Raw genomic sequence first — 57,671 nt, 5'->3', positions numbered from 1 at the left:
CTACTCCTACGCCTTCGCCATCCCCTGCGATGCGCCGGGGCTGCGGTTCCTCTGCCGCGAGAGCTTCGATTACGGGCGCAGCCGGTTCGACCACCCGCTGGGGTCCCGGTTCGACGAGATCGACGCCATCGTGATCTTCGACGACGTGCTGGTCCCCTACGAGCGGTGCTTCATGATCGGCCACCCCGAGCTCTGCAACGGCCTCTACGCCGAGACGTCGGCTACCGTCTTCATGACCCACCAGGTCATGGTGAAGAACCTGGCCAAGACGGAGTTCCTCCTGGGCCTCGTGTCGCTGCTGACCGACGCCATCCAGATCGAGCGGTTCCAGCACGTGCAGGAGAAGGTGGCGGAGCTCATCATCGCCCGGGAGATCCTGGCGAGCCTGCTGCGGGCGGCGGAGGTCGACGCGGCGCCCAACCGCTGGGGGGTGATGACCCCCGCCTGGGGGCCCCTGAACGCCGGCCGTAACTGGTTCCCCAAGGTGTATCAGCGGTTCGTAGAGATCATCCGGCAGCTGGGGGCCAGCGGCTTGATGGCCCTGCCCACCGAGGGCGACGTGTCGGGGCCGGGGCGGGCCGACGTGGAGCGCTACCTGCAGGCGGCGACCCTGGACGGCGTGGAGCGGGTGCGGCTGTTCCGCCTGGCCTGGGATGCGGCCCTCTCCGCCTTCGCCGGGCGCCAGGCGCTGTACGAGTACTTCTTCTTCGGCGACCCGGTGCGGATGGCGGGGGCGCTGGTGGCGAGCTACGACCGGGAGCCCTTCAAGGAGCGGGTGCGGCGATTCCTGGCCGGCGGGGACGCGGAGCGCCCGGCGGACGAACCGGGACCCGCTGCCCGCGGGGCCCGGCCGGACGCCGCTCCCGCATCGGGAGGACCCGGCGCAGCCGGGGCCGCGGTGGCGGGCCTGTGAGGGGGGCCTGGCGATGGTCGAGATGCGCTGGGAGCGGCCGCCCTTCGACATCGTCCGGGCGGCCCACGCGGAGCTGCTGGTGGCGGACCTGGAGGCCTCCCGCCACTTCTACGTCGACCTGCTGGGGTTCGTGGTGACGGAGGAGGCGCCCGGCGCCCTCTACCTGCGGGGCTACGAGGAGCAGGTGCACCACAGCCTGGTCCTGCGGCAGCAGCCCGGCGGTCTGGGGCCGGGGCCGGGGAAGGGGGCGGCGGCGGTCCGGGCGGGCGGGGCCTGGGGTGAGCGGGCTCAAGGCCCCGCGGGGCCGCCGGCGGCGGTGCGGGAGGTGCCGGAAGCGCAGGGGCCGGCGGCCGGCCACAGCCCGCGGGATCCGGCCCCGGGCGGGTTCGGCTCTGGCCCGGGGTCGCCCGGGGCGGACCGCAGCCCGTTCGGGCCGGACCCGGGGATCCCGGCCGCCGCCCACCTGGCCTACCGGGTTGCCGCCGAAGGCGACCTGGACCGCCTGGCCGCGTTCTTCCAGGAACGGGGCTGCCCCGTGCGCTGGGTCGAGGCCGGGGAGGAACCCGGCCAGGGCCGCGCCCTGCGGGTCCAGGACCCCCTGGGCTTTCCCGTGGAGTTCTTCTGCCGGATGGAGCGGGCGGAGCGGCTGTTGCAACGGTTCGACCGGTACCGGGGCGCCCACGTCCTGCGGCTGGACCACTTCAACCTGCACGTCCCCGACGTGCAGGCGGCCTTCGACCACTACCGGGCCCTGGGCTTCCGCTGCTCCGAGTACACCGCCACCGACCCGCCGGGGCCGGGGGAGAAGCTCTGGGCCGCCTGGATGTATCGCAAGCCCAATGTCCACGACGTGGCCCTGATGAACGGCGACGGGCCGCGCCTCCACCACCTGGGGTTCTGGGTCAGCGACACCCAGAGCGTGCTGCGGGCTTGCGACATCCTGGCCGCGGCCGGCCGGGCGGGGGCCATCGAGCGGGGACCCGGGCGGCACGGGCTGAGCAACGCCTTCTTCGTCTACCTGCGCGATCCCGACGGCCACCGGATCGAGCTATACACCTCGGACTACTACACCGGCGATCCCGACTTTGAGCCCATCCGCTGGAGCGTCAACGACCCGCGGCGGGGGACGTTCTGGGGCCACGCGGCCCCCGCCAGCTGGTTCGAGGAGTCGAGCCGCGTGCTGGACCTGGACGGCCGGCCGGTGCCGGTGGAACCGGCCCGGCTCTCGGAGCGACCGCAGACGGTGACGTGAGGGAGGAAGGGTTCCGGCCCCGGGGGGTGGCAGGGGCCTTGAGGTGGCCAAGGGGGTGTGGGGGGTGCCGGGCGATGTGGCGGCGCAGATTCCCCAGCTGGTGCTTTCCGGCGTCATGGTGGGGATGATCTACGCCTTGTTAGGGCTGGGGCTGGTGGTGACGTATACCACCACCCGCATCGTCAACGTGGCCATCGGCGAGTTTGCCATGATCGGGACCTTGACCGCGGCGAGCCTGACCGGGGCCGGGGTGCCCCTCGGGCTGGCGGTGCTGGCCGGGCTGGCGGCCGGAACCGCCGTGGGGTGGGGGGTGTACGATCTCGCCATGCGCCCGCTCCTGGCCCGGCAGGCTCCGGTCCTGTCCCTGCTGATCCTCTCCATCGCCCTCCACCTGGTCCTCAAGGGCTTGGGGCTCGTGGTCTGGGGCACGGAGGCGTACCGGCTGCCGCCTTTCTCCGGCGGGCCGCCCCTGACGGTGGGGACGGCGGTGCTGACCCGTCAGGGGCTCTGGATCATCGGGGCGGCCCTGGCCTTGATGGCGGCGTTGTGGTTGGGCTTTACCCGCACCTTGCGGGGCAAGGCCTTGGTCGCCAGCGCCATCAACCCGGTGGGGGCCCGGTTGATGGGCATCCCGGTGCTGGCCATGGGGCGCCAGGCCTTCGTCCTCAGCGCCCTCTTGGCCGCGGCGGGCGGCATCCTGATCGCCCCCCAGACCCTGGCCGATTACGACATGGGGCTGATGCTGGGTCTCAAAGGCTTTGTCGGCGCAGTGCTGGGCGGCATGCGGGACTATCCCAAGGTGGTGGCCGGTTGCCTCGCCCTGGGGGTGGCTGAATCCCTGGTGGCCGGCCTGTTGCCATCGGGTTACAGGGACGCCGTCGCCTTCCTGTTGCTGGTAGCCGTTCTGATTGCCCGGGCGATTCCCGTCTTGCGGCACGGTGTCCTGGCCGCGGAGGAGGCGGCTCAGGAATGAGCGGGTCCCGGACTGCCGCCCTGGCCGCCGCAGGGGGCCTGTTGCTCTGGGCGCTCCTCCCGTGGCTGGTCGCCGGGGTGCTCTCCCTGTCCGTGTTCGTCCTGATCGCCCTGTACGTGCCGATCGTCGTGGGGCTTTCGGTGCTGGCCGGCTTCACCGGCCAGGTCTCCTTGGGACAAGCCGCCTTCTACGGGCTGGGGGCCTACCTTTCGGCCATCCTGGCCACCCGGTACGGCTGGAGCCCCTGGCTCAGCATGCCCGCCGCCGTCGTCCTGACCGGGCTCATCGCCTATGCCGTCGGCCGTCCGATCCTGGTCCTTCGCGGCCACTACCTGGTGGTCGCCACCCTTGGCCTCAACATCATTGTCGAAGTGTTGATTCGTGAGCTCTACAACTGGACAGGTGGCCCCAGCGGTCTGACGGGCATCCCGCCCCTCGCCCTGGGCGGGCTGGTCATCCGGGGCGATCGGGGTTTCTACTATCTGGCCACCCTGCTGGCAGTGGCCAGCGTCGTGACGTCGGGCCTGCTGGTGCGGTCCCGGGTGGGCCGGGCCCTGCAAGCCATCGCCGCCAGCGAGACGGCGGCGGAGACCCTTGGCATCGACGCCGCGGCTTACAAGGCCCGGGTCTTCGTCTGGAGCGCCGTCCTGGCGGCCGCCTCCGGGACCCTCTACGCCCATTGGGTGGGGTACCTCAGCCCGTCCCCCTTCAGCTTCCACTTCTCGGTGGAGCTTCTGGTGATGGCGGTTCTCGGCGGCCTGGCGTCCTTGCCGGGGGCGATCTTCGGCACGGCGGTCACCGTGCTCTTGCGCGAGCAGTTGCGCAAGACCATCTCCTCCCTGGCAGGGGGAGCCGGTGCCGAGTATGAGGTCATCGTCTACGGGCTGATCCTGTCGGTGGTGATGATCTTTGCCCCGGGCGGGCTATGGCCGGCTGCCAGCGGTTGGGTGCGGCGGCGGTGGCCCGCCAGGGGAACCGGCACGGTGCCGGGTTCAAGCCCTGCCCTTGCGGCTGCCGGGTTGACACCGGCCCCCGGCACCGGGGAGGCATCCGTGGCACCTGGCGGTGGGACGGGCTCGGGCCCGGTGCCGGTGGGACAGCCCGTGACCCTGTCTGGAACGAGCCCGCCAACCCTGGGCGCACCCCCCGGGGCCAGCGGCCGGGCGGCGGGTGGCCCGGCCCCGGCAAACCCCATTCTGGAGATCCAGGGGCTGAGCCGCCGGTTCGGGGGTCTCATCGCCCTCCAGGATGTGGGGCTCGCCGTTGCCCAGGGCACCGTCTACGCCATCATCGGCCCGAACGGGGCGGGCAAGACCACCTTGTTCAACGTGATCTCCGGAGTCCTCGCCCCCTCGGCGGGAACGGTCCGGGTGGGTGGGCGGGACGTCACGGGCTGGCCTGCCCACCGGATCGCCGGGCTGGGGGTGGCCCGGACCTTCCAGACGCCGCGGCTCGTCCCCCACCTGAGCGTGTTGGACAACGTCCTCATCGGGATGCACCGGCACCTGCGAACCGGGTTCTCGGGAGCATTGCTCGGCTTGGGGCGTCGGGAGGATCAGCGGGCTGCCCGGGAGGCCCAGCGGCTTTTGGCCCTGGTAGGGCTCGAGGATTACGCGGCCGCTCCGGCGGGGTCGCTGCCCTTCGGCTTGCAGCGTCTCGTCGAGGTGGCCCGGTGCATGGCCCTGGACCCGGCCCTCCTTCTGCTGGACGAACCCGCCTCGGGGCTCAGCGGAGAGGAACGCCAGGGCCTGGTGGCCGTCATTGAGCGGATCCGCGCCCGCGGGACCACGGTGGTCCTGGTGGAACACGACGTGTCCCTGGTGATGCAGGTGGCCGAGCGAATCCTCGTCCTGCACCACGGCCAGGTGCTGGCGGAAGGGTCGCCGGAGGCCGTACGGAGCGATCCCGCGGTGATCGAAGCCTACCTGGGGCGCCGCCGTGTCTTGATGGCTGCGGACCGGCCCGCTGCGGGCCCGTTAGGACCCGCCCCGACCACCGGAACCGATTCACGACTCAGGGTCCGGCCCGCCGCCACAGAGCCGGCGGCGGGGGCTGGCCCCCGAACCGGCGGGGCCCCTGACGGGGCTCCCACCGGGGCCGATCGGGTCAGCCCCAGCCCCCTACTTGTCGTGCGGGATCTCCGGGCGGGCTACGGAGATCTGAAAGTGTTGCGTGGGGCCGGTTTTCAGGTGGACCGTGGGGAAGTCGTCGCCATCGTGGGGCCCAATGGCGCGGGCAAGTCCACGCTGCTCAAGGCGATCATGGGCCTCATCCCTGCCCAGGGGCGGGTGGAACTGGCCGGCCGGGACCTCTCCGCGTTGGAGCCGGAGCAGCGGACCCGGTTGGGCCTCGCCCTCGTACCGGAGCGCCGCCAGTTGCTCTGGACCATGACGGTGGCCGATCACCTCCGCCTGAGCCGGTTTGCCCGCCAGGCTCCCCGCGACCCGTCCGGCCCTGCGCCAGCAGACCCGCCAACCGCGGCCGACGAGGTCTGGGATCTCTTCCCCATCTTGCGAGAGCGGCGCCACCAGCGGGCCCTCACGTTGTCAGGCGGCCAGCAACAGATGCTGGCCATCGCCCGGGCGCTGGTGGCAGAACCCCAGGTCTTGCTCCTCGATGAACCGCTGTTGGGGCTGGCGCCCCAGGTGGTCGACCGCATCCTGGAGGTGGTCGAGCACCTGCGGCAGCGCGGGCTTGCCATCGTGCTCGTCGAGCAGAATGCCGCGGCGGTCCTGCCGGTGGCCCAGCGGGTTTACACGTGCCGGCAGGGCCGGCTTTGGGAGGTCGAGGCCGAGGCCCGGGAAGACCTGTTGCGACTGGAGGCCGCCTTTCTGGGCGGGCGTCAGGGTTGAGGGGGGTGGGACCGGCGACGGCGATGGGAACGGCCGTGGACGGTTGCAGGCGGCATCCAAACAAATTCATGTCGGGGGGGCTTGGGGGATGCGTCGATCCTTGAAGCAGGTCGCCATCTTGGGTGTGGTGGCCTTGATCATGGCCGCTTGCGGCGGAGGGACATCCCCTGCCGGAGGAACCGGCGGGGGCGGCGGCACAGCCGGCTCAGGCGGTGAGGGGACGCCGATCAAGATCGGGGTGGTCGTGTCCATCACGGGCAACGCCAGTTCCCTCGGCGAGCCGGAACGCAACACCGTCGAGCTGTTCAAGGACGAGTTCGGTCAGATCGCCGGGCACCCGGTCCAGTGGATCGTGCGGGACGACGCCAGCGATCCCACCCAGACGGTGGTTCAGGTGAACCGCCTGATCACGGAAGAGGGCGTGGCGGCTGTGGTCTGTTGCACCACGACGCCAAGCAGCATGGCCATCATCGAGGCGGTCCAGCAGCAGCAGGTGCCGAACATCTCCCTGGCCGCCGGCGCCCAGATCGTCACCCCTGCTGCGGACCGGAAATGGGTGTTCAAGACGCCGCAAAACGACGCCCTGATGGTGGACGTGCTGGTGGATCACATGGTGGCCAACGGGATCAAGCGCGTCGCCTTCATCGGCTTCAACGACGCCTACGGCGACGGCGGCCGGCAGGCGTTCCGCCAGGCGGCTGCGGCCAAGGGCATCGAGATCACCACGGAGGAAAGCTTCGCCCGCACGGACCGGGATGTCTCGGGACAGATCGCCCGGATGCGGGCGACGAATCCCGACGCCTACTTGATCTGGGCGATTCCCCCGGGTGCCAACGTGGCCCAGCAGAACATGAAAGACATGAACATCACGGCGCCGATCTACCAGAGCCACGGGGTGGCGAACCGCAACTTCCTCGAACTCGGCGGGGCATCCGTGGAGGGCACCCTCCTGCCCGCCGGGAAGCTGCTGGTTGCCGAGCATCTGCCCGACAGCGACCCGCAGAAGCCGGTGCTGCTTGAATACAAGCGCCGCTATGAGGAGCGCTATGGCGAGGGTTCGGCCAACACCTTCGGCGGTCATGCCTACGACGCGATGTTGATCTTGCGGGAGGCGATCCAGAGGGCGGTCGAGGGTGGTGCCGATCCCGCGGACCTGGCCGGTTTCCGCACGGCCTTGCGCGATGCCATCGAGCAAACGCGGGACCTGGTCGGCATCTCGGGGATCTTCACCTACTCGCCAGAAGACCATCACGGTCTGGACCGGCGGGCCGCCGTCATGATCAAGGTTGTCAACAACGACTGGGCCTTGGCCGAATGACTGCAGTGAAGGCCCTGCGAAGGAGCCGGTGAGGAGGGGGGTCCATTGCGCGCCTGGCTGGTTGAGCGGCTCGGCCCGCCGGCCGAGGTCCTGCGCCTGGCGGAGGTTCCCGAGCCCGAGGTGCAACCGGGCACCGTCAAGATCCAGGTGGAAGCCGCCGCCCTGAACTTCCTGGACATCCTGCTTTGTCTCGGCCAGTACCAGGAGCGGCCCCCGTTGCCCTTCACCCCGGGGGCCGAGGTGGCAGGCACCGTGGTCGAAGCGGGGCCGGGTTCGTCCTACCGGGTGGGGGACCGGGTGGTGGCATTGCCCGTGTTGCCCCGGGGCGGCTTTGCCGAGCGGGTCGTGGTTCCGGAGGAACGGGTCTACCCCGTGGCCCCCGGCATGCCGCCGGACGACGCGGCCGCCTTCCTGATCGCCTTCCACACCGCCGACTATGCCCTCCGTCACCGGGCGGGCCTGCGGCCCGGGGAGGTGTTGCTGGTCCACGCCGGAGCCGGCGGGGTGGGTTCAGCGGCAATCCAGCTGGGCGTCGCCATGGGCGCCCGGGTGCTGGCGACGGCCGGCGGCGCCGAGAAGGTGGAACGGTGCCGGCGCCTGGGGGCCGAACGGGCCATCGACTACCGCGAGGAGGACTTCGTCGAAGCGGTCAAGGAGGCGACGGGCGGGCGGGGGGCCGACGTGATCTTCGATCCCGTGGGCGGCGACGTGTTCGATCGCTCCCGGCGCTGCGTGGCGCCGGAGGGACGGATCCTGGTCATCGGCTTCGCGGGGGGCGGGATCCCCCAGATCCCGGCCAACCACGTGCTGGTCAAGAATTACACGGTGGTGGGCATCCACTGGGGTTACCGGGCCCGGCTCGATCCGGCGGCCGTCCGCAGCGACCACCGCCACCTGCTCGACCTCTACCAGCGGCAGGCGATCCGGCCCGTGATCTACCGGCGCTACCCCTTCACCGGGCTGGTGGAGGCCCTGGGGGACCTGGCCGGGCGGCGGTCCTACGGCAAGCTGGTGCTGCAAGGAGCGACGCCGGACGGGTCGCCGGGGTGAACACCCCGTCGCCGGGTGAGCACCCCAGCGGAAAGGAAACGGGAGCCATCAGCGGGCCCGCCGATCAACCCGCACCCTGCCCCCTGGCCGGTCAACGGCACCGCCCGGGGGGCAGGGTGCGGTTTTCCGCCGGCAAACGGTGGCCCCGGCCGGGAGGACCTGACGGCCGGCAGGTGGAAAGTACGGCACCCAAGACAACCAGGCCGCCTTGCCCGCGGGGGCTGTCCCGGCCGAGGCCGGCGCCCGCCCTGCAGGGGGTCCCCGCGGGCCGGTTCGTCCCACCAACCTTTGCCGAGGGCCGTTGGCAACGGCCTTCCGACCTGCAGCGACCGGACCCAGGACGGCCTCCCCATCCGGAAGGAGGTGAAGGACGGGGAGCCCCACCACCAAGACGGGTCACCAACCGATCGCGGCACCCTACGGCGTGGGCCACGGCGTGGTCGTGAGGGCCCACGGACCGTCGCCCGCTGTGCGGCGGCGGGGGACGGGACCGGGGAGGTGCCCGGGCGAGGATGCTTGTTCGTCTGGGGAATGCGTCAGGACAGGGGGGTACCGGCCGACATGGCAGGTGGAACCAAGGGTAGGCGGCGGGCCGCTCTGGCCCTGCTGCTGGTAGCAGGATTGCTGGCCCTGGCCGGTTGTGGCGGGGGCGGCCAGCCCGCCGGGGGCGGCGCGGGTGGTTCGTCCCAGGGTGGAACCGGCGGCCAGCCCGTACCCGGCGTCACCGCCGACACCGTGGTCGTCGGCACCTTCATGCCCCTCTCGGGGCCCGCGGCGGCCTGGGGCGAGCTGGCCAAGGGGCTGAAGGCCTACTTCACCTACGTCAACGAGCAGGGCGGCGTCAACGGGCGGAAGTTCAAGTTCATCGTCGAGGACGACCAGTACCAGCCCTCCCGCAGCGTGGCAGCGGCCAAGAAGCTGGTGGAGCAGGACCAGGTCTTCGCCCTGGTGGCGCCGGTGGGCACCTCGAACCTGACGGCGGTGCGGGATTACCTGAAGCAGCACGGGGTGCCCGTGGTGGCCTACATGAACGGCGCCACCAAGTTCTCGCAACCCGTCGACCCCCTCCTCTTTGCGGGCCTCATGTCCTACAAGCGGGAAGCCAATTTGCTGGTGCGCTACGCGGTGGAAACCCTCAAGATCACCAAGCTCGGCGTCTTCTACCAGAACGACGACTTCGGCCGGGACGGCCTGGAGGGCGCCAAGGCGGCGGCCGCCCGGATGGGGGCCCAGATCGTCGCCGAGGTGAGCTACGCCCCGGCCGACGTCAGCGTGGCGGCCCAGGCCCTCCGGCTCAAGGAGGCGGGGGCCGAAGGCGTGCTGATCTGGTCCACCGTCAAGCACGCCGCCCTGCTGATGCAGGAAGCCCAGAAGATCGGCTACAAACCCAAATGGCTTGCCAGCGCCGTGGTGACCAGCCCGTCCCTCATCGAGCTGGCCGGCGAGGCCGCCCAGGGGACGTACTTCGCCGCCTATTCGGCCACCGTCACCGACACCGACCACCCGGTGGTCAAGGAGTTCCTCGAGCTCTATCCCAAGTACGAGAAGACGCCGATCACCCCGACGAACCTGACGGGGTGGGCAGCCGCCCGCCTGTTCGTCGAGGCGGTGCGGCGGGCCGGTCCGGACCTGACGCGGGAGAGCCTCATCGCCGCCCTGGAGAGCATGCAGGACTTCGAGAGCCTCGGCCCGGTGACGTACACCAAGGACGATCACTCGGGCTATCGCCAGGGCTTCATCCGGCAGCTCCAGGGCCAGCAGTTCGTCCGGGTCAGCGACTGGATCCCGGCCGAGTGACGGCCGGATGAGGGGAGAGGGGGCGGGGTCGTGGGGGAGCCCGTGATCGTCAGCGCCGTGCGGACGGCGGTCGCCCGGGTGGGCGGGGGGCTGGCGCCCTTGCAGGCCCACCAGTTCGGCGCCGTGGTCCTGCGGGCGGCCCTGGAGCGGGCCGGCGTGGACGGCGCGGAAGTGGACGACGTGATCCTGGGCAACGTGCTCTCCGGGGGCGGCAACATCGCCCGGCTGACGGCCCTGGAGGCGGGGCTGCCGGTGACGGTGCCGGGCATGACCGTGGACCGCCAGTGCGGCAGCGGCCTGCAGGCCATCGTGCTGGCGGCCGCGCTGATCCGGGCCGGGCAGGGCCGGATCTACCTGGCCGGAGGGACCGAGAGCATGACGCGGGCGCCGTTCCTGATGGAGCGCCCGGCCCAGGCCTTTCCCCGGACCCCTCCCCGCTTCCTCCGCTTCCAGCTGGCACCCGAGGCCATCGGGAACCCGCCCATGGGCATCACGGCGGAGAACGTGGCCGCACGCTACGGCATCTCCCGGGAGGAGCAGGACGCCTTTGCCCTGGAGAGCCACCGGCGGGCCGTCCGGGCCCAGGGGGCCGGGGATTTCGACGACGAGATCGTCCCCGTGCCGGTGCCGACCGGCAAGGGCCAGGCGGCGCCCTTCGCCCGGGACGAGCACCCGCGGCCCGACACCTCCTTGGAGAAGCTGGCCGCCCTGCCGCCGGTCTTCAAGGAAGGCGGGACGGTGACGGCGGGGAACTCCTGCGGCATCAACGACGGGGCCGCCGCCGTGGTGGTGATGGACGCCGCCGAGGCGGAACGGCGGGGGTTGCGCCCGCTGGGCCGGATCCTGGGCTGGGCAGTGGCCGGGGTCGACCCCAACTACATGGGCATGGGGCCGGTGCCGGCGACCCGCAAGGTGCTGGAGGCCACCGGTGTCCGGCTGGAGGACCTGGACCAGATCGAGTTGAACGAGGCCTTCGCCGCCCAGGCCCTGGCCTGCATCCGGGAGCTGGGGGTCGATCCGGAGCGGGTCAACCCCGATGGGGGCGCCATCGCCCTCGGGCACCCCCTGGGGGCCACGGGGGCCATCCTGGTGACCAAGCTTCTCGGGGGGCTGCGGCGCAGGGGCGGGCGGCTCGGCCTGGTCACCGCCTGCATCGGCGGGGGCCAGGGGATCGCCGCCCTGATCGAGCGGCTGTGACGGGCACAAGCGGCCCGGATTGGCGAGAGGGGGTGCGGGAAGGGGGTTGGGGGACCCCCTTCCCACCGGCATGGAGGAACGGGTGTGGCACCGGTTCTACCGGCCCGGGGCGCGACGGACCCTGGACTACCCGGAGATCCCGCTCTACCGCCTGCTGGACGACCGGGCGGCCCGGAATCCCGATCTGGTCGCCCTGGCCTTTTACGGCCAGCAGCTCAGCTACGGGCAGCTGGCCGTCCTGACCCGCCGGTTTGCCCGGGCCCTGCTGGACCGGGGGTTCGAGCCCGGGGAGCGGGTCCTGCTGATGTTGCCCAACTGCCCGGCCTATGTAATCGCCTATTACGGGGTCCTGCGGGCCGGTGGCATCGCCGTCGGCATCAACCCGCTTTACGTGGAGCGGGAGATCGCCTTCGTCGCCCAGGACGCGGGCGCCCGCTGGATCGTCACCGCGGGCGAGTTCTACCCCCGGGTGCGGGCGGTGCTGGACCAAACACCCCTGGAACATGTGGTTCTGGTCCAGCTGGCGGCTCCGGTGGAACCCGGCCCCGAGGCCGTGCGCTTCGAGGCGCTGCTGGCGTCGGCCTCGGGGGAGGAAGCCGGCGTGGCCGTGGGCGCCCATGACGTGGCGGTCCTGCAGTACACGGGAGGCACCACGGGGACGCCCAAGGGGGCCATGTTGACCCATTTCAACCTGGTGGCCAACGTCCTGCAGCTGGCCGAAATGGGGGATCCCACGGAACCCGGGGAGACCAGGATCCTGACCATCCTGCCCCTCTTCCACTCCTACGGCATGACCACGTGCATGAACCTGGGGATCTACCACGGCTCCCGCCTGGTCCTGCTGCCGCGGTTCGACATCGACCAGGTGATGCAGGCGATCAAGGAGCACCAGATCACCGCCTTCCCCGGCGTTCCGACCATGTACGTGGCGGTGCTCAACTACCCCAATGCCGAGGCCTACGGCATCCAGAACATCAAGACCATCGGGTCCGGCGGCAGCGCCCTGCCCGTGGAGGTGGCCGATACCTTCGAGCGCAAGTTCGGCGCCAAGATCGGCGAGGGGTACGGGCTGTCCGAGGCCTCGCCCGTCACCCACGTCAACCCCAACTGGGCCCCCGGGATCCAGCGGCGGGGATCCATCGGGATCCCCCTGCCCGATACCGACGCCCGCATCGTCGACGCGGCGACGGGCGAGCGGGTGCTGGGGCCGGGGGAGGAAGGGGAGCTGGTGATCCGCGGCCCCCAGGTGATGAAGGGCTACTGGAACCGGCCGGAGGAAACCCAGCACGCCTTGCGGGACGGGTGGCTTTACACCGGCGACATCGCCCGGATGGACGAGGATGGCTTCTTCTACATCGTCGACCGGAAGAAGGACATGATCATCGTCTCGGGTTACAACGTCTACCCCCGGGAGGTGGAGGAGGTTCTCTATACCCACCCGGCGGTGCTGGAGGCGGCGGTCATCGGCGTGCCGGACCCCTACAAGGGGGAGGTGCCCCGGGCCTTCGTGGTCTGCAAGCCGGGACAGCAGGTGGCGGAAGAGGAGCTGATCGACTTCTGCCGGCGGCACCTGGCCCCCTACAAGGTGCCCCGGTCGGTGGAGTTCCGCACCGAGCTGCCCAAGACCATGGTCGGGAAGATCCTGCGCCGGGTCCTGCGGGAACAGGCGATGGCCGCGGGGGCCGGGTCTGCGGCCCCGGCCGCTGAAGGGCCGCGTTCCACCGAGGCGGATGGGGCCGGCGCCCCGACCCGTTCGGGCGGTCCCGGCGCCGGGGAGGCGGGGGCATGATCACCGTCCTGCAGAACCTGGTGGGCGGGCTGTCGGCCGGAAGCCTCTATGCCCTGGTGGCCGTCGGCCTGGTCACCGTGTTCAAGGCGACGGGGATCATCAACTTCGCCCAGGGCGAGATTGCCATGGTGGCGACCTTCCTCGGCCTGGTGGCCCTGCAGCAGATGGGGCTTGGCTACTGGGAGGCCTTCCTCTTCGGTACCCTGGCGGCGGCGGCCCTCGGCCTGCTGCTGGAGCGCCTGTTCCTCCGCCCGCTGCTTCACGTCTCCCACGTCAGCCAGATCATGGTGACCATCGGCCTCGGGATGATCCTCAACGGCATGGCCGGCCTCCAGTGGGGTTACGAGCCGCGGGCGTTCCCGGCGCCCGTGGGCGGGGCGCCCTTGAACCTGGGTGGGGTGGCCGTCAGCGCCGACCACCTGGCGGTCCTGGGGGTCGCGGTGGTGGCCATGTCCGCCCTGTTCCTGTTCTACCGGTATACCCGCCTGGGGGCCGCGGTGCGGGCCGTGGCCCAGAACCTGCCGGCGGCCCAGCTGATGGGGATCCCCGCCGGCCGGGTCTTTGCCGTCACCTGGGCGGTGGCGGCGGGCCTGGGCGGGATCGCGGGGATGCTGATCGCCCCGGCCACGTCCCTGGAGCCCAACTTCATGGCCGAGGTGCTGATCAAGGGGTTCGCCGCCGCCATCCTCGGCGGGATCACCAGCCTGCCCGGCGCCGTGGTGGGCGGCCTGCTGCTGGGGGTGCTGGAGACGGCCGTGGCCGGCTTCGTCTCCACGGACCTCAAGAACGTGTTCTCCTTCAGCTTGATCCTGCTGGTGTTGATCTTGCGGCCCCACGGGCTGCTCGGCCAGCCGGCCGCGAGGAGGGTCTAGCATGGCCGGTCTCTTCCTGGGCACGCGGCGCAGGACGGCAGAGCCGGTCCCGGGCGCGCCGGCGGGGTCGCCGGGGCCGGCGGCAGGCGGAGCCGCCGGCGGGGCCTTCCACCCTGCCCCATCCGGCCAGGCCGCAGCAGGCCCCGGATCGGCCGGTCGCCGCCGGGGGACGGGCTGGCTGGGCTCCCTGGGGGCGGGGGCGGCGGTCCTGCTCCTGCCCCTCCTGATCCCGGGTAGCACGTACATCCACTATCTCGTGGCCCTGATGGCCATCTGGGGCATCGCCGCCCTGGGGCTCAACCTGCTGATCGGTGTGGCCGGCCAGATCTCCCTGGGCCACGCCGGGTTCATGGCCATCGGATCCTACACCGCGGCGCTGCTGGCGGCCAAGGCAGGGGCCTCCTTCCCCGTGGCCCTGCTGGGGGCGGCGGCGGTGACCGGCGCCGTGGGCTTTCTCATGGGGCTTCCCGCCCTGCGGCTCCACGGGCACTACCTGGCCCTGGCCAGCATCAGCTTCGGCGCCGCCGTGCCCGAGATCGTCCTTCAGTGGGACACCCTGACCGGTGGCCATGCGGGCGTGCTGGTGCCCCGCCCCACCCTGGGACCGTGGCAACTGGCCACGGAGCGCCACGTCTACTACCTGGCGTGGGTCACGGCCTTCCTTCTCATGGTCCTGGCGGCCAACCTGCTGCGTTCCCGGATCGGCCGGGCCTTGATGGTCCTGCGGGAGAGCGATGTGCTGGCCCAGTCCCTGGGGATCAACCTGGTCACGTACAAGACCCTGGCCTTTACCGTCAGCGCCGTCTATGCCGGCATCGCCGGCGGCCTCTACGCCTACCTGGTCGGATTCATCAGCCCCTTCGACTTCACCCTCACCTCGTCCATCGGCCTTGTGGCCATGATCGTCTTCGGCGGGCTCGCCTCGGTGCCGGGTTCCTTCCTGGGGGCGGCGGCGCTGACGGCGCTGCTGCAGACCTTCAGCCGGATGCCGGGGTGGCTGTCCATCATCGAAGGGGCCATCATCGTCCTCTTCGCCATGTTCCTCCCCGGGGGCCTGGTCTCGATCCCGGCGCGGTGGCGGGCCGCCTTCAGCCGCCGGCGGGCCCGCCGGGCGGGTGGGGCGGAGTCGCCGGTGGCGGCCGCCGCGATGGCGGCCACGGCGGGACCGCCTGGGGAGGGGGGTGGGCGCGGTGGCCCTTTTAGCCGTTGAGGGGCTGACCGTCCGCTTCGGCGGGCTGGTCGCCCTCTCCGACGTGGACCTGTCGGTGGAGGAAGGGACCATCCACGGGCTCATCGGCCCCAACGGGGCGGGTAAGTCGACGCTGTTCAACGTGCTGAGCCGGTTCGTCCAGCCCAGCGCGGGCCAGGTGCGCTTCGACGGCCGGGATCTGCTGCGCGTGCCGCCCCACGGGGTGAGCGGGCTCGGCATGGCCCGGACCTTTCAGAACGTCCTGCTCTGCCAGCGACTCACCGTGCTGGACAACGTGCTCACAGGCCTGCACGTCCGGCTGCCCGTCTCCTTCTGGGGCGCCGCCCTGCGCCTGCCGGCATCCGTCCGGGCCGAGGCCGAGGCCCGTGCCCGGGCGATGGAGGTCCTGGAGTGGGTGGGCCTGGCCCCATGGGCCCACCGGCGGGTGGCCGAACTGCCCTTCGGCGCCCAGAAGCGGGTGGAACTGGCCCGGGCGCTGATCGGCCGGCCCCGGCTCCTGCTGCTGGACGAGCCGGCCGCGGGGCTGGCCGACGCCGACCGGCGGCAGATGGCGGCCCTGATCGCCCGGCTGCGGGACGAGCGGGGCACCACGGTGGTGATGGTGGAGCACGACCTGGGCCTGGTGATGGACCTGTGCGAGAAGGTCACCGTGCTGGACTTCGGGCGGGTGATCGCCGAAGGCCCGCCGGAGACGGTGCGCCACGATCCCGCGGTGATCGCCGCCTACATCGGCCGGGCAGGCGAGCCCGGCGCCGCGGGGGCCGGTTCGTCCGGGTGAGGACCGGGGGGAGCCATGGTGCTGGAACTGAGGGATGTCCACGTCGCATACGGCAGCGTGCAGGCCCTGGCGGGGGTCTCCCTGCGGGTTGAGGCGGGCGAACTGGTGGCCCTGCTGGGGCCCAACGGGGCCGGCAAGTCGACCACCCTGCGGGCCATCTCGCGGCTGGTCCCGCTGGCCAGGGGGTCGATCCTGCTGGACGGGGGGGTGCCCCTGCACCAGCGGGCTCCCGAGGCCGTGGTCCGCCTCGGGGTGGTGCAGGTGCCCGAGGGGCGGCAGATCTTCCCCGAGCTGACGGTGGAAGAGAACCTTTGGGCCGGCGCCTTCACCCGCCGTAACCGGGCTGCGATCCGCCGGGATCTGGAGGCGGTGTACCAGCGGTTCCCGCGGCTGAAGGAGCGGCGGCACCAGCTGGGCGGGACCCTCTCCGGCGGCGAGCAACAGATGCTGGCCATCGGCCGGGCGCTGATGGCCCGGCCCCGGCTGCTCCTCCTGGACGAACCGTCCATGGGCCTCTCGCCCCGCCTGGTGGAAGAGGTCTTTGCCATCATCGACGGACTGCACCGGGAGGGCGTGGCCATCCTGCTGGTGGAGCAGAACGCCCACATGGCCCTGCAGGTGGCCGACCGCGCGTACGTGCTGGAGAACGGCCGGGTCGTCCTGGCCGGGACGGCCCGGGATCTGGCCTCGCGGGAGGACGTGTGGGGTGCCTACACGGGCCTGCGCGGCGGTACCGGCGGCGCCTTGGGATGAAGGTTGGGGATCCCGCGCCGGAGGCCGGGCGAGCCCTGGCTCCGGCCAGGCCGTTGCTACGGGAGGCGGACGGTCCGGGTACGGAAGGACCGGCATCCGGCAGGATGAGCCGGAGGAACATGGAAATCAGGAGGCTGGAGGTGTCTCCCGCATGGATTTCGCCCTGACGCCGGAACAGAAGATGATCGTCGAGACGGTGCGGGAGTTCGTCAAACGCGAGCTGATGCCGCTGGAGCGGGAGATGCAGCGGGCGGAGCTGGAGGGCCGGCGCTTCCCCGACCCCGAGACCCACCGGCAACTGCAGCTCAAGGCCAAGGAGATCGGCCTCTGGGGGCTCATGACTCCGCCCGAGTACGGCGGGGCCGGGTTCGACTACGTGACCACCTGCCTGATCCTCATGGAGACGGCCAAGAGCTTTGTCCCCTTCAACTACGGCGGCTCGGCCGACAACATCCTCTTCGCCTGCAACGAGGAGCAGAAGAAGCGCTACCTGATCCCCACCATCAACGGCGAGCGGCGGAGCTGCTTCGCCCTGACGGAGCCCACCGCCGGGTCCGATGCCACCAACATCCGCATGACGGCGGTGAAGGACGGGCGCGAGTGGGTCTTGAACGGCGAGAAGATCTTCATCACCGGGGGCCTGGAGGCCGACTTCGCCATCGTCTTTGCCGTCACCGACAAGGAGAAGGGCGCCCGTGGCGGCATCACCTGCTTTTTGGTCGACCGGGAGATGGGGTGGAAGTCCTACCCCATCGCCACCATGGGCGGCTGGAGCCCGGCCCGCCTGGTGTTCCAGGACGTGCGGGTGCCGGAGGAGAACATCCTGGGGGAGATCGGCCGGGGCTTCGAGCTGGCGATGAAGTGGATCGGCAACGGCCGGGTGCTGATCCCGGCCCGGGCCGTGGGCCAGGCGGAGCGGCTGCTGCAGATGGGCGTCGACTACGCCCGCCAGCGGGTGGCCTTCGGCCATCCCATCGGGGAATACCAGGCGATCCAGTGGATGCTGGCCGACAGCGCCGTGGAGATCCAGCAGGTCAAGTGGCTGGTGCTTCACGCGGCCTGGAAGGCGGACCAGGGCAAGGACGTGCGCCACGAGGCGTCCATGGCCAAGCTGGCCGGCGCCAACATGATCTGGCGGGTGGCCGACCGGGTGATGCAGATCCACGGGGGCATGGGCTACACCAAGGAGATGCCCATCGAGCGGGTGTTGCGGGACGTGCGGGTCTACCGGATCTACGAGGGCACCGACGAGATCCAGCGCCGGACCATCGCCCGCAACCTGCTGCGCGATGTGGTGCGCATCGGCACGTGGGACTGAGCCGGGAATAGGCGGGCCGGAACCCGCCCGGGCAGGCTCGGAACCCGACGGAGGGGGGCCGCGGCATGGCCATCGACCGTTCTTTGATCGGTAAGGAATCGCCCGAAGAGGTCTTCGAGGTGGAAAAGGGCGCCATCCGCAAGTTCGCGGAGGCCATTGGCGATCCCCACCCCGCCTTCCGCAGCGGGGAGATCGCCCCGCCCACCTTTCCCACCACCTTCCGCATGGGGATCCCCGGGGTGAACCTGGAGCTCAGCCGGGTCCTCCACGGGGAACAGGAGTACCGGTACCGGCGTCCCATCCGGGCAGGCGACGTCCTGCGCTGCAAGACCCGGGTGGCCGACGTCTACGAGCGGGAGGGCCGCCTGGGGAAGATGACCTTCCTGGTCACCGAGATCGAGGGGCGGGACGCGGCGGGCGAGCTGGTCTTCACGGGGCGGAGCACCATCATCGTGCGCTGAAGGGGGGCGTTGGGGTGAGCGAGCCGGTTCCCCTCAAGACGCCGGCGGTGCGGTGGGAGCCCGGGGTGGAACTCCCGCCGCTGGCCAAAGACCCCATCACCAAGGTCCAGCTGGTCAAGTACGCCGGCGCGTCGGGCGATTACAACCTGATCCACACCGACGACGAGACCGCCCGGCGGGTGGGCCTGGACGGCGTCATCGCCCACGGCATGCTGAGCATGGGCTTCCTCGGCCAGTACCTGGTCCACCTGGCAGGGCCGGAGAACGTGCGAAGCCTCAAGGTCCGCTTCCGCCAGATGGTGAGGCCGGGGGACGTGCTGACCTGCAAGGGCCGGGTGGCCGAGGTGACGGAGGAACCCGGCGGTCGCCGGCGGGTCCGCCTGGAGGTGTGGGCGGAGAACCAGAAGGGCGAGGCGGTCACCACCGGCGAGGGCGAGGTGCTGGTGCCGGCCGGTTCGTCCTGACGGGGCAGCGTCGTCCTGACGGGGCAGCGAGGGAAAGGAGGATCCGGATGCGCTTTGCCGATCGGGTCGCCCTGGTCACCGGCGGCGGCCGGGGCATCGGCGCCGCCACGGCCCTGCGGTTTGCCCGCGAGGGGGCGGCGGTGGTGGTGTCCGACGTCGATGAGGGGCCGGCGGAGGAGGTGGCCTCCCAGATCCGCCAGGAGGGCGGCAAGGCCCTCGGCGTGGCCTGCGACGTCCGCGACCGCGGGCAGGTCGAGGCCATGGTGCAGAAGGCCGTGGAGACCTTCGGCCGGCTGGATTTCCTGGTCACCTGCGCCGGGATCATCCGCGACAACCTGATCCACAAGATGACCGACGACGACTGGGACGGGGTCATCGACACCCACCTCAAGGGCACCTTCCTCTGCGCCCAGGCGGCCCAGCGGGTGATGGTACCCCAGCGGTACGGGAAGATGGTCTTCCTCTCGTCCACCTCGGCCCTGGGCAACCGCGGCCAGACCAACTACTCGGCCGCCAAGGCGGGGATCCAGGGCATGGCGCGGACCCTGGCCATCGAGCTGGGGCCCTTCAACATCAACGTCAACGCCGTGGCGCCGGGGTTCATCGAGACGCGGATGACCCGGGCCGTGGCGGAACGCACGGGGGTCGACTTCGAGGAGCTCAAGAAGGCCGCCGCCGAGCGGACGCCCCTGCGCCGGGTGGGCCAGCCCGAGGACGTGGCCGGCGTCATCGCCTTCCTGTGCAGCGAGGATGCGAGCTACGTCTCGGGCCAGGTGATCTACGTCCGCGGCGGTCCGTGAGGACGAACCGGCTCCCGCAGGGCGGCCCCGGCGGCATCCCGCGGCCGGGGCCGCCGGCTTTTGCGGACGCCAGCGGCGGCGGCGTTTTGCCAATTACCGGGAACGGCAGGCCCGGGGCCGCGTTGGCGGGTGCCGGCGTCGAGCGGGGCCGCCGGCCGGCCGCCACGGGGCCGTCGCCACGGGGCCTGTCGCCTCCCGTTGATGGACTGCAGGGGATGATACCAACGTTGCGCTCTACAGCTGCCGACCGGCTGCCCGAGCGGCCGGTGGAAGAGAACTGCTGGGAACTGGCGCCTGGCCTCTACCGCATCCAGCTGCCGCTCCCGTGGGACGTCCCCTTCGTCAATGCCTACCTGATCCAGGCCCCCGGCGGGTGGATCCTGGTGGACGCCGGGGTGGGGACGCCCGCCAGCCTGCGGGCCCTGGGCTGGGCGCTGCGGGCCGCCGGGGTGCCCGAGGGCGGCCTGGCCGCCATCCTGCTCACCCACCGCCACCCGGACCACGCCGGCGACGTGATCGCCGTGGGGCGGCGGTGGGGTGGGGCCGTGTACGTCCACCCCGCTGACATGGACCTGGACCGGGTCGACCCGGCCGCGTTGGAGGCCTGGATCCGCCTGACGGGCATGCCCGCGGAGGTCATGGACACCCTGCTGCGCCGGGCCGAGCGGATGCCCCTGCCCGGTGATGTCGTGCTGTATCCCCAGGTACCTCCCCTGGCCGGCGGCGATGGGGCACCAGCATCCCCGGCCCGCGGCGACGGGGAAGGGGCAACGGGGACCGGGGGTCGCGGGGAGGTGGCGGGGACCGCTGGCGGTGGTGGGGACGTCACGCGGGGGACCCGAAGGGAGGGCGATGGGGCGCCCAGCCACGGGGCGGCGAGCCGCGGCGCCCGGGAGATCTCGCGCCGTGCTCCCGGCGGGGCGGAGGTGGCGGGGCAGGCGGCAGGCCAGGCGGCAGGCCGCAAGATCAGGCTCTTGCCCGTGGCTTCCTTCTCCGTTGCCGGCCTGGAGCTGGAGGTGGTCCACGTCCCTGGCCATGCCCCCGGCCACGTCATGTTGCACGTCCCCGCCAAGGGGTGGGTGTTGACCGGGGATCACGTGCTGCCCCGGGCGGGGATCAACGTTTGGGCCAATCCGGCCGGCCCCGCCGACCCCCTGGGGGCCTATCTGGACAACCTGGCGGCCGTCGAACACCTGGATCGGCTCTGGGGGATCGGAGGGTCCGGCGAGGCGGAGGGACGGCCTGGGCCCGGCCTGGTTCTTCCGGGACACGGGTTGCCCTGGCGGGGGCCCATGAGGCCCCACGCCGCCGCCCTGGTCGAGTGGCACCAGCAGGCCGCCCTGGCCCTGCGGGACCGCTTGCCGGACGAACCCGGCCCCACGGCCTTCGAGATCGTGGCCGCCCGGCGCCCCGACGACGCCCGCCAGAAGCCCCACCGGCTGCGCGGCGCCGTAGCGGAGACCCTGGCCTTCCTGTTGTGGCTCGAGGGCCAGGGACTGGCGGGCCGCCGGGGCGAGGCACCGGCCCGCTGGTACCGGTTCCGCGGGCGGGATTGACCGACCATGGTGGCATGTCCGGCAAGGCAGGCTCATAGACATGCATCGGGGTCGTCCATCCCACCCCGGCGGCTGGGGGCGCCGGGGGAACGGCACGGGGGAAGACGTCGGGCGATCCCGATTTCGGCGGCACGAGGCCGCCCGCCAGCGGGGGTGTGATCCATGGGCCGCACGGTGAACACCGTGACGGGGCCGGTTCGTCCCGAGGACCTGGGCAAGACCCTGGTCCACGAGCACTTCGTCTTCGGGTACCCCGGATTCCACGGGGACCTGACCGTCGCCCCCTACGACCGGCAGCGGGCCTTGGAGGTCGGGCTCGATGTGGCCCGCCGGGTGATGGCCTGCGGCGTGAAGACAGTCGTCGACGCCACGCCCAACGACTGCGGCCGGGATCCCGAGCTTTTGCGGGAGATCAGCGAGCGGACGGGCCTGCAGATCATCTGCTCGACGGGCTACTACTACGAGGGCGAGGGCGCGCCGGCCTACTTCAAGTTCCGCCGGGCCTTCGGCAACGCCGAGGAAGAGATCTACGAGATGTTCATGCGGGAGATCACCGAGGGCATCGGCGGCACCGGCATCAAGGCGGGCGTCATCAAGCTGGCCTCCAGCAACGGCGTGATCACCGAGTACGAGCAGATGTTCTTCCGCGCCGCCGCCCGCGCCCAGCGGGAGACAGGGGTGCCCATCATCACCCACACCCAGGAGGGCACCATGGGGCCGGAGCAGGCCGAGCTGCTGGTCCGGGAGGGCGCCGACCCGCGGCGCATCATGATCGGCCACATGGACGGCAACACCGACATCGCCTACCACCTGGCGACGCTGGCCCACGGCGTGTACATCGCCTTCGACCGGTACGGAATCCAGCGGTTCGTGGGCATGCCATCGGACGAAGCGCGCAACGCCGTGGTCAGCGGCCTCATCGCCCTGGGCTACGCGGATCGCCTCATGCTCTCCCACGATTCCGTCAACTTCTGGCTGGGCCGGCCGGTCAAGTGGCCGGACGAGCTGGCCGATCTGCTGGCCGCCTGGCACCCGACCCACCTCTTTGACGACGTGGTTCCCGCCCTGGTGGAGGCCGGGGTCCGGCCGGAGGTGCTGGATGGGATCTTCACCCGCAATCCCGCCCGCCTCTTCGGTGCCGGGGACGAACCTGGCGCCCGGCCGACAGCATGAACTTGGATCGGGGCGGCGGCCGGAGGTTTCCGTCGAACCGGGGGCTCGATCCCGGGTTCCGGGCCTCCGGCCGGCGCCGCCCTCTGGGGGGTGCAATCCATGGCCCGTTCCGCAGACCGCTCCGGGATGGGGCCTGCCGGCGGCGGCCCGGGTCGGCCGTGGCTTCCATGCTATGCCGCGGGCGTCCCGGCGGACCTCCCGCTGCCGGCCGCATCGGCCATCGACCAGTTCCGGGCCACCGCCCGCCGGGCCGGCGACCGGCCGGCCGTCTATTACTTCGAACGGGTGCTCTCCTTTGCCGAGCTCGACCGCACCAGCAGCGCTCTGGCCGCTGCCCTGCGCGGGATGGGAGTGGAACAGGGCCACCGGGTGGCCCTGTTCCTCCAGAACATCCCCCAGTTCTGGATCGCCCTGCTGGCCGCGTGGAAGGCCGGGGCCATCGCCGTCCCCCTCAACCCGATGTTCAAGGGGGAGGAACTGGTCTACCATCTCAACGACTCGGGCAGCACCGTCCTGATCAGCTTGGAGTCCCTCTATGAAGAGGTGGCGCAAGGGGTCCTGGGCCGGACGGAGGTTCGTCACGTCATCACCACGTCGGAACTCGATCTGCTGGGACCCGAGGCGGCCGGGGCAACGTCCGGCGCGGCGGGGGGTGCCGGCCGGCCGGCCCCATCACGCCCGGCGGTGCTGGCCGGTTCGTCCAAACGGCGGTTCGGAGAGACGTGGGATTTGCTGGAGCTTTGCCGGCGGCAGGACGGCGCCCCCGATCCCGGCGCCCAGCCGCGGCCCGAGGACGTGGCCCTCCTGACCTACACCTCCGGCACCACCGGCTCGCCCAAGGGGGCGATGAACACCCACGGCAACGTGGCCTTCAACGCCGAGGTCTACCGGACGTGGATGCGCCTCGGTCCGGGCGACGTGGTGGTCGGCGCCGCCCCGCTCTTTCACATCACGGGCCTGATCGGTCACCTGGCGGCGGCGGGGCTGGCGGGCGTCCCCGTGATCCTGGGGTACCGGTTCGACGCGGGGGAGATGCTGCGCCTGATCGAACGTTGGCGGGGGACCTTCATGGTGGCGGCCATCACCGCCTACATCGCCCTGATGAACCACCCCGACTTCGGCCGGCGCGACTTGTCGTCCCTGCGGAAGGCGTATAGCGGCGGGGCCCCGATCCCCGCGGCGGTCGTGGAACGGTTCGAGGCGGCCACGGGGGCTTACATCCACAACATCTACGGGCTGACGGAGACGACGTCACCCTCCCATGCCGTGCCCCTGGGGCGGCGGGCTCCGGTGGACCCGGAGTCGGGGGCCCTCTCGGTAGGGGTTCCGGTTCCCAACACGGTGGTCAAGGTGGTCGACCTGGAGACCGGTCGGGACCTGCCGCCGGGCGAGGTCGGCGAGCTGGTGACCCGGGGGCCGATGGTGGTGCCGGGGTACTGGAAAAAGCCGGAGGAGACGGCCCACGCCCTTCGCGACGGGTGGCTGTACACGGGGGACGTGGGTCGGATGGATGCCCAGGGCTGGTTCTACGTGATCGACCGGAAGAAGGACATGATCATCGCCTCCGGGTTCAAGGTGTGGCCACGGGAAGTGGAGGACGTCCTCTACCGGCACCCGGCGGTGCGAGAGGCGGCCGTGATCGGCGTCCCCGACCCCTACCGGGGCGAGACCGTCAAGGCGGTTGTATCTCTAAAGCCGGAATTTGAGGGCCGGGTGACGCCGGAGGAACTCATCGCCTTCTGCCGGGAACGCATGGCGGCCTACAAGTACCCGCGGCAGGTGGAGATCGTGCCCGAGCTGCCCAAGACGCTGACGGGGAAGATCCTGCGGAGGGTGCTGCGGGGTGGAGGCTGATCCCCGGCTCGCCACCGGGTCCGGGCGCCGTGGCGGAGAGCCTGGCCTTCCTGTGCGCAAGAACGGGATTCCCGGACCGTCCAACCCGGCGGCGGAAGCCGATCGCCCGGAGGAGTTTCCCTGCGGTCCTGGTAATCGAGGAAGGGAAAGGACCGCGAGGGAGGGGTGATCGGATGGCGGCCACGGCGGTCTCGACCCACGGCCTCTTCCTCGACGGGCAGTGGGTCGAGCGGGAGGCGACCATAGCCGTTCACAACAAGTACACCGGCGAGGTCATCGGTTACGTCGCCCGGGCGACGCGAGACGACGTCGAGCGGGCGGTGACGGCCGCCCAGCGGGCGTACCGGGAGAACCCCCTGCCGCCCTACCGGCGGTACGAGATCCTCAAGCGGGCCTCGGAGCTAATCCGGGAGCGCAAGCCCGAGCTGGCCCGCACCATCGCCGCCGAAGCGGGCAAGCCCTTGAAGGAAGCCCTGGCCGAGGTCGACCGGTGCACCCAGACCCTGGAGATCTCCGCGGAGGAAGCCAAGCGGATCCACGGCGAGCAGGTGCCCATCGAGGCGGCGCCGGGGGCCGAGAACCGGCTGGCCTTCACCCTGCGGGTTCCCGTGGGGGTGGTGGCGGCCATCAGCCCCTTCAACTTCCCCTTGAACCTGGCCGCCCACAAGGTGGGACCGTCCCTGGCCGCGGGCAACGCCGTGGTGCTCAAGCCCGCCACCGCTACGCCGCTCAGCGCCGTCCACCTGGTCCAGGCCCTGGCGGATGCCGGCCTGCCTCCCGGCTACCTCAACCTGGTCACGGGCGCGGGCGGGGAGGTGGGCGAGTGGCTGCTGGCCGATCCCCGCATCGCCGCTTACACCTTCACCGGTAGCGCGGCGGTGGGGGAGCGGATCAAGGCGGCCTCGGGCCTCCGGCGGGTGGTGCTGGAGCTGGGCAACAACTCGGCGACCATCGTCTGCGCCGATGGGGACCTGGACCTGGCCGCGGCCCGGTGCGCCCGGGGTGCCTTCGCCAACGCCGGGCAGATCTGCCTTTCGGTGCAGCGGATCTACGTCCAGCGGCCGGTCTACGAGGCGTTTCTCGAGAAGCTGGTGGCCGAGACCCGCAAGCTCAAGGTGGGCGACCCCCTGGATCCGGATACCGACGTGGGGCCCATGATCAGCGAGGCCGAGGCGGAACGGGCCGAGGCCTGGATCCGCGAGGCGGTCGAACGCGGCGCCCGGGTGCTCACTGGCGGGCGGCGGCAGGGGCCCGTCCTCGAGCCCACGGTCCTGGTGGACGTCCAGCCGGACATGAAGGTGGTGTGCCAGGAGGTCTTCGCCCCGGTGGTCTCCGTGGTCCCCTTCGACGACGTGGATGAGGCCATCGCCATGGTCAACGACAGCTTCTACGGCCTGCAGGCCGGCATCTACACCCGCGACCTGAACACGGCGATGAAGGCGGCGCGGCGCATCGAGGTCGGCGGCGTGATGGTCAACGAGATCCCCAACTGGCGCGTCGACCTGATGCCCTACGGCGGTGTCAAAGGCAGCGGCATCGGCCGGGAAGGGCCGCGGTATGCCATCGAGCACCTGACAGACCTGCGGCTGGTGGTGTTCAACCTCTAACGCCGAGGCAGCCCAGAAGCGCCCCGAACCGGCGGGATTTCGCGCCGCCGCCCCGAAAATAGGTAGATCACACGGGTCCCGGACAGGTCCCCGGACGCCCCGGTCCGGGGCGTCCGGGGGCGGGGATGCGGGGTGGTCGACCGTGGCGGCGACGGCGGTGCCGCAGCCGGACGCCTTTCGACCGCGTTCGGTGACGGTGGGGGACGTGCTGGCCCTGCCCTCGGCGGCGGGTGCCCGGGTCGTGGCCGGTCACCGGGGGATGAACCGGCCCGTCCGCTGGGTGCACATCTCGGAGCTCCTGGACATCGCCCGGCTGCTCAATGGCGGCGAGTTCCTCCTGACCACGGGCATGGGCTTCCGGGACGCCGGGCCGGCGGAGTTGCAGGCCTACGTGGCATCCCTCGCCGGGGCCGGCGTGGCGGCGCTGGGGCTGGAGCTGGTTCAGTGGTTCACGGAACCGCCGGCCGCCCTGGTCGATGCCTGCGAGCGCCACGGCCTGCCCCTGGTGACCTGGCGATCCGAGGTCCGCTTCCGTCAGATCGCCGAGGAGGTGACCCGCCGGCTGCTGGAGGGTTCGCGGGGGGAGGGGCCGCGGGGTCCTCGCGGCGATGGCGGCGCCCCTTCGCCGGTCAGCGGTCCCGGCGAGGACGAACTGGCCGAATTGCTCCTTTCCGGATCGTGGGCCGAACCCCTGGCCCGTGCCCAGCTGGCGGCCGCCGGCCTGGTTCTAGGCCCCTGGCTATCCGTGGGCGTTGTTCAGACCGCCGGTTCCGCCAGCGGCTCGCCGTGGCTTCAGCAGATCACCCAAGCGTTTCCCCGGGCCACCGCCGGGCGGGCCGCCGCGGCGGTGGCCCGGCTGGCCTGTGGGGTGCGGGGGCCGATGGCCGTGGTGATCCTCACCGGGCCGTCGCCGGCCGCCCTGCGGCAGGCCTGGGACGGCCTGCTTCCACGGCTGCGCCAGACCCCGCCCGGTGCAGGCGCGGCCCGGCCCGCGACTCCGGAGCCTCCCCAGGTCGGGGTCGGCCGGCCCAGGGAATCCCTCGGCCAGTTGGGCGGCGCCTTCCGGGAGGCCCTGGCCGTCCTGCGGTTTCAATCCCGGCGGCGCCCCTGGCCCCATATCCACTTCGACCAGCTCCAGCTGGGCCAGATCCTGTTGTCCCTGCCCGAACCGGCCCTCCAGCGGCTGGTCGAGGCCGAGCTGGGGGCCCTTCTCAAGGTGCCTCGCCCGGAGCGGCGGGAGCTCTGGCACACGCTGTCCGTGCTCCTGGAGGAGAACTTCAACGTCTCCGCGGCGGCCAAGGCCCTGCACCTGCGCCGGCAGAGCCTCTACCGCCGCCTCGCCCGGCTGGAGGAACTGCTGGGACCCGATCTGGAGCGCTGCGACCGGCGGGCGACGTTGCTTTTGGCGCTGCGGGGCGCCCAGCTCCTTGGCCTGGACCCGGAAGGCTGAGGCCTGCCCCCCCCGTTGGGCCGGGGGCAAGCCGGAGGGGCGGGGGACCCCGGTTTCAGCCGGCCAGGACGGCGGGTTGCGCATCCTGTCCATCCCCGCTGGGTCAACCTGTCGCCAGGCGCCGGCGGGTGGGCCGCCGAAACCCTCCCCAGGATCCATGTCCCGCGGGAGGGGAGATCCATGGCCGATGCCATGCCCGCCATGGCCCACGAGGGCGACGACCTGCGCCGCAAGCAGCGGGAGTACCTCTTCCCCAACCTGGCCACGCTGTACGAAGAGCCGCTGGTCATCGTCCGGGGCGAGGGCAAGTACGTCTGGGACGACCAGGGGCGCCAGTACCTGGACGCCTTCGGCGGCATCCTCACCGTCAGCCTGGGCCACTGCCACCCGGAGGTGACGGAGCGGGTCGCTCGCCAGCTGCGGACGCTGCAACACGTCTCGACCCTCTACGTCACCGAACCCCAGGTGCGGCTGGCCGAGCGCCTGGCGGAACTGACCCCCGGGCAGCTCAAACGCAGCTTCTTCACCAACAGCGGCACCGAGGCCAACGAGACCGCCCTGGTCGTCGCCCGCGCCCACACGGGCTGCGACGACGTCATCGTCCTGCGCCATAGCTACCACGGCCGCTCCATGCTGACCATGACCCTGGGCGGGACCCACGGCTACCGGGCCGCCACCCCCGTGCCCGGGGTCCACCACCTGGCCAGCCCTTACTGCTACCGCTGCCCCTTCGCCCTTTCCTACCCATCCTGCGACCTGCGCTGCGCCAAGGATGTCGAAGAGCTGATCCAGACCGCCACCTCGGGCCGGGTGGCCGCCTTCGTCGCCGAGCCCATCCAGGGGGTGGGCGGGTTCATCACCCCGCCGCCCGAGTACTTCAAGGAAGTCGTCGCCATCGTCCGGCGGTACGGGGGCCTGTTCATCTGCGATGAGGTCCAGACGGGCTGGGGACGAACCGGCACCTACCTCTGGGGCATCCAGCACTGGGGCGTGGAGCCCGACGTGATGACCTCGGCCAAGGGGATGGCCAACGGCTTGCCCATCGGCTGGACCATCACCACCGACGAGGTCGCCCGCTCCTTCCGCCACAGCACGATCTCCACCTTCGGCGGCAACCCCGTCTCCGCCACCGCCGCCCTGGCGGTCATCGACGTGATCCTGGAGGAAGGCCTGGCCGAGAACGCGGCACGGGTCGGGGGCTTCCTGATGGACGGGCTCAAGGCGCTGCAGGAGAGGTACCCGTGCATGGGCGACGTGCGCGGCATGGGGCTGATGATCGGCGTCGAGTTCGTCCACGCCGCCAAGCGGCCGGCACCCGACCTGCTGAACCGCTGGCTCGAGGCCACCCGCAAGCGGGGCCTCTTGATCGGCAAGGGGGGCCTCTACGGCAACGTGGCGCGGATCGCCCCGCATCTCAACGTGACCCGCAGCGATGCCGAGGAGATGCTCCGGATCATGGACGCGGCCATGGCCGAGGTCCAGCCCTACATGGAGGTGTGAGCGGTGGCCCAGCCCCACTGGGATCGGGACGAACCGGCCCCCGGTGCGCCGGCCGTGCCGGCGGTGCCGGGGCTCATCGGGAGCCGCTGGATCACCCCGGCCGCCGAGCGGTGGGAGCCGGTCTACAACCCCGCCACCGGCGAGGTCATCGCCCGGGTGCCCTTCGCCACCGGGGCGGACGTGGCCGCGGCCGTCGAGGCGGCGGCCCGGGCATACCCCGCGTGGCGCCGCGTTCCTCCCGTCGAGCGGGCGCGCCTGATGTTCCGCTACAAGGAGCTCCTGGAGCGCCACTTCGAGGAACTGGCCCTCTCCATCACCCGGGAGCACGGCAAGACCCTGGCCGAGGCCCGGGGCGAGGTGCGGCGGGGCATCGAGGTAGTGGAGTTCGCCGCCGGGGCGCCCAGCCTGCTTTTGGGCGAGATGGCGGAAGACGTGGCGGCGGGCATCGACAGCGAGCTGGTCCGGGTGCCCCTGGGGGTCGTGGCGGGCATCTGTCCCTTCAATTTCCCGGCCATGATTCCCCTGTGGATGTTTCCCATCGCGGTGGCGTGCGGCAACACCTTCGTGCTCAAGCCGTCGGAGCGGACGCCCCTGACGGCGGTGCGGCTGGCCGAGCTCTTCCGTGAGGCTGGGGCGCCCGAGGGCGTGCTCAACCTGGTCCACGGCGGCCGGGAGGTGGTCGACGCCCTGCTGGCCCATCCGGAGGTCAAGGCGGTCTCCTTCGTCGGGTCCCAGCCCGTGGCAAAGGCGGTCTACGCCGAGGCGGCCCGCCACGGCAAGCGGGTCCAGGCCCTGGGGGGTGCCAAGAACCACCTGATCGTCATGCCCGACGCCGATCTGGAGGCGACCGTCCAGGCCGTGGTGAGTTCGGCCTTTGGGTCCGCCGGCCAGCGGTGCCTGGCGGGGAGCGTCGTGGTCGCCGTGGGGGAGGTGGGCGACCGGCTGGTGGAGTCCCTGGCGGAGGCGGCCCGCCAGCTGGTGGTGGGGGAGGGGATCGACCCCGAGGTCGACATGGGGCCGGTGATCCGGCCGGAAGCCCGCGACCGGATCGTCCGGTACATCGAAGGGGGTGAGGCCGGTGGGGCCCGGCTCGTGCTGGACGGGCGCCGGCACCCCCACCTGCGCGGGCCGGAGGGCGGCTTCTGGATCGGACCGACCCTCTTCGATCACGTGGGGCCCGAGCAGCCCCTGGCCTGCGACGAGATCTTCGGCCCCGTACTGTCGGTGATCCGGGTGCCCGACCTGGATGCGGCCATCGAGGTGGCCAACCGGTCCCGTTTCGGCAACGCCGCCAGCATCTTCACCCGCAGCGGCCGGGCGGCCCGGGAATTCCGGTACCGCATCGAAGCGGGCATGCTGGGGATCAACATCGGGGTCGCGGCGCCCATGGCCTGGTTCCCCTTCGCCGGGTGGAAGGCCTCCTTCTACGGTGACCTCCACGCCACGGGCAAGGACGGCGTCCGGTTCTACACCGAGGTCAAGATGGTGACCAGCCGCTGGTAGGGCCGCGGGGGACGGCAGGACGGCGGCTCCGGAGCCTGGCGGTTCTGGGGGTGAGGGGCCCGAATCCGCCGCAGGTGACAGGAAACGGGCCGGTTTCCGGCGAATGTCTCGTCCACCCATCGCGGTTTCGTCACAACGACGCCTCGGGGCGGGAGGGGTGCACGGGTGAGAAGAGGGTTGCGCAGCCTGGCGATGGCAATGGCGCTCTCGCTGGTGGCGGGGGTGCTGGCCGCCTGCAGCGGCCCTGGAGGCCAGGGCGACGTCATCAAGATCGGCGTCTCGGCACCGATCACCGGCAACATCGCCGCCATCGGCGAGTCGACGCAGAACGCCGCCCGCCTGGCCGAAGAGGAGATCAACGCCCAGGGTGGCCTGGACGTGGGCGGCAAGAAGATGAAGGTCCAGTTCATCATCGAAGACGACGAGAACAAGCCCGAGTCGACGGCCAGCGTCTTCCAGAAGCTGATCACCCAGGACCAGGTGGTCGCCATCATCGGGTCCCAGAGCTCCAGCGCCAGCAACGCCGGCGCCCCCATCGCCAACGACGCCAAGGTCCCCATGATCTCCCCGTGGGCCACCAACCCCAACGTGACGAAGGACAAGCCCTTCGTCTTCCGGGCGGCCTTCATCGACCCCTTCCAGGGGTACGTGATGGCCAAGTTCGCCTACGAAAACCTGGGGGCCCGCAAGGCGGCGGTCCTCTACGACGTGGCCCAGGACTACAACAAGGGGCTGGCCGAGGTCTTCCGCGACGAGTTCACCAAGATGGGCGGCCAGATCACGGCCTTCGAGACCTACACCACCGGCGACAAGGACTTCAGCGCCCAGCTGACCAAGATCAAGGGGACCGACCCCGACGTGCTGTTCCTGCCGAACTACTACAGCGAGGTGCCCCTCCAGGCCCAGCAGGCCCGCCGGCTGGGCATCGACGCGGTGCTGATCGGCGGCGACGCCTGGGACTCGCCCGAGCTGCTGGAGCTGGGCGGGGCGGACCTGGAGGGCAGCTACTTCAGCAACCACTACTCCTCCAGTTCCGATGCGCCGAAGGTCAAGGAGTTCGTGGAGAAGTACAAGGCCAAGTACGGCACCACGCCCGACGCCGCGGCGGCCCTGACCTATGATGCGGCCTACATCCTCTTCCAGGCCATCCAGCAGGCCGGCTCCCTGGACCGGGAGAAGATCCGGGACGCCATCGCCGCCACCAAGGGGTTCGAGGGCGTGACGGGCACCATCTCCTATGAGGGTAGCGGCGACCCGGTGAAGCCGGCCGTCATCCTCAAGATCGAAAACGGCCAGTTCAGGTACGAGACCACCGTCAACCCGTAGTCCGCCGGCGGCCCCGGGCCCACCGGCACCCGGCGGGCCGGGGCGGTCGCCGGCAGGTTGGGGGCGCAGGACGCCTCGGGCAGGGCCGGGCGGCCCGGCGGGGTGCCTGCGCCCAACGGTTGCCCGGTGTCCGGGGGTGTCCGGGGGGCTACACCGGACCCGGAAAGGGGTGGGCCCGTGTGGTGACCTTTTTGCAGCAGCTGGCCAACGCCCTTCAGCTCGGCGGCATTTACGCTCTGATCGCCCTGGGCTACACCATGGTCTACGGCGTTCTCAAGCTGATCAACTTCGCCCACGGCGACATCTTCATGGTGGCCTGCTTCATCGGCCTGTTCGTCGCCGTCTATCTCAAGCTGCCCCTGGCGGCCGTCCTGGTCCTGACCATGCTGGCGACGGCCCTCCTGGGCGTCCTGATCGAGCGGGTGGCCTACAAGCCCTTGCGCAACGCGCCCCGCATGTCCCTGGTGATCACCGCGCTGGGGGTGGGGCTGTTCCTGGAGAATTTCGTCCGGGCCACGGTGGGGGCAGCGCCCCAGAACTTCCCCAGCCTGGTGGGTGGCGCCACGTGGAATCTGGGCGGGGTCACCGTGGGCAGCGTCCAGCTGACCATCGTTGGGGTCTCGGTGGCCCTGATGGCGCTGCTGCGGTATGTGGTCATGCGCACCTTGCTGGGGAAGGCGATGCGGGCCATCGCCGACAACCGGGAGGTGGTGGGGCTGCTGGGGATCAACCCCGACCGGGTCATCACCGCCACCTTCGCCATCGGCTCGGCCCTGGCCGCCGCCGGAGGGATCCTGGTGGCCCAGGCCTATCCCGTCATCGAACCCTACATGGGCATCTTGATCGGGTGGAAGGCGTTCATCGCCGCGGTCCTGGGCGGCATCGGGCTGGTGGACGGGGCCATGCTGGGCGGCTTCCTGCTGGGGTTGACCGAGGTCTTCGTGGCGGCCTACCTGCCCTCCACCTTCCGCGACGGGATCGCCTTCGCCATCCTGATCCTCGTCCTGCTGGTTCGTCCGACGGGGCTGCTAGGGCGGCCGCTTTCGACCAAGGTGTGACGAAGGGGGCGGTGGCGCGATGGGCGTGGAGGCGGTGCTCCCCGAACGGCGGGCGGTGGCGGGCTGGTGGCCGTGGGCGGGGGCGGCGGCGGTGGTGGTGGCCGTCTACGCCCTGGGCGAGATGGGCTGGGTCAACAGCTACGTCACCCACGTCCTCTGCCTGGTGGGGATCAACATCATCCTCACCGCCAGCCTCAACCTGGTCAACGGCTACCTGGGCGAATTCGCCATCGGCCATGCCGGTTTCATGGCGGTGGGCGCCTACGTGGCCGGGGTGCTGACGGTCAAGCTGGACCTGCCCTTCGCCCTGGCCTTCCTGGCGGCGGGGGCGGCCGCGGCCCTGGCCGCGTGGCTGGTGGGCATCCCCGCCCTGACCATGTTCGGCGACTACCTGGCCATCGTCACCCTGGGATTCAACATGATCATTGTCAACGTCATCAACAACATCGACGCGGTGGGCGGGCCGCGGGGCATGGTCGGGCTGCCCAAGGAGTCCAACCTGCTGTGGGTGTACGGCACCGTCATCGCCATGCTGCTGCTCTTCCGCAACCTGGTGGACTCCAACTACGGGCGCATGTTCCAGGCGATTCGCCAGGACGAGATCGCGGCGACCCTGATGGGGATCCGGGTCCGGCGGGTGAAGATGCTGGCCTTCGTGCTGGCGGGCCTCTTCGCGGGCCTGGCCGGAGCCCTGTGGGGCCACCTGATCCAGTACATCAACCCCCAGTCCTTCACCTACATCAAGTCGACCGAGATCCTGGCCATGCTCTACCTGGGCGGCATGGGCAGCTTGAGCGGGTCGGTGGTGGGGGCCACGCTGCTGACGGTCCTCCTGGAGAGCCTCAGGGATCTGGGGGTGTGGCGGATGGTGCTGAGCCCCTTGATCCTGGTGATCATCATGCTGCGCATGCCCCGGGGCATCCTGGGCTTCCGCGAGATCCGCCTGGCGGGCCTCGGCCGGGGACGGAGGGCGCGGCAGCGGGTGGCGGCCTAGGCCGGCCCGCGCCCCTGACCGGTTCCGAGCGAACGGGGGAATGGGACGTGCCCTTGCTGGAGATGGATGGCGTTTCGATGATCTTCGGCGGCCTGGCGGCCGTCCAGGACTTCGACCTCCAGGTGGAACCCGGGGAACTGGTCGGCCTGATCGGGCCCAACGGCGCCGGCAAGACCACGGTCTTCAATGTGATCACGGGGGTCTACCGTCCCACCCGGGGGCGCATCCGCTTCGACGGCGCCGACATCACGGGCCTGCCGGCTGCCGAGATCACCCGGCGCGGCATCGCCCGGACCTTCCAGAACATCCGGCTCTTCCCGGAGATGACGGTGCTGGAGAACATCCTGGTGGCCCATAACTTCCGGGCGGGCTACGGCCTGTTGCAGGCCGTCCGCCGCGGCCCCCGGTATCACGCCGAAGAGCGCCGCCTGCGGGAGGAGGCCCTGGACCTGCTGCGGCTGGTTCGTCTGGAGGAACGGGCCGGGCAGCCCGCGGGCAGCCTGCCCTACGGCGAGCAGCGGCGGCTGGAGATCGCCCGGGCCCTGGCCACCCGGCCGAAGCTTCTCCTGCTGGACGAACCGGCGGCCGGGATGAACCCCGCCGAGGGCCGCGACCTGATGGAATTCATCCGCTGGATCCGGGAGCGGTTCGACCTGACGATCCTCCTGATCGAGCACCACATGCCCGTGGTGATGGGCGTCTGCCAGCGGATCGTGGTCCTCAACTTCGGGCGGATCATCGCCCAGGGGACGCCCGAGGCCATCCGGACGAACCCGCAGGTCATCGAGGCCTACCTGGGGGAGCAGGAGGCCGCCGGCTGACCGTCCGCCGGTTGATCGCCAGCCGGTTGACCGCCGGTCCACATGGAGGGGGCTTGTCACGGTGCCCTTGCTCGAGGTGAGCGACCTCAGCGTCTACTATGGCGCGATCCGGGCCGTCGACGGCATCGCCCTGACGGTGGACGAGGGCGAGGTGGTCGCCCTGATCGGCGCCAACGGCGCGGGAAAGACCACCACCCTGCGGGCCATCGCCCGGATGATCCCCTGCCGGGGCCGCATCCGCTTCGCCGGCCGGGACATCACGCCGCTGCGGTCCCACGAGGCGGCGGCCCTGGGGATCGTCCACGTCCCCGAAGGGCGCGGCATCTTCCCCCGGCTGACGGTGCTGGAGAACCTGGAGCTGGCCACCTGGAACCGGCGCCGGGATCGGGAGGGGATCCGCCGGGACCTGCGGCGGGTCTTCGACCTTTTCCCCCGGCTGGAGGAACGGGCCCACCAGCTGGCCAGCACCTTGAGCGGCGGCGAGCAGCAGATGCTGGCCATCGGCCGGGCCCTGATGATGGGCGGCCGGCTGCTCTTGCTGGACGAGCCGTCCATGGGCCTGGCGCCGCTGCTGGTCAAGGAGATCTTCGGGGTGATCGCCGAGATCAGCCGGTCGGGGGCGACCATCCTGCTGGTCGAGCAGAACGCCCACGCCGCCCTCAAGCTGGCCCACCGCAGCTACGTCCTGGAGACGGGCCGGATCGTCCTGGAGGGATCGGCCCAGGAGGTGGCCGCCGACCCGCGGGTCATGGAGGCGTACCTGGGCGCCTGAGGGCGCCCGCCCGGCGGGAACGGCCCCGAACGGACCGAACCGCCCCCCGACCCCCCGCCCCGCCGGTTCGTCCCCAGGTCCCATGGATCGCATGGGTCCCAGGGGAGTCCGGAGGCGCTGGGGGCTGGCCCGGCTGACGGTTTGGGCCGATCGTTCGGGGGTTCGTGGGTTGGATCGGTGCCGTGCCCCGCGGCGCTAACCGCCCTGATCCAGGCGGGCCCGCAGCCGCCGGATCACCGCCTCCCCCACCTGGGCCGTGGTCGCCGTTCCACCCAAATCCGGTGTCCGCGGCCCCTCCCGAACCACGTCCGCCATCGCCGCCTCCAGGACCCCGGCCAGGTGCCGGCCCCCGGGCAGGCGGCCGCGGGCGTCCAGGTGGTCCAGCATCAGGGCGACGGAGCCGATGGCGCCCAGCGGGTTGGCGATGCCCCGCCCCGCGATGTCGGGCGCCGAGCCGTGCACCGGCTCGAACATGCCCGGGTACGGGCCCGAAGGGTTGATGTTGGCGCTGGCGGCCAGCCCGAGCCCGCCCTGAAGGGCCGCCCCCAGGTCGGTCAGGATGTCCCCAAAGAGGTTGGAGGCCACCACCACGTCGAACCGTTCGGGCTGGCGCACCAGGTGATAGGCCATGGCGTCGACCAGCACCGTCTCCAGCTCCACGTCGGGATAGCGGCGGCCCACCTCCCGGACCACCTCGTCCCACAAGCCGAAGACATGGGGCAAGGCGTTCCCCTTGGACACGCTGGTCAGCCGGCGCCGGCGCCGCCGGGCCTGCTCGAAGGCGAAGACGGCGATCCGCTCGATCCCCCGCCGGGTGAAGACGGCCGTCTGCAGGGCGACTTCCTCCGGCTGGCCGGCGTAGAGCCGCCCGCCCGCGCCGGCGTACTCGCCCTCGGTGTTCTCCCGGACGAACAGGATGTCCACCTCCGCCGCCCGGGCCAGGGGGGAAGGGGCCCCCGGCCACCGGCGCACGGGCCGCAGGTTGACGTAAAGGTCGAAGGCCTTGCGGATCTGCAGGACTAGGCCGACGGTCAGCGGGTCGGGCACCCTGGGATCGCCCATCGCCCCCAGCAAGACGGCGTCGAAGCCTTGCAGGGTGGCGAGGAAATCGGCGGGCGCCACCCGGCCCGTCTCCAGGTAGTGGGCCGACCCCCACGGGAAGGTCACCGTTTCCAATCGCCGGCCCGCCGCCGTCCCGAGGGCCTCGAGGACGGCCAGGGCCGGCGCGATGACCTCGGGCCCGACGCCGTCGCCCGGGATGACCGCCAGGCGGATGGGGGCCTCGGGGGGACGCTGCGGAGCCGGGAAGGGTGCCGGACGGGATTGGGACGGCAAGGGGGGCATGGCGTCACCTCCGGTCGGCGAGCCCCTCATCCGCCAAGGGGCGGGACGTACCGGCCGTCGATGGCCGTCCAGCCGCCGTCCACCGTCAGGACCGTACCCGTGACGTAGCGGCTGGCGTCGGCGGCCAGGAAGACCACCGCCGCCGCCACCTCCTCCGGCGTCCCCCAGCGGCCCAGGGCCGTCTTGGCGGCATAGGCGCCGTACCATTCCGGGTGGTCCTTGATCGGCCGGGTCAGGGGGGTATCGATGACCCCGGGGGCGACGGCGTTCGCCCGGACGCCCCGGGGGCCCAGCTCGGCCGCCAGGGTCTTGACCAGCTGGACGGTGCCGGCCTTGGTGGCCGCGTACACGCCCTGGCCGGGTTCCACCACCTGGGCGCGGATGGAGGCGAAGGCGATCAGGCTGCCGTGGCCCTGCTGGGCCATCACCCGCCCGGCTTCCACCAGGACGTTGAAGGTGCCCTTGAGGTTCAGGTCGACGACCCGGTCCAGCTCGTCGTCGCTGTAGTCCAGCAGGGGCTTGCGGATGTTGATGCTGGGGGTCGTCACGGCCACGTCCAGCCGCCCGTGGCGTTCCACGATGCCGGCGATGGCCCGGCGCACCTGATCCCGGTCGCGGATGTCCAGGGCCAGGGCCCGGTCCGGGGCAGCCGCCGGGTGACCCCCGTGCCCTCCGGCGGCGGTGCCGTGGGGGCCGGCCAGTTCGTCCAGCAGGCTTTCCAGGCCGGCGGCATCGCGGTCGGCGGCCACCACCAGGGCGCCGCAATCGGCCAAGGCCAGGGCCGAGGCCCGGCCCAACCCCGACGCGGCCCCCACCACCAGGGCGACCCGGCCGGTCAGGTCGAACAGGTCCCGGTACGTACCCACTTCGTTACCTCCCTTGACGGCCTTGGAGCCGTCCTGCGCTCAACCCGCACCTGGGCCGGTGGTGAGGAAGATCACCGCCGCCGCGGCATAGAGCCGGGCCGCCTCCACCAGCTCCGGGATGTCCACGTACTCGTCCACCTGGTGGGGCACCTCCCGCTTGCCGGCACCAAAGGTGACGATGGGGATGCCCTTCCAGGCCCAGAGGAAGGTTCCGTCGGTGGCGCCCGGCACGCCGTTGTAGCGAGGTTCCCGGCCCGTGACCCGCCGGACCGCCTCGGCAGCCGCCTGGACCACGGGGTCGCTGGCGGGCGTGGCCGTGCAGGGCCGCTCGTCGATGATCTCCACCTCCACCCGCAGCCCCGGCACCCGGGCCGCCTCCTCCCGGACGATGGCGTCCACGGCCGCCTTGAGGGCCTGGTGGTCCTGCTGGGGCGTGGTGCGGATGTCCAGCGTGAGATAGGCCTCCCCGGGGATCACGTTGATCTGGGGCTCGCCGGCGGGCGGCGCCTGGAAGATGGTCGGCGTGATGCTCGGCCAGCCCACCAGCGGGTCCTCGCCGTGCCGCAGGCCTTCCTCCCGTTCCAGGTCCGCCAGCCGGGCCACCATGCGGCACAGGGGCGTCACGGGGTTGATCCCGGCCCGGGGCATGGCGCCATGGGCCATCTTCCCGCAGGCGCGGATGCCGATGCGGATGGCTCCCTTCTGGGCGATGCAGAGCTGGTTCTCCTCCGGCTCGCAGATGATGGCCCCGTCGACGCCGTCGCACCAGCCCGCCTGGATCATCCGCTTGATCCCGATCATCAGGCCCTCTTCGTCCACCGGCACCGCCAGCAGGATGCGGCCGGGCAGATCGACGCCGGCGTCCTTGATCGCCTTCAGGGCGACCATGGCCGCCGCCAGATTGCCCTTGGTGTCGCAGGCCCCGCGGCCGTAGATCCGGTCGCCGGCCACCGTACCCCCAAAGGGCGGGTAGGTCCAGCGGCGGGGATCCCCCTCGGTCACCACGTCGGTGTGGGCTTCGAAGAGCAGGGTCTTCCCCGGCCGCCGGCCCCGGAGCTCGGCCATGACGTTGGGCCGCCCTGGTGCCGCTTCCTCCATGCGGACGGGAAAGCCCCAGGCCTTCAGGCGATCGGCCACGTAGCGGGCCACCGGTTCCTCCGCCGTGCCCTGCTCGGGCCGGTAGACGCTGTCGATCCGCACCAGGGCGCAGGTGAGTTCCACCACCAGCTCGGCATCGACGTGTTCCAGGACCCGTTCGAGAAGACTTGAATCCAAACCCATGTGTCCCTCCTTGCCGGCCGCCCGCGCCGGACCGCCCTTGCCCGGCCGCGGGTCGAGGCCGCCTCGCCCAGGCCCGGGGGAGCCGGACCACGCCGGACCGTGGCCCATGGACCCCACGGAAAGGGGCGCGGGGGCGGGTGGCCGGCCGGTCAGGACGCCGCGGGCAGCCACCCGGCGCGAGGTTCGGGTCCCCGCATCGACCGCCCCGTGGCCCCTAGACAGACCCCCGGCACAGGCCCTCGGTACAGGCCCTCTGCATAGGCCCCCTGCGCCCGCCCCTTGCCCCTTGCCCCTTTCCCGCCCCGCCGGGCTTTCTTCGCCGGGCTTTCTTGCAACGGCGCTCTTTTAACAGCGCTCTGGGAACGGCGCTCTGGCGGGCTCACACCCGCCGGGCCCGCTGGACCCGGCCGGCGTCCAGCCGCTTCCACGGCACGGCCACGGCGTAGGTGACGATGGCGGCCACGATGATCTCCGGGATGCCGTGGGTCACCCCGACCGTCAGGGCCACATTGGCCGGCAGGTAGCCGCGCACCGTGGCCATGGTCAGCACCAGGACCGTGTTCGTCAGGGTCCCGACGGCCGCCGCGGCCCCCAGCCCCACCCACTCGTTCCGCCGCAAGGCGGCGTAGGCATAGTAGGCGGTGATGCCGATGAAGATGCGCGGCAGGATGGCCACCAGCGGGTCCATGAACAGCGGCTGGGTGGCGTTGACCAGGCTGAAGATGCCAAAGATCGTACCGATGATGGCACCCACCAGCGGGCCTTCCACCACCGCCCCGATGATGGCCGGAACGTGCATGATGGTGGCGTTGACGCCCGTGGGCATCGGGATGAACCCGAGCCGCGTGACCCCCAGCAGAATGGCGATGGCCGCCAGAACCCCCGCGATGACGATCCTGCGCACCGACAGGCTGTAATCGGACATGGACTCACCCCCTTTCCCCAGGAATCCTTGCATTAAAAGGGCCACCGCACGGCCACCACCACGACCGCCAGGGCCAGGGTGGCCGCCACCGCCAGGACGTCCCGCCAGCCGGCCCGGAGTTCCACCAGGGACGAGCGGTCCTGCCCGCCGACGTAGCCCCGGGCCTCCATGGCCAGGACCAGTTCCTCCGCCCGTTCCAGGGCGATGGTGAAGAGGGGGACCAGCAGCGGCAGCAGGCTGACCGTACGGCGCACAAAGTTGAAGCGGCCGCCACCTCCGAAGTCGGCGCCCCGGGAGACCTGGGCCTTCATGATCCGCTCCAGCTCCTGGGCGAAGGTGGGGACGAACCGGAGGGCGATGGTGACGATCAGGGCCAGCTCGTGGGCCGGCACCCGCAGGCGCCGGAAGGGGCGCAGCAGGCCCTCGATCCCGTGGGACAGCTCGGTCACCGCCGTGGAGAAGGTCACCGCGCTGGCCAGCAGGATCAGCGCCACCAGCCGGAGGAAGGAGATGACGATGGCCTTGACGGTGGCCTGGGTGATGACGACGAACCCGTATTCCCACAGCACCGGGCTCGACGGATCCAGGCTCCGCCCAAAGAACAGCAGCTGCACGAGGGCCAAAATTAATAGGAAAGGAAGCGCCGGGCGCACCCCGCGCAGGGCGTAGCCCAGGGGAATCCGGGCCAGCCGCAGGATGCCCACGACGGCCAGCAAGAGCAGTCCCTGGGCCAGGTAGCTGGTGGTGACGGCGATGGCCGTGATCAGGACGGCCGCCGCCAGCAGCTTGGCCCGCGGGTCCAGGCGGTGGATCACCGAGCCCGTGGGCAGGTACTGGCCGATGGTGATGTTGCGGAGGAGGTCAAACTCCTGCACGGCGCTGGGCCTCCTCAGCCGGGTGGGGCATCGTCAGGCAGCGGACGATGGCCTCGGCCACCTCGTGGGGATGCATGGCATCGGGTGGAACCGGCACGCCGGCCGCCCGCAGCCCGTGGGCCACCCGGCTGGCCGGCGGCACGTCGAGCCCCACCGCCTCCAGGGCGGCCGGCTGGGCGAAGAGCTGCCGGGGGGTGCCGTGCCCGACGACCCGGCCGCCGGCCAGGACGTAGGCATAGTCGGCCAGGCGGGCCACCTCATCCAGGTTGTGGCTCACCAGCACCACCGTGAGCCCCTCTCGCTCCCGCAGCTCGGCCAGGATCGAGAGCAGCTCGTCCCGGCTTTGCGGGTCGAGCCCCGCCGTCGGTTCGTCCAGAACCAGCACCTCCGGGCGCAGGGCCAGCACGCCCGCCAGGGCCACCTTGCGGCGCTGGCCACCGCTGAGGGCGAAGATGGGCCGGTCCCGGAAGGTCTCGAAGTCCAGGCCCACCACCCCCATGGCCCAGCGCACCCGCTCCCGCAAGGCTTCGCCCCGGAGGCCGTCCTTGTACGGGCCGAAGGCCACGTCGTCGCCCACGTAGCGCTCGAAGAGCTGGTCCTCCGGTCGCTGGAAGACGATGCCCACCCGCCGCCGCAGGGCCCGCAGGTCGGTGCGCGGGTTCTCCAGGTCGAACCCCGCCACCCACACCCGCCCCTGCTGGGGCCGCAGCAGGCCGTTGAAGTGCTGGATCAGGGTGGACTTGCCCGAGCCCGTCTGGCCGATGAGGGCCACCACCTCGCCCCGGCCCACGGCCAGGGACACCCCGTGCAGGGCCCGGTGCGCGAGGGGTGTGCCCCGCATGTAGTCGTGGCTGAGTTCTTCCACCTCAAGGATGGGATCGGCGACCCGCCGGGGCGGCGGGACCGGTCCCTGACCGCCTCCCGCCCGAGGACCGCCATCGGGGGAAACGCCGGTCGCGGCATCGGTCCCGGCGGCCGAGATGGCGCCGGCGGAGGAGCCGGGACCGGCGGCGGAGATGGGACCGGCGAAGGAGACGGGACCGGCAAAGGAGGTGGGGCGACCCCCTGTCCCCCTGCCGTCCAGGTGGCGCAGGACGGCCTCCACCAAACCCGCCGCCGTCATGACCCGGGTAGGGAAGCCGGGGACGAACCGGGCAACCTGCCGGGCGATGGCTACCGTTGGGGGGACGTCCAGGCCGAAGGCCTTCAAGCGGTCCGGTTCCACCAGCACGGTGTCCGGGGGACCGTCGGCCGCGATCCGGCCCTGATGCAGGATGACCACCCGCTGGGCGCGGGCCGCTTCGTCCATGTGGTGGGTAACCTGGATGACCGTCACGCCGTCCTCCTGGAGCCGGTCGAGGATCGCCATCACGCTCTGGCGGCCGCTGGGGTCCAGCATCGCCGTGGCCTCGTCGAAGACCACGGCCCGGGGGCCCATGGCCAGAACCCCGGCGATGGCCACCCGCTGGCGCTGGCCCGCCGAGAGCAGGTGGGGTGGCCGCAGGGCGGCATGGCGCATGCCGACCCACTCCAGGGCTTCCGCCACGCGGCGCTGCAGCTCGGGCCGCGGGACGCCCAGGTTCTCGGGGCCGAAGGCGACGTCCTCCTGGACGACGGTCGCCACGATCTGGCTGTCGGGGTTTTGGAAGACCATGCCCACCGTCGCCCGGATGCGCTTGCGCAAGGCGGGGTCTGCAGCGGCCCCGCGGGTGTCGTGGCCGTCGACCCGGACTGTTCCCGCGGTCGGCACGAGAAGGGCGTTGAAATGCCGCGCCAGGGTGGACTTGCCGCTGCCGTTGGAACCGACGATGGCCACGTGCTCCCCGGGGGCGATGGGCAGGGACACCCCCGCCAGGGCCCGGACCGGCGTGGCCAGCCGCGCGGAATAGGCGAATTCCACGTCCTGCGCTTCGATGAGGTAGCGGGAGCGATCATTCATGGTGGCGACATGACCTCGAACCGGGCCGGCGGGCCCTGACGTTGACGAATTCCTTCGCATTCGACGGCCGAACTCCTTCGGACAGGTTGACCCGGCCGGGGCCGACAGGTTGATCCATCCCGTCGAGCCGCAAAAGGGCGCCGGCCAGAACTTCGGCACCCCGGGCCAGGTCCTCCGGCGCGGCCCACTCCTCTGGGCAGTGGCTGCGGCCGTCGCGGCAAGGAATGAACAGCATCCCCATGGGGGCGATCCGAGCCATGTGCATGGCGTCATGGCCGGCCCCGCTGGTCATGGGCAGGGTGGGGTAGCCCCTGGCCCGGGTCTCGTCTTCAAGGGCACGGTACACCCGCGGGTCGGCTTCGGCCCGGGCGGACCGCCCAAGGACTTCCTGGGCGAGCCGCAGAATGCACCGTGGGGTAGCCTCCCGGCTACCCCACGATCATCTCCCGCAGCGCCGCCCCCGGCGGCACCATCGGCAGCACGTTCTCATCCCGCCTGACCACGCAGTCGACCACCACCGGCCCCGGGTGGGCCAGCGCCTCCCGCACCGTCCCGGCCAGTTCGTCCGGGTGGGTGATGCGGTAGGCCGCCACCCCGTACGCCTCGGCCAGCTTGACGAAGTCCGGCTGATGCTCGAAGACGCTGGCCGACAGGCGCTGCCCGTAGAACAGGTCCTGCCACTGCCGCACCATGCCGTGGGCCCCGTTATTAATAATGAAAATTTTCACTGGCAGGCCCAGCTCGGCCAGGGTCGACAGCTCCTGGACGTTCATCTGGAAGCTGCCGTCGCCGTCGACGCACAGCACCCGGGCGTCCGGCCGGGCCAGCTGGGCGCCGATGGCCGCGGGCAGCCCGAAGCCCATGGTCCCCAGGCCCCCGGAGGTCAGGAACTGCCGGGGCCGCCGGTAGCGGTAGAACATGGCCGCCCACATCTGGTGCTGGCCGACGCCGGTGACCACGAGGGCGTCCCCATCCGTGGCCCGCTCCAGCTCCTCGATCACCGCCTGGGGGAGCAGCTCCCGGCGGGCCCGGTCCCGGTCGTACCGGTAGGGGTGCTCCTGCTTCCACCCGTCGATCCGCTCGAGCCACGGTCCCCGGTCGGCCCACTGGTCCGGAGGAACCCGGCCCAGGGCGGCCTCCAGGGCCGCCAGCCCCTCCCGGGCGTCGGCGGGGATGGCCACCCGCGGGGCCTTGACCTTCCCCAGCTCCGCGGCGTCCACGTCGATGTGGATGATGGCGGCGTCGGGGGCGAAGTCCGACACCTTGCCGGTCACCCGGTCGTCGAAGCGGGCGCCGACGGCGATCAGGCAGTCGGTCTCCGTCAGGGCCATGTTGGCGGCGTAGGTCCCGTGCATGCCGGGCATGCCGAGGAAGAGGGGGTGGTCGCCGGGCATGGCCCCCAGGGCCATCAGGGTGGTGGTGGTGGGAAGAACCGCCCGTTCCGCCAGCCGGCGCAGGGCCTCGGCGGCCTCGGCCACGATGACGCCTCCTCCGGCGTAGAGCACGGGGCGGCGGGCGCGGGCGATCAGGCGGGCGGCCTCGTCCAGGTCCCCCAGGCGGCGGTGCTCGGCGGGCCTCCATGGGGCGGGCTGAACAGGGCCTTCGCCGCCGCCGGCCGGTACCGGCTCCGCCGTTCGCCCCCACAGCGGGCGGTCCCACGCCCCGGGGGAGATGGTGGTGGTGAAGACGTCCTTGGGGATGTCCACCAGCACCGGCCCGGGCCGGCCGGACGCAGCCACGGCGAAGGCCTCCCGCAGGATGGCGGGCAGCTCCTCGGGGTCGAGCACCAGGTAGTTGTGCTTGGTCACCGGCATGCTGACGCCAAAGGTGTCCGCCTCCTGGAAGGCGTCGGTGCCGAGGAACGCCCGGCCCACGTTGCCGGTGATGGCCACCACGGGGACGGAATCCAGGTAGGAGGTGGCCAGGCCCGTGATCAGGTTGGTCGCCCCGGGCCCGGAGGTGGCGATGCACACCCCGACCCGGCCGCTGGCCCGGGCGTAGCCGTCGGCGGCCAGCGCCGCGCCCTGCTCGTGGCGGGCCAGCACGTGGCGGATGGGGGCGCCGTAGAGGGCGTCGTAGAGGGGTAGCACGGCCCCGCCCGGGATGCCGAAGATCCACTCGACGCCCTGTTCCAGCAGGACCTGGACCACCACGTCGGCCCCGCTCATCGGCCCCCGCCGGCTAACCGGTGGCGAATCCGCCGCCGTGAGCCCGGCGCCCGTCATCGCGTGCGGCGGTGTGGACGGAGGCCGGGGTGCCGGTGAGGGGCCGCCCGGGGCAGTGGCAGTGGCAGTGGCGGTGGTGGTGGTGGCGGCGGCCGTCGCTTGCTTCGCCGGTTGGGACACGATCCGTCCCTCCTCCCGTCTCATCCCATCAGGACCGCGCCCGTGTTGGCCGACGTCACCATCCGGGCGTAGCGGGCCAGATAGCCCCGGACCTCCCGCGGCGGCCGCGGCTGCCACCGCTCGCGGCGGCGGGCCAGTTCGTCCGGAGGAACCCGCAGCTCCAGGCGGCGGCCCGGGATGTCGATCTCGATCTCGTCGCCGTCCTCCACCAGGGCGATGGGCCCGCCGGCGGCGGCCTCCGGCGAGATGTGGCCGATGGAGGCGCCCCGGGTGGCGCCGGAGAAGCGCCCGTCGGTGATCAGGGCCACCTCCCGGTCGAGGCCCATGCCGGCCAGGGCGGCGGTGATGGCCAGCATCTCCCGCATGCCGGGCCCGCCCCGCGGCCCCTCGTAGCGGATCACCACCACGTCCCCGGGGCGGATGCGGCCCTGGCGGATGGCGTCGGCCGCGTCCTCCTCGCTGTCGAAGACCCGGGCCGGGCCGCGGTGACGCAGCATGGCCGGGTCGACCGCCCCCTGTTTGACCACCGCCCCGTCGGGGGCCAGGTTGCCGCGCAGCACGGCCAGGCCGCCTTCGGGGCTGTAGGGCTCCTCCAGCGTCCGGATCACGTCGGAGCGCCAGGCGCGGGCCCGCTGGATCCGGCCCTGGGCGGCGGCCACGTTCTCCGCCAGGGTGCGGCCGGTGACCGTCAGCACCGACCCGTCCACGTGCCCGCCCCGCAGGAGCTCCGCCAGCACCGCCTGGATGCCGCCGGCCTGGTGCAGGTCCTGGATGTGGTGGGGACCGGCCGGGGCCAGCTTGCAGAGCTGGGGCGTGGAGCGGCTGATCTCGTCGATCAGGTCCAGGGTGATCACGTCGCCGAGGCCCGCCTCATGGGCGATGGCCAAGAGGTGCAGCACCGTGTTGGTCGAACAGCCCAGGGCCATGTCGACGGCCAGGGCGTTGCGGAAGGCGGCCTCGGTCAGGATGTCCCGGGCGCGGATGCCCCGGCGCACCAGCTCCATCACCTGCATGCCGGCCTGCTTCGCCAGCCGCAGCCGGGCGGCCTCCACCGCCGGGATGGTGCCGTTGCCGGGCAGCCCCAGTCCGATGGCCTCGGTCAGGCAGTTCATCGAGTTGGCGGTGAACATGCCGGAGCACGAGCCGCAGGTGGGGCAGGCGGCCTCCTCCAGCTCGAAGAGCTCCTCGGCGGTGATGCGCCCGGCCTGGAAGGCGCCCACGCCCTCGAAGACCGTGGCCAGGTTGACGGCCCGGCCGAAGACGTTGCCGGCCATCATCGGCCCGCCGCTGACCACCACCGTGGGCAGGTTCAGCCGGGCCGCGGCCATCAGCATCCCCGGTGTGATCTTGTCGCAGTTGGGGATCAGCACCAGGCCGTCCAGCTGGTGGGCCTCGGTCACCGTCTCGATGGAGTCGGCGATGAGCTCGCGGCTGGGCAGGGAGAAGCGCATGCCGCGGTGGCCCATGGCGATGCCGTCGTCCACGCCGATGACGCCGAACTGGATCGGCGTGCCGCCGGCCATGCGGATCCCGTCACAGACGGCCCGGGCGATGTTGTCCAGGTGCACGTGGCCGGGGATGATCTCGTTGCGGCTGTTCATCACCCCGATCAGCGGCCGGCGCAGCTCCTCGTCGGTGTAGCCCATCGCCTTGAAGAGGGAGCGGTGGGGGGCGCGGTGGAACCCCTCCACCACCTCCCGGCTGCGCAGGGGAGCGGCGAAGCCGTTGGTCCCGGTTCCCGTTCCCGTCCCGGAGGGAACCGTCTTGGTGGCCCCCGCCTGGGACGTCGCCCCGACCACCCTCGCCGCCGCCTCCATCGCCGCCGCCGACGCTACCGACCTTGCCGACGCTGCCGGCACGGCCGGGTCGGCTGACGCCGCCGTCTCTGCTGTCTCTGCCGTCTTTGCTGTCTCTGGCGTGGTTCCCCGCTGGAAGGTCACCCGCTTCACGCTCCCTTCCGCGCCCGGGCCCGCCGGCGGGTGGTGCCCGCCCGGGTTCCCCGGCGTGCCGGCGCCCCGGCCGGACGCTCCTCCCGGGAGGCCGCCGCGGCCGGCCGGGCCGGTTCGTCCGGAGGAACCGGCCGGAAGCCGTACTCGCCCGCGATCCACCCGGCGGCCACTCCATCCCCGCCCACGCCGGGGTACCCTTGGGACCCGCGGCCGTTCCACGTGCCCCGGCTGCCCCACACCGCCACCGTCTCCACCGGCTCCAGGGGTGGGGGGGCCAGCCGCTCCCGGACCCGGCGGGCGATGGCCCGGCCCACGTCCTCGGTGCCCGCGGCCCGCGCCCCGTGGGGGGCGATGTCCGGCGTCCAGGGCCCGGCGGCCAGCAGGTCGTCGATGGCCTCCTCCACCGCCCGGGCCTCCCGCTCGAGGCCGAAGGCGTGACGGAGCATCATGGCCGCCGAGGCGATGGCGCCCAGGGGGTTGGCGATCCCCCGGCCGGCGATGTCGGGGGCCGATCCGTGGACCGGCTCGAACAGCGGCGGCCGCCCGGGCAGCCCCAGGCTGGCCGACGGCAGCAGCCCCAGGGACCCGCACAGGGCCGCGCCGAGATCACTCAGGATGTCGCCGAAGGTGTTCTCGGTCACCAGGACGTCGAAGCGGCCGGGATCGCGGACCAGCTGCATGGCGGCGCTGTCCACCAGCATGTGCTCGAGCTCCACGTCGCCGAAGGCCTCGGCCACGGCCTCGGTGACCCGGCGCCATAGCCGCGACGTCTCCAGCACGTTGCTCTTGTCGACCGAGACCACCCGCCGCCGCCGGCCCCGGGCCAGCTGAAAGGCCATGCGGACGACCCGCTCCACTTCCGGGGTCGTGTAGACCATGGTGTCGTAGGCCCGCTCGCCGAAGGGCTCCTGCTGCACGCCGCGCTCGCCGTAGTAGAGCCCGCCGGTGAGCTCGCGGACGATCAGGATGTCGACCCCGCCGCCCACCACCTCGGGCCGCAGCGGCCCCCGGCCCGCCAGGGCGGGATGAACCCGCACCGGCCGCAGGTTGGCGAAGGCGCCCACCGCCTTGCGCAGGCGCAGCAAGCCCGACTCGGGCCGGCGGGGGACCGGTTCCCGGTCCCAGCGGGGGCCGCCCACCGCGCCCAGCAAGATGGCGTCGGCGCCCAGGCACGCCTGCTCCGTCTCCGGCGGGAAGGGGTCGCCGGTGGCCTCCACGGCCGCGCCACCGATGGGTGCCTCGACGAATTCGAAGCGGATCCCGGCTGCCGCCCCCACCGCTTCCAGGACCCGAACGGCTTCTCGGGTCACCTCGGGGCCGATGCCGTCCCCCGGCAGGACGGCGATGCGATACGTCATGTTGCCCGCCCCCTTGTCAATCCGTTCCGGCTCCGGAAGGCCGTCGGGCCTTCGGGCCGGCTCGCCTCTGCGGATCGCCGCTTCCTTACAGTTCAGGGCCTCGCGCCGGTATACAGGGTCTCTTGCCGGCGTCGGGCTTCGGGCCCGCTTCGCTGGCGCCGCGCCCCACAGGGGGCCCCAGCGGGGGCCGCGACCCACAGGGGGTCCCCACCGGGGGCCGCGACTCAAGGGGCCTCCCCGTCGGGGGCCACGACCCAAGGGGCCGCCCTGCAGGGGTGCGACCCAAGGGGCCGCCCCGCCCTGCCGGGGTGCGACCCAAGGAGCCGCCCCGCCCTGCCGGGGTGCGACCCAAGGAGCCGCCCCTTCGGCGGGCCCACCTAGGGGGCTCCTCTAGAGCCGTCTGCGCCCCCGGGCGCCGCCGCGGCGGCCGCCAGCTTGCGGCGCGCGTACTCGACCAGCCCACCGCAGCGCAGGATCTCCTGCATGAAGGGTGGGAAGGGGGCTGCCTGGAAGGTCTCCCCGGTGGCGACGCGCCGGATGGTGCCGGCCGCCACATCGACCTCCACCTGGTCGCCATCCTGCAGGGCTTCCACCGCCTCCGGGCACTCCAGGATCGGCAGGCCCACGTTGATGGCGTTCCGGTAGAAGATCCGGGCGAAGGAGACGGCGATCACGCACGCCACCCCCGCGGCCCGGATGGCCACCGGCGCGTGCTCGCGGGACGAGCCGCAGCCGAAGTTGCGCCCGGCCACGATGACGTCGCCGGGCTGCACCCGGCCGGCGAAGCTGGGGTCCAGGTCTTCCATGCAGTGGGCCGCCAGCTCCGCCGGGTCCGTGGTGAACAGGTATCGCGCCGGGATGATCACGTCGGTGTTGATGTCGTTGCCGTACTTCCACACGCGGCCCACGGCCGCCACCTCCTCGTTCATGGGACGCGCCGGACGAACCGGCCAGCCGCCTGCCGCCGGGCCGTCCACCCCGGACGAACCGGCCCGCCGCCTGCCATCGGGCCATCCGCCCTGGTGCGCCCCGGCCAGCCGCCTGCCGTCGGGCCGCCCGCCCTGGGCCTAAACCGGCCAGCCACCTGCCGTCGGACCGCCCGCCCCGATGCGCCCCGGCCAGCCGCCTTGCCGGCTGGCCGCCCGCCCTGGGCGTTAACCGACCGGCCCCTCCGTGGTGGGCCATCCGCCCCGGTGTGCACCGGCCGGCCGCCCTCAGGCGACCCCGGCCACCTCCTCGTACCGGATGCCGAGTTCCTCCGGATGGCACAGCCGGCCCGCCACCGCCGAGGCCGCGGCCACCGCCGGGTTCGCCAGGTAGGACTCCGACTCGGGGTGGCCCATCCGGCCGACGAAGTTGCGGTTGGAGGTGCTGACGCACCGCTCGCCCTTGCCGAGCACGCCCATGTGCCCGCCCAGGCAGGGCCCGCAGGTGGAGGCACTGACCACGCACCCGGCGGCCATGAAGATCTCGATCAGCCCCTCCTTGAGGGCCTGCAGGTAGATGTCCCGGGAGGCCGGGATGACGATGGCCCGCACCTCCGGGTGTACCCTCCGGCCCCGCAGGATGCGGGCGGCGGTGCGCAGGTCGTCCAGGCGCCCGTTGGTGCAGGAGCCGATGAAGACCTGGTCGATGGGGACCCGCTCCACCTGGCTCAGGGGCCGCACGTTGTCGGGCGACCAGGGCAGGGCCACCTGGGGCTCGATGCGGGCGGCGTCGAACTCGTACACCTCGGCGTATTCCGCGTCGGGGTCGGACCAGACGGGGCTGCAGGGCCGCTGGGCCCGCCGCGCCACGTAGTCCAGGGTCCGCTGGTCAGGATTGAAGATGCCGTTCTTGCCGCCGGCCTCGATGGCCATGTTGGCCATGGCCAGCCGCCCGTCCATGCTGAGGTCGGCCAGGGCCTCGCCGGTGAACTCCATGGCCTTGTAGGTAGCGCCGTCGCAGGAGATGCGGCCGATGGTGTAAAGGATCAGATCCTTGCCCGTCACCCAGGGCTGCAGCCGGTTGTAGTAGACGAACTTCAGCGTCTCGGGCACCTTGAGCCACGTCTCGCCGGTGGCCATGGCGTAGGCCAGGTCGGTGCTGCCCACGCCGGTAGAGAAGCAGCCCACGGCCCCGTAAGTGCAGGTGTGGGAGTCGGCCCCCAGCACCAGCTCGCCGGGAAGAACCAGCCCGCGGTCGGGCAGCAGGGCGTGCTCGATGCCCTCGCCCATCTCGTAGTAGTGGACCAGCCCCTGCTCCCGGGCGAACTCCCGCGCCACCTTGCACTGGTCGGCGCTCCGGATGTCCTTGCTGGGGGCGAAGTGCGACAGGACGATGGCCACCCGCTCGGGATCGAAGACCCGGGTCGCCCCCATCTCGCGGAAGGCGCGGATGGCCAGGGGCGCGGTGATGTCGTTGGCCATGAGGAAGTCGACCCGGACCTCCACCAGCTGGCCGGGTTCGACCCAGGGGACGCCGGCGTGGGCGGCCAGGATCTTCTCGGTGATGGTCATGGGGCGCTGGGCCGCCATGGGATGAACCTCCTTCGCAGGGGCCGGTACCCCGGCTGGCGAATGTTCATAGGCTGGGCATGCGGCCGGCCGTCCGGGCTGGGGACCCGGCCGCACGCCCGGTCTTGCGGGGGTCGCCCCCGTGCTTGCCACGGCCCGCTTCGGGGGGTCAGGCGCCGTGGGCAAGCCGGGGTGCGGCCCCGCTCTCTTGCTGGCGTTCCTCCAGCACCTGGGCCGCCAGCCGCGCCAGGGCCTCCTTGCTGACGAACTCCCGCCGGTCGGCCAGGGCCTTGAAGCGGCGGAACACCTCGCGGAAGGCATCCTCGGGCAGGCTGAAGCCCAGGCGCTCCAGCTCGACCCGCACGGCGTGGCGGCCGGAGTGCTTGCCCAGCACCAGCTGGGAGCCGCCGGCGCCCACCGCCTCGGGCCGGATGATCTCGTAGGTGAGGGGATTCTTGATCACCCCGTCCTGGTGGATCCCCGACTCGTGGGCGAAGGCGTTGGCGCCCACCACCGCCTTGTTGGGCGGAACGGGCACCCCGGTCAGGCGGGAGACCACCTGGCTGGCGGGAACCAGCTGCCGGGTGTCGACCCCGGTGGTGGCGCCGAAGACGTCGCCCCGCACGGCCAGGGCCATCACCACTTCTTCTAGGGAGCAGTTGCCCGCCCGCTCGCCGATGCCGTTGATGGTGCACTCCACCTGGCGCACGCCCACCCGCACCGCCGCCAGGGCGTTGGCCACGGCCATGCCCAGGTCGTCGTGGGTGTGGGCGCTGAAGATCACCCGCTCCGGCCGCGGCACCCGGGCCATCACCTCCTGGAACATCTGGGCGTAGGTCCAGGGCGTGGCGTAGCCCACGGTGTCGGGCAGGTTGATGGTGCCGGCGCCGGCCTCGATGGCGGCCGCCGTCACCTCGGCCAAGAAGCCCACGTCGCTGCGGGTGGCGTCCTGGGCGGAGAACTCCACGTCCGGACAGAGCGACCGGGCATAGCCCACCATCTCCTCCACCAGCCGCAGCACCTGGTCCTCGGTCATGCGCAGCATGGCCTCCAGGTGGATGGGTGAGGTGGAGACGAACACGTGGATCCGCGGCCGCCGGGCGTGACGGATGGCCGCCCAGGCCCGGTCGATGTCCACCGCCGCCGTTCGCGCCAGGGCAGCGATGGTGGGACCGTCGACCTCCGCCGCGATGCGGCTCACCGCCTCGAACTCGCCGTCGGAGGCGACGGGGAAGCCGGCCTCGATGATGTCGACCCCCAGGGCCGCCAGCCAGCGGGCCACCTCCACCTTCTCGTCCACCGTGAGGGCGACGCCGGGCGTCTGCTCGCCGTCCCGCAGGGTGGTGTCGAAGATCCGCACCCGGTCCCGGTCGAACCCGGCGTCCCCGCCGTAGCCCGAGCCGGCGGTGCTCGCCATGGGGGTCCGCGTAACCTCACCAACCCCGTCTGCCATGAGGCATCCCTCCCTCTGGGGTGCGGGCCGGAGCCGGTTCGTCCCGCTCCGGCCGGTACCGGACCGGGCTAGCCCGCCCGGGCCGCCGGGGCGGCCGCCGCCGCAGCCGCAGGGGTCGCCGGGGCCTCCTGAACGGCCGGTGCCTCCGTACCCCCCGCCGCCGGCCTCTGGCCGGCCGCCTCAGGGGCACCATCCTCCCGGGGCAGCCAGTCCATCATGGCCCGCAGCCGGCGGCCCACCGCCTCGATGGGGTGCCGGGCCTCCTGGGCGCGGCGGGCGTTCATCACCGGCCGGCCGGCCTGGTTCTCCAGGATCCACTCCCGGGCAAAGGCACCGCTCTGGATCTCGGCCAGGATCTCCCGCATCCGCTGCCGGACCCCGGCGTCGATGATCCGCGGCCCGCGGGTGAGGTCACCGTACTCGGCTGTGTCGCTGATGGAGTAGCGCATGCGGGCCAGGCCGCCCTCGTACATCAGGTCCACGATGAGCTTCAGCTCGTTGAGGCACTCGAAGTAGGCGATCTCGGGCTGGTAGCCGGCCTCGACCAGCGTCTCGAATCCCGCCTTGACCAGCTCCGTCACGCCGCCGCAGAGCACCGCCTGCTCGCCGAAGAGGTCGGTCTCCGTCTCCTCCTGGAAGGTGGTCTCGATGACCCCCGCCCCGGTGCAGCCGATCCCCCAGGCGTAGGCCAGGGCCAGCTGCCGGGCCTGCCCCGTGGCATCCTGGGCCACGGCCAGCAGCCCGGGCACGCTGCGCCCTTCCCGGACGAACCGGCGCAGCAGGTGGCCGGGCGCCTTGGGCGCCACCATGAAGACGTCGACGCCGGGCGGCGGCTGGATCTGGCCGAAGTGGACGTTGAAGCCGTGGGAGAAAGCCAGGGCCTTGCCCTCGGTCAGGTGGGGGGCGATTTCTGCCTGGAAGACGGCAGGCTGACGCTCGTCAGGGATGAGCATCACCACGACGTCGGCCTGGGCCGCCGCCTCGGCCGGGGTACCAGTGGGGAAGCCATCGGCCCGGGCCCGGTCGGCGCTGGGGCCCGGACGGATGCCGATCACCACCTCCACGCCCCGGTCCCGCAGGTTCTGGGCCTGGGCGTGGCCCTGGCTGCCGTAGCCGATGACGGCGACCCGCCGCCGCCGGATGAGTTCCGGGTTTGCGTCCCGGTCGTAGTAGATCGTCGCCAAGGTGCTCCCTCCCATCCTTGGTTACGCCTTTCGCTCTCCTGGACGGTGGTGCCGGGGTTCCGGCGGGGATCCATCCCGGGCCGTGCCGGTGGCCGGCACCGCTCAGGGGCCGGATCCCGCGGCCAGGGCGGGGGAGAAGGCGCCGGCCCCGGAGGGGAGCGGTTCCTCCTCCCCGGAAGGCTCCCAGGAGGGCCCCGGCGTGCCTGCAGGCGCTACGACCGCTGCCGCCAGCACCTGCGAACCCCGCGCCAGGGCCGCCACCCCCGTCCGCATCACTTCCACCGGCCCGAACTCGCGGGCCAGGCCGAGGAAGGCGTCGAGTTTGGCGGGGGCGCCGGTGACCTCCAGCACCAGGGAGCGCGGGGCCACGTCGACCACCCGGGCGCGGAAGACCTGGGCCATCTGCAGCAAGTCGGCCCGCCGGGCAGGATGCTCCAGCAGCACCTTGACCAGGGCCAGTTCCCGCCCTACCGCCCGGGACGGTTCGGCCACCTCGACGCCGGCCACGTCCACCAGGCGGGCCAGCTGGGCCGCCAGCCGGTGGGCCCGGTCGGCCGGTTCGTCCAGGACCAGGTTGACGCGGACGAACCCGGCGGGCCCGGCGGGGCCGGTGGCCAGGGAGCGGACCCGGTACCGGCGGCTCTCATAGACGCCGAGGATGCGGCGGAGGACGCCGGGCCGGTCGGCGGCCAGCACCATGACGTGGATCAAGGGCTCACCTCCTTTCGGCTGCCCGGGGATGGCCCAGCCCGCTGAAGGGCTGGAAAAATCAAGGCGCTCTTCGCCCCGGGCCCATCGGGCCGGGGGCGAAGAGCGCCACTTCGCGGTACCACCCCGGTTGCCGCCGCCTCGCGGCGGCGGCCTTGGCGGGTGGCGGCGGGCGGAACTGCGGGTCGCCGGTGTCGCCGGTCTCGCCGGCGTACCGGTGTTGCCGGTATGCCGGTGGCCCGGGCCGCGGGTATCCCGTTTCCCGGTGTCCGGGTGTGCCGGTGTCCGGGCCGCCACCCTGTGGTTAACGACGGCCTCCTGGACCGTCCCGGCAGGGCCCTCCGGCGGGAAGATGCCGGCCGGGCGCGGGGACGGGGGCGGAGACCGCCGGATCCGGCTAGGGGCCTGGGGGCCCTTCACCGGAACGGCTCCAGGGCGAGTTCCCCGGTTCCTCGGCGCCGGTTTACACCAGCCACCGGCTCTCTGCAGCCGGGCTTACCGGGTACTGCTCCCCTTCACGGCCGCTGAACTGGCCTTGGGCTGTCAACCTGGCCGGGCGTCGCCGCCGGGCACCCCCTGGCGCCGCCTGGACCGGCCAGGGCAAAGGGACAACGGCGAGAGGTAATAAGAAACCCCGAGCGGCACAGTCGCCAACCGGGGTTGGGAACCTGCCGCTCGGGGCTTTTATCCCCACGGTGTCCCGCCGGCGGAACCGGCGGGTTGCGCCGCTTGGTCCAGTCCACCGGCGGCGGGCCGCTTTCCGGAGACCGTTGAGACCGGTCTCCCCGCGACCCGGATGACGGGTCCGCCAGGTCCCCGGAACCCCGGGGACGCAGTGGGCCGCCACAACGCCGGTGCGGAACCCTAGGCGCACTTCCCAAACCGACTCGGACCGCTCTCCATCGAGATGCTGGGTGTCCGTGTCAGGTTTGACCTGGATTATAACACCGGCTACGGGGGTGTCAACCCACTCCACCGAAGGATGCAGGGTTAAGGTTTGTTAATGTTCGGCGCCTGAGGGTTGGATGGTTCGGCGCCCGAGGGTTGGATGCTCAGGGTCGGGAGGGCTGGGTGCGCAAGACCGAGAGGGTCGGGTGCTCAGGACGGGCCGGGGCCGGGAGGGGATGCAGAACGAGGGCACCGCCAGCAAAGGCGCGGGCCGGGGCCGGGACCGTAGCCCTTGCCGTCCGCCCCCGTTCCCGGCCCCTTCGGTGAGCCAGGACCACCGTTTGCCGGCGGGCCATTGCCTCTGTCACCCCTCCCGCCGTACGTGGTAAGGGAACAGTTCTCACCCACACCCACCGGGAGGGATCCCCGTGAGCATCCGCAACGGCAAGCCCAGGGCCGGGGAGCCGGCCGGCTCGGCGGCACCGCCACACCCCGACCGGCGGCCCCTGGAGGAGCGGATCCGGCAGGAGGCCGCCCAATTGGAGGAGGAGTGGCGGACCAGTCCCCGCTGGCAGGGCATCCGGCGCAACTACTCGGCCGAGGACGTGGTCCGCCTGCGGGGTTCGATCCGGGTCGAGTACAGTCTGGCCCGCCAGGCCGCGGAACGGCTGTGGCAGCTCCTCCACAGCGAGGATTACGTGGCCGCCCTCGGTGCCCTGACCGGGGCCCAGGCGGTGCAGATGGTGAAGGCAGGGCTCAAGGCCATCTACCTCAGCGGCTGGCAGGTGGCCGCCGACGCCAACCTGGCCGAGCAGATGTACCCCGACCAGAGCCTCTACCCCGCCAACAGCGTGCCGGCGGTGATCCGGCGGATCAACAACGCCCTCCGCCGGGCCGACCAGATCCACTGGTCCGAGGGGGACGACTCCATCCACTGGCTCGCCCCCATCGTGGCCGACGCCGAGGCGGGCTTCGGCGGGCCGCTCAACGCCTTCGAGCTGATGAAGGCCATGATCGAGGCCGGGGCGGCCGGGGTCCACTACGAAGACCAGCTGGCCTCCGAGAAGAAGTGCGGCCACATGGGCGGCAAGGTGCTGGTGCCCACCAGCCAGTTCATCCGCACCCTGACCGCCGCGCGCCTGGCGGCCGACGTGTGCGGCGTGCCCACGATCCTGATCGCCCGCACCGACGCCCTGGGGGCCACGCTGCTGACCAGCGACGTCGACCCCTATGATCAGCCGTTCATCACCGGCGAGCGGACGCCCGAGGGCTACTTCCGGGTGCGCAACGGGATCGAGGCGGCCATCGCCCGCGGCCTGGCCTACGCGCCCTACGCCGACCTCCTGTGGTTCGAGACGGCCAAGCCCGATCTCGAGGAGGCGCGCCAGTTTGCCGAGGCGATCCACCGCCAGTTCCCGGGCAAGCTTCTGGCCTACAACTGCTCGCCGTCCTTCAACTGGAAGCGCCACCTGGACGACGACACCATCGCCCGCTTCCAGCGGGAACTGGCCGCGATGGGCTACAAGTTCCAGTTCATCACCCTGGCGGGTTTCCACGCCCTCAACGCCTCCATGTTCGAGCTGGCCCACGGCTACGCCCGCACCGGCATGACCGCCTACGTCAAGCTGCAGCAGCGGGAGTTCGAGATGGAGGAACTCGGCTACACCGCCACCCGGCACCAGCGCGAGGTGGGGACGGGCTACTTCGATCGGGTCTCGGAGGTCATCTCGGGCGGGCAGTCGTCGACCCTGGCGCTCAAGGGGTCGACGGAGGAGGAACAGTTCGAGGAGGTGCCCCGGGCAGCCAGGGGGGCATGAGGCAACGCCGGGCGGCAGGGGCGGCTCGTAACGCCGATCGGGTGCCCACTGCGGTCCCGGGCCCGACGGATGGGCAGTCTCGGATGCACCGCGGAGAAAGCCGGCAGGACGGGACCGCGGGAATCCAACCCAACCGAGGTATACCAGAATCGGCGAAGAGGGGTGTGCCGCAGCGCAGCGGACGTGGGAAGGGCCGGGGAGGAACCCGGCCCTTCGGCATTCGCCATCGACTCGGATCTGAAGTCGCGTCGGGAGGCCAGCCACTCCTCGTGTTGCTCCAGACCGTCGAGCCGGTGTTCGAGCAGATCAAGGCGGTGCCAGGCGCCGGCCGCTTACTCGAACGGGTCAAATGCAAGTCATATGCGTCGAAACGACTCAGGCGTGATATCTATCACTCGCCTCCACTAACCGACTCCAAGGTGATTTGTGCGCTGAGTCGGTGGGCTCCCTTGTCGCCTTGTGCTACAGCGAGGGGTTCTGTTTTCGGAGTTCGTGAAACAAGCCTCTATGGCAGAAATAATCGATCTGAGGAAGGAATAATCGTTCCGAATGAGGTATTGTTTTAACCATTCCGGCGCTGATGCTGGTGCTGGTTCGTGCAGGAGGCCAGGGAGGCCGAGGTTCGCGAACAAATCGAAGTGACGGGTGAGCAAGAGCGAGGTCTCCCGTGTATGTGCTGAACGGGACGAGCGGATGGAGCGCTTTTCGCAATCGAGGTGAAAATATGTGGCGGTTAACCTCAGGCGTTACTCGCATTGCTGTGCTGGTGGCAGTGGCAGTGGCAGTCTTTGCAGTTGTAAACACGACGTACGCTGACGCACCGCCTGATGTTG

Annotated in this window: 46 protein-coding genes (2 of these 46 cut by a window edge); 31 read left to right on the top strand and 15 right to left on the bottom strand. The window is 71.7% G+C overall.

Features of this window, described 5'->3' with window-relative positions:
* The 29 genes from hpaB to ACYQ02_RS07760 all read left to right on the top strand — a co-directional run.
* Nucleotides 1-913 carry the 3' portion of a 4-hydroxyphenylacetate 3-monooxygenase, oxygenase component gene (gene hpaB, locus ACYQ02_RS07900; protein WP_460039908.1) on the top strand. 650 nt of this gene lie to the left of the window's left edge, so only the last 913 of its 1,563 coding nucleotides appear in the window; its start codon lies beyond the left edge, outside the window; the stop codon is at nucleotides 911-913.
* Between the two features lie 13 nt (nucleotides 914-926).
* Complete coding sequence (hpaD, locus tag ACYQ02_RS07895; RefSeq protein WP_460039907.1) at nucleotides 927-2,165, top strand: 3,4-dihydroxyphenylacetate 2,3-dioxygenase; 1,239 nt, start codon at nucleotides 927-929, stop codon at nucleotides 2,163-2,165.
* A gap of 43 nt (nucleotides 2,166-2,208) precedes the next feature.
* Nucleotides 2,209-3,138, top strand: a complete 930-nt coding sequence (locus tag ACYQ02_RS07890) for a branched-chain amino acid ABC transporter permease (RefSeq protein WP_460039906.1) — start codon at nucleotides 2,209-2,211, stop codon at nucleotides 3,136-3,138.
* On the top strand, nucleotides 3,135-5,990 hold the full coding sequence (locus ACYQ02_RS07885) for a branched-chain amino acid ABC transporter ATP-binding protein/permease (protein ID WP_460039905.1): 2,856 nt from the start codon (nucleotides 3,135-3,137) through the stop codon (nucleotides 5,988-5,990). Before ACYQ02_RS07890 ends, ACYQ02_RS07885 begins: the two co-directional genes overlap by 4 nt.
* 88 nt (nucleotides 5,991-6,078) lie before the next feature.
* Nucleotides 6,079-7,308 (top strand): ABC transporter substrate-binding protein, encoded by a 1,230-nt coding sequence (locus ACYQ02_RS07880; RefSeq protein ID WP_460039904.1) that lies wholly within the window; start codon nucleotides 6,079-6,081, stop codon nucleotides 7,306-7,308.
* Between the two features lie 45 nt (nucleotides 7,309-7,353).
* Nucleotides 7,354-8,358 carry an NADPH:quinone oxidoreductase family protein gene (locus ACYQ02_RS07875; protein WP_460039903.1) on the top strand — a complete coding sequence of 335 codons (1,005 nt, stop codon included), beginning with the start codon at nucleotides 7,354-7,356 and terminating at the stop codon, nucleotides 8,356-8,358.
* Nucleotides 8,359-8,919: 561 nt separating this feature from the next.
* Nucleotides 8,920-10,155 carry an ABC transporter substrate-binding protein gene (locus ACYQ02_RS07870; protein ID WP_460039902.1) on the top strand — a complete coding sequence of 412 codons (1,236 nt, stop codon included), beginning with the start codon at nucleotides 8,920-8,922 and terminating at the stop codon, nucleotides 10,153-10,155.
* Between the two features lie 30 nt (nucleotides 10,156-10,185).
* Complete coding sequence (locus ACYQ02_RS07865; protein WP_460039901.1) at nucleotides 10,186-11,352, top strand: thiolase family protein; 1,167 nt, start codon at nucleotides 10,186-10,188, stop codon at nucleotides 11,350-11,352.
* Between the two features lie 46 nt (nucleotides 11,353-11,398).
* Entirely contained in the window at nucleotides 11,399-13,141 is a 1,743-nt protein-coding gene (locus tag ACYQ02_RS07860; RefSeq protein WP_460039900.1) for a long-chain-fatty-acid--CoA ligase, read from the top strand.
* On the top strand, nucleotides 13,138-14,013 hold the full coding sequence (locus ACYQ02_RS07855; RefSeq protein WP_460039899.1) for a branched-chain amino acid ABC transporter permease: 876 nt from the start codon (nucleotides 13,138-13,140) through the stop codon (nucleotides 14,011-14,013). The genes ACYQ02_RS07860 and ACYQ02_RS07855 overlap by 4 nt, the downstream gene beginning before the upstream one ends.
* A gap of 1 nt (nucleotide 14,014) precedes the next feature.
* The gene (locus ACYQ02_RS07850; RefSeq protein WP_460039898.1) at nucleotides 14,015-15,223 is read left to right on the top strand and encodes a branched-chain amino acid ABC transporter permease; all 1,209 of its coding nucleotides are present in this window, start codon (nucleotides 14,015-14,017) and stop codon (nucleotides 15,221-15,223) included.
* The gene (locus ACYQ02_RS07845) at nucleotides 15,204-16,001 is read left to right on the top strand and encodes an ABC transporter ATP-binding protein (RefSeq protein WP_460039897.1); all 798 of its coding nucleotides are present in this window, start codon (nucleotides 15,204-15,206) and stop codon (nucleotides 15,999-16,001) included. Before ACYQ02_RS07850 ends, ACYQ02_RS07845 begins: the two co-directional genes overlap by 20 nt.
* 15 nt (nucleotides 16,002-16,016) lie before the next feature.
* On the top strand, nucleotides 16,017-16,754 hold the full coding sequence (locus ACYQ02_RS07840) for an ABC transporter ATP-binding protein (protein WP_460039896.1): 738 nt from the start codon (nucleotides 16,017-16,019) through the stop codon (nucleotides 16,752-16,754).
* Between the two features lie 151 nt (nucleotides 16,755-16,905).
* The gene (locus ACYQ02_RS07835) at nucleotides 16,906-18,072 is read left to right on the top strand and encodes an acyl-CoA dehydrogenase family protein (protein WP_460039895.1); all 1,167 of its coding nucleotides are present in this window, start codon (nucleotides 16,906-16,908) and stop codon (nucleotides 18,070-18,072) included.
* A 65-nt stretch (nucleotides 18,073-18,137) separates the two neighbouring features.
* A complete protein-coding gene (locus ACYQ02_RS07830; protein ID WP_460039894.1) occupies nucleotides 18,138-18,533 on the top strand; it encodes a MaoC family dehydratase N-terminal domain-containing protein in 396 nt (131 codons plus the stop codon).
* Between the two features lie 14 nt (nucleotides 18,534-18,547).
* Nucleotides 18,548-18,997, top strand: coding sequence for a MaoC/PaaZ C-terminal domain-containing protein (locus ACYQ02_RS07825; RefSeq protein WP_460039893.1), 450 nt, complete (start codon nucleotides 18,548-18,550; stop codon nucleotides 18,995-18,997).
* A gap of 47 nt (nucleotides 18,998-19,044) precedes the next feature.
* Nucleotides 19,045-19,797 carry an SDR family NAD(P)-dependent oxidoreductase gene (locus tag ACYQ02_RS07820; protein WP_460039892.1) on the top strand — a complete coding sequence of 251 codons (753 nt, stop codon included), beginning with the start codon at nucleotides 19,045-19,047 and terminating at the stop codon, nucleotides 19,795-19,797.
* 227 nt (nucleotides 19,798-20,024) lie between these two features.
* Nucleotides 20,025-21,353 carry an MBL fold metallo-hydrolase gene (locus ACYQ02_RS07815; protein WP_460039891.1) on the top strand — a complete coding sequence of 443 codons (1,329 nt, stop codon included), beginning with the start codon at nucleotides 20,025-20,027 and terminating at the stop codon, nucleotides 21,351-21,353.
* A gap of 162 nt (nucleotides 21,354-21,515) precedes the next feature.
* Nucleotides 21,516-22,526 carry a phosphotriesterase family protein gene (locus ACYQ02_RS07810; protein ID WP_460039890.1) on the top strand — a complete coding sequence of 337 codons (1,011 nt, stop codon included), beginning with the start codon at nucleotides 21,516-21,518 and terminating at the stop codon, nucleotides 22,524-22,526.
* 99 nt (nucleotides 22,527-22,625) lie between these two features.
* Complete coding sequence (locus ACYQ02_RS07805) at nucleotides 22,626-24,380, top strand: long-chain-fatty-acid--CoA ligase (RefSeq protein ID WP_460039889.1); 1,755 nt, start codon at nucleotides 22,626-22,628, stop codon at nucleotides 24,378-24,380.
* Nucleotides 24,381-24,553: 173 nt separating this feature from the next.
* Nucleotides 24,554-25,987 (top strand): aldehyde dehydrogenase family protein, encoded by a 1,434-nt coding sequence (locus ACYQ02_RS07800; protein ID WP_460039888.1) that lies wholly within the window; start codon nucleotides 24,554-24,556, stop codon nucleotides 25,985-25,987.
* A gap of 142 nt (nucleotides 25,988-26,129) precedes the next feature.
* Nucleotides 26,130-27,437 (top strand): PucR family transcriptional regulator, encoded by a 1,308-nt coding sequence (locus tag ACYQ02_RS07795; RefSeq protein WP_460039887.1) that lies wholly within the window; start codon nucleotides 26,130-26,132, stop codon nucleotides 27,435-27,437.
* Between the two features lie 180 nt (nucleotides 27,438-27,617).
* Nucleotides 27,618-28,937: an aspartate aminotransferase family protein gene (locus tag ACYQ02_RS07790; protein WP_460039886.1), complete on the top strand. Its 1,320-nt coding sequence runs from the start codon at nucleotides 27,618-27,620 to the stop codon at nucleotides 28,935-28,937.
* Between the two features lie 3 nt (nucleotides 28,938-28,940).
* A complete protein-coding gene (locus ACYQ02_RS07785; RefSeq protein WP_460039885.1) occupies nucleotides 28,941-30,440 on the top strand; it encodes a CoA-acylating methylmalonate-semialdehyde dehydrogenase in 1,500 nt (499 codons plus the stop codon).
* Between the two features lie 165 nt (nucleotides 30,441-30,605).
* Entirely contained in the window at nucleotides 30,606-31,766 is a 1,161-nt protein-coding gene (locus ACYQ02_RS07780; RefSeq protein ID WP_460039884.1) for an ABC transporter substrate-binding protein, read from the top strand.
* A 179-nt stretch (nucleotides 31,767-31,945) separates the two neighbouring features.
* The gene (locus ACYQ02_RS07775) at nucleotides 31,946-32,824 is read left to right on the top strand and encodes a branched-chain amino acid ABC transporter permease (RefSeq protein ID WP_460039883.1); all 879 of its coding nucleotides are present in this window, start codon (nucleotides 31,946-31,948) and stop codon (nucleotides 32,822-32,824) included.
* Nucleotides 32,825-32,843: 19 nt separating this feature from the next.
* Nucleotides 32,844-33,818, top strand: coding sequence for a branched-chain amino acid ABC transporter permease (locus tag ACYQ02_RS07770; protein WP_460039882.1), 975 nt, complete (start codon nucleotides 32,844-32,846; stop codon nucleotides 33,816-33,818).
* A gap of 47 nt (nucleotides 33,819-33,865) precedes the next feature.
* The gene (locus tag ACYQ02_RS07765; protein ID WP_460039881.1) at nucleotides 33,866-34,639 is read left to right on the top strand and encodes an ABC transporter ATP-binding protein; all 774 of its coding nucleotides are present in this window, start codon (nucleotides 33,866-33,868) and stop codon (nucleotides 34,637-34,639) included.
* 61 nt (nucleotides 34,640-34,700) lie between these two features.
* A complete protein-coding gene (locus tag ACYQ02_RS07760; RefSeq protein WP_460039880.1) occupies nucleotides 34,701-35,411 on the top strand; it encodes an ABC transporter ATP-binding protein in 711 nt (236 codons plus the stop codon).
* A 195-nt stretch (nucleotides 35,412-35,606) separates the two neighbouring features.
* Here the strand turns inward: ACYQ02_RS07760 and ACYQ02_RS07755 are convergent, their stop codons facing one another.
* The 15 genes from ACYQ02_RS07755 to ilvN form a co-directional block, all read right to left on the bottom strand.
* Nucleotides 35,607-36,755, bottom strand: a complete 1,149-nt coding sequence (locus tag ACYQ02_RS07755) for an isocitrate/isopropylmalate dehydrogenase family protein (protein WP_460039879.1) — start codon at nucleotides 36,753-36,755, stop codon at nucleotides 35,607-35,609.
* Nucleotides 36,756-36,781: 26 nt separating this feature from the next.
* Entirely contained in the window at nucleotides 36,782-37,621 is an 840-nt protein-coding gene (locus tag ACYQ02_RS07750) for an SDR family NAD(P)-dependent oxidoreductase (RefSeq protein WP_460039878.1), read from the bottom strand.
* Between the two features lie 39 nt (nucleotides 37,622-37,660).
* Complete coding sequence (locus ACYQ02_RS07745; RefSeq protein ID WP_460039877.1) at nucleotides 37,661-38,902, bottom strand: M20 family metallopeptidase; 1,242 nt, start codon at nucleotides 38,900-38,902, stop codon at nucleotides 37,661-37,663.
* 379 nt (nucleotides 38,903-39,281) lie between these two features.
* Nucleotides 39,282-39,827 carry an ECF transporter S component gene (locus tag ACYQ02_RS07740; RefSeq protein ID WP_460039876.1) on the bottom strand — a complete coding sequence of 182 codons (546 nt, stop codon included), beginning with the start codon at nucleotides 39,825-39,827 and terminating at the stop codon, nucleotides 39,282-39,284.
* Nucleotides 39,828-39,859: 32 nt separating this feature from the next.
* Nucleotides 39,860-40,702 carry an energy-coupling factor transporter transmembrane component T family protein gene (locus ACYQ02_RS07735; RefSeq protein WP_460039875.1) on the bottom strand — a complete coding sequence of 281 codons (843 nt, stop codon included), beginning with the start codon at nucleotides 40,700-40,702 and terminating at the stop codon, nucleotides 39,860-39,862.
* A complete protein-coding gene (locus tag ACYQ02_RS07730) occupies nucleotides 40,689-42,641 on the bottom strand; it encodes an ABC transporter ATP-binding protein (protein WP_460039874.1) in 1,953 nt (650 codons plus the stop codon). The genes ACYQ02_RS07735 and ACYQ02_RS07730 overlap by 14 nt, the downstream gene beginning before the upstream one ends.
* On the bottom strand, nucleotides 42,634-43,044 hold the full coding sequence (locus tag ACYQ02_RS07725) for a M20/M25/M40 family metallo-hydrolase (RefSeq protein ID WP_460040328.1): 411 nt from the start codon (nucleotides 43,042-43,044) through the stop codon (nucleotides 42,634-42,636). The genes ACYQ02_RS07730 and ACYQ02_RS07725 overlap by 8 nt, the downstream gene beginning before the upstream one ends.
* Nucleotides 43,045-43,069: 25 nt before the next feature.
* Entirely contained in the window at nucleotides 43,070-44,809 is a 1,740-nt protein-coding gene (ilvB, locus tag ACYQ02_RS07720; RefSeq protein WP_460039873.1) for a biosynthetic-type acetolactate synthase large subunit, read from the bottom strand.
* A 197-nt stretch (nucleotides 44,810-45,006) separates the two neighbouring features.
* Nucleotides 45,007-46,695: a dihydroxy-acid dehydratase gene (gene ilvD / locus ACYQ02_RS07715; protein WP_460040327.1), complete on the bottom strand. Its 1,689-nt coding sequence runs from the start codon at nucleotides 46,693-46,695 to the stop codon at nucleotides 45,007-45,009.
* Between the two features lie 236 nt (nucleotides 46,696-46,931).
* Nucleotides 46,932-48,293, bottom strand: a complete 1,362-nt coding sequence (leuB, locus tag ACYQ02_RS07710; protein ID WP_460039872.1) for a 3-isopropylmalate dehydrogenase — start codon at nucleotides 48,291-48,293, stop codon at nucleotides 46,932-46,934.
* A gap of 377 nt (nucleotides 48,294-48,670) precedes the next feature.
* Nucleotides 48,671-49,201, bottom strand: a complete 531-nt coding sequence (locus tag ACYQ02_RS07705; protein ID WP_460039871.1) for a 3-isopropylmalate dehydratase small subunit — start codon at nucleotides 49,199-49,201, stop codon at nucleotides 48,671-48,673.
* 306 nt (nucleotides 49,202-49,507) lie between these two features.
* A complete protein-coding gene (gene leuC, locus ACYQ02_RS07700; RefSeq protein WP_460039870.1) occupies nucleotides 49,508-50,809 on the bottom strand; it encodes a 3-isopropylmalate dehydratase large subunit in 1,302 nt (433 codons plus the stop codon).
* Nucleotides 50,810-50,957: 148 nt separating this feature from the next.
* On the bottom strand, nucleotides 50,958-52,241 hold the full coding sequence (locus ACYQ02_RS07695; RefSeq protein WP_460039869.1) for a 2-isopropylmalate synthase: 1,284 nt from the start codon (nucleotides 52,239-52,241) through the stop codon (nucleotides 50,958-50,960).
* A 68-nt stretch (nucleotides 52,242-52,309) separates the two neighbouring features.
* Nucleotides 52,310-53,425, bottom strand: coding sequence for a ketol-acid reductoisomerase (gene ilvC, locus ACYQ02_RS07690; protein ID WP_460039868.1), 1,116 nt, complete (start codon nucleotides 53,423-53,425; stop codon nucleotides 52,310-52,312).
* A gap of 102 nt (nucleotides 53,426-53,527) precedes the next feature.
* Complete coding sequence (ilvN, locus tag ACYQ02_RS07685; RefSeq protein WP_460039867.1) at nucleotides 53,528-54,136, bottom strand: acetolactate synthase small subunit; 609 nt, start codon at nucleotides 54,134-54,136, stop codon at nucleotides 53,528-53,530.
* Nucleotides 54,137-55,449: 1,313 nt separating this feature from the next.
* Here ilvN and aceA point away from each other — a divergent pair.
* Nucleotides 55,450-56,838, top strand: coding sequence for an isocitrate lyase (aceA, locus tag ACYQ02_RS07680; RefSeq protein ID WP_460039866.1), 1,389 nt, complete (start codon nucleotides 55,450-55,452; stop codon nucleotides 56,836-56,838).
* Between the two features lie 667 nt (nucleotides 56,839-57,505).
* A protein-coding gene (locus ACYQ02_RS07675; protein WP_460039865.1) for a hypothetical protein crosses the window boundary here: on the top strand, nucleotides 57,506-57,671 show its 5' end (the start). It continues 680 nt past the right edge of the window; the window shows 166 of its 846 coding nt (coding positions 1-166); the start codon lies at nucleotides 57,506-57,508; its stop codon lies beyond the right edge, outside the window.

The organism is Thermaerobacter litoralis, from assembly GCF_054654595.1.
The sequence above is the reverse complement of the archived record's forward strand: the minus strand, read 5'-3'. Positions and strand labels throughout refer to the sequence as shown.

Bases quoted from the DNA above. Each gene is read 5' to 3' on its own strand.
- ACYQ02_RS07855 (WP_460039899.1), top strand. From the start codon at position 13,138: ATGATCACCGTCCTGCAGAACCTGGTGGGCGGGCTGTCGGCCGGAAGC.
- ACYQ02_RS07730 (WP_460039874.1), bottom strand. From the start codon at position 42,641: ATGAATGATCGCTCCCGCTACCTCATCGAAGCGCAGGACGTGGAATTC.
- ACYQ02_RS07820 (WP_460039892.1), top strand. From the start codon at position 19,045: ATGCGCTTTGCCGATCGGGTCGCCCTGGTCACCGGCGGCGGCCGGGGC.
- leuB (WP_460039872.1), bottom strand. From the start codon at position 48,293: ATGACGTATCGCATCGCCGTCCTGCCGGGGGACGGCATCGGCCCCGAG.
- ACYQ02_RS07850 (WP_460039898.1), top strand. From the start codon at position 14,015: ATGGCCGGTCTCTTCCTGGGCACGCGGCGCAGGACGGCAGAGCCGGTC.
- ACYQ02_RS07755 (WP_460039879.1), bottom strand. From the start codon at position 36,755: ATGCCCCCCTTGCCGTCCCAATCCCGTCCGGCACCCTTCCCGGCTCCG.
- ACYQ02_RS07800 (WP_460039888.1), top strand. From the start codon at position 24,554: ATGGCGGCCACGGCGGTCTCGACCCACGGCCTCTTCCTCGACGGGCAG.
- ACYQ02_RS07880 (WP_460039904.1), top strand. From the start codon at position 6,079: ATGCGTCGATCCTTGAAGCAGGTCGCCATCTTGGGTGTGGTGGCCTTG.
- ACYQ02_RS07870 (WP_460039902.1), top strand. From the start codon at position 8,920: ATGGCAGGTGGAACCAAGGGTAGGCGGCGGGCCGCTCTGGCCCTGCTG.
- ACYQ02_RS07810 (WP_460039890.1), top strand. From the start codon at position 21,516: ATGGGCCGCACGGTGAACACCGTGACGGGGCCGGTTCGTCCCGAGGAC.
- ACYQ02_RS07840 (WP_460039896.1), top strand. From the start codon at position 16,017: ATGGTGCTGGAACTGAGGGATGTCCACGTCGCATACGGCAGCGTGCAG.
- ACYQ02_RS07835 (WP_460039895.1), top strand. From the start codon at position 16,906: ATGGATTTCGCCCTGACGCCGGAACAGAAGATGATCGTCGAGACGGTG.
- ACYQ02_RS07745 (WP_460039877.1), bottom strand. From the start codon at position 38,902: ATGGGTTTGGATTCAAGTCTTCTCGAACGGGTCCTGGAACACGTCGAT.
- ACYQ02_RS07830 (WP_460039894.1), top strand. From the start codon at position 18,138: ATGGCCATCGACCGTTCTTTGATCGGTAAGGAATCGCCCGAAGAGGTC.
- ACYQ02_RS07770 (WP_460039882.1), top strand. From the start codon at position 32,844: ATGGGCGTGGAGGCGGTGCTCCCCGAACGGCGGGCGGTGGCGGGCTGG.
- hpaD (WP_460039907.1), top strand. From the start codon at position 927: ATGGTCGAGATGCGCTGGGAGCGGCCGCCCTTCGACATCGTCCGGGCG.
- ACYQ02_RS07790 (WP_460039886.1), top strand. From the start codon at position 27,618: ATGGCCGATGCCATGCCCGCCATGGCCCACGAGGGCGACGACCTGCGC.
- ilvB (WP_460039873.1), bottom strand. From the start codon at position 44,809: ATGAGCGGGGCCGACGTGGTGGTCCAGGTCCTGCTGGAACAGGGCGTC.
- ACYQ02_RS07805 (WP_460039889.1), top strand. From the start codon at position 22,626: ATGGCCCGTTCCGCAGACCGCTCCGGGATGGGGCCTGCCGGCGGCGGC.
- ACYQ02_RS07885 (WP_460039905.1), top strand. From the start codon at position 3,135: ATGAGCGGGTCCCGGACTGCCGCCCTGGCCGCCGCAGGGGGCCTGTTG.
- ACYQ02_RS07740 (WP_460039876.1), bottom strand. From the start codon at position 39,827: ATGTCCGATTACAGCCTGTCGGTGCGCAGGATCGTCATCGCGGGGGTT.
- ACYQ02_RS07695 (WP_460039869.1), bottom strand. From the start codon at position 52,241: ATGGCAGACGGGGTTGGTGAGGTTACGCGGACCCCCATGGCGAGCACC.
- leuC (WP_460039870.1), bottom strand. From the start codon at position 50,809: ATGGCGGCCCAGCGCCCCATGACCATCACCGAGAAGATCCTGGCCGCC.